Consider the following 55,035-nt stretch of genomic DNA (forward strand, 5'->3'; position numbering starts at 1 on the left):
GCAGCGCATTCCACGGCTCGAAGCTCGAAGGGAGGGTGAGACCTGTCACGATCCACGCCGAGAGCGTCGGCGCCAGGGCCATGACCGCCGTCAACAGGAGGGCGGCGACGGCGCGGCCCACCACGCGTGTGCCGAGCGGCGCCAGCGTCGCGTCGATCATCTCGTCGAACCCGGATTGCTGATCTCGACGAGCGAGCGCCCCCACGAACCCCGCCACGGCGAACACGGAGAACACGTAACAAAGGCGGATGAGGAACGGCGCGAGCAGCGCAGGCCGTGGGACCAGCGGCCCCTCGGCGTGCCCGATCACATGGTAGAAGGCGCCTGCCACGTTCATGAGGGTCCAGAGCGCGACCGCGGTACGGAACGCCCACCCTCGCGTCGTCAGCGAGAGGTGCCAGCGCGCCTCGGACAGCGTCGCGCGGAGCCAGGATGGCGCCGTGATCGGCGGCAGCGCTGCGACGGCGGGCGCGGCGGGCGCGGCGGCACGAAAGGTCGCCTCGCCGCTCGGCGACGGCTTGCCGGCCCGCCCGAGCACGAGCGACTCGCGCCCGTGCCGCACGAGCGCGAACGCCAGGATTGCGAGGGGGACCAGGCTCCAGAGGAGCCGATTGACGAGGAGCGGCGCGGTCATGGCCAGCTGCGCCGTCGCCTTTTCGTGCGGCGTCCAGCGCTTCGTCTGCGCCTCCGCCTCCCCGAAGCCGCTCACGTCGACCACGGTCGCGATGTCCGTGTGCAGGTCACCGCCTCGCAGGACGATCATGGCCACCATCCAGATCAGGATGACCACCGCCGCCACGGCGAACGGACCGGCCGTGCTCCGGGTCCGGAGCGCCGCGGTCAGGTAGAGCGCCCCGAGGCCGATGGCCGACGGCACCACGAAGAGCGCCCACGACGACGCGATCGCCACGATCGGCGTGGGCCCGACCGCCTCTTTGGGGAACACCCCGAGCGCGGCGAGCCCGGGGACGAGCAGAAAGCCGAGCGAGCTCGCCGAGCCCAGGATGCAAGCGAGCCCGACCGCGCCGACGTAGCGCGAGATCAGCAGCCCGCGAAGCGACACGGGCGCGGAGAGCACCAGCTCGTGGAGCCCCGCCGCGCGATCCCGCGTGACGACCTGCGCGAAGATCCACGCCCACGCGAAGATGAGCCAGAACGACTGCCCGGAGGTCATCAGGAAGACCACATGCGGGCTGTTGCGCGCGACGTCTGCCCCGCCCATGTCGCGCAGGTACTCCGCGCTGGAGAGCATGATGAACAGATAGCCGACGAGGCCGACGAACATGAGCGGGACGAGCGAGGTACGCAGCCCCGCCCGCAGCTCGTGCCACGCCTCGACGGCGTAGATGCGCGCCGAGCTCATGCGGCCTCCGCCTGTCGCGACTCGGCCAGCAGGTAATGATAGGCATCGTCGAGCTTGGGCGCGTGAGCGACGAAGCCGTCGCCGGGCGACACATCACGCACCACGACGGCGCGGGTGCCGCTCGGCGTGGGCGAGACGTTCAGCGCATCGTCGGGGATCGGCTCGCCCCGCGCGTACGTCCGCGTCCACAGGCGGCCCGCGAGCGGCGCGGTGAGCTCGGCCGGCGCTCCCTCGGCGACCACGCGCCCCCGGTTGACGATCGACAGCCTCCCGCAGAGGTTCTCCACGTCGTCCACGATGTGCGTCGAGAGCAGCACGACGGCCTCCGCGGCGACCTCCGCGAGCACGCGATGAAAGTGGTTGCGCTCGGCCGGATCGAGGCCGGCGGTCGGCTCGTCCACGATGAGGAGCTGCGGAGATCCCACGAGCGCGAGCGCGATGCCGAACCGCCGCAGCATGCCCCCGGAGTACGTCGCGACCTCGCGGTGGCCGACGTCGCTCAGGTTGACGCGCGCGAGCAGCGTCGAGATCTCGGCGTCGCGCTCGCGGCGGTCCGTGCGCCCCTTCAGCCATGCGAATCGCTCGAGCAGAGACCGCCCCGTCACTCCCGGGTACGCGCCGATCTGCTGCGGGAGGTACCCGAGGCGGCGGCGGAGGCGGTCAGGAGACGCAATGACGTCGATCCCGTTGAACGTGATCGTCCCCGCGTCCGGCGTCTGGAGCGTGGCGAGCGTGCGCATCAACGTGCTCTTGCCCGCGCCGTTTGGACCGAGGAGCCCGTAGAGCCCCGGTCCGACGTCCAGGTGGACGCCGTTCAGCGCTCGAACGCCGTTGGCGTACGTCTTCGTCAACCCCTTCACGATCAGCCCGTTCGAGTTGGACATGGGATCCCTCCGCCTCTTGTTCAGCGCACGCGCAAGACGCTCCACGTGACGCCAGGCATCGTCAGCGCGCGCGCGGGCGCGCCGTCTCCGGTCGTCCGCACCAGCGTTGTCGACTCGAAGCCTGTCGTTGACTCGTTCTCGTAGGCTTGTTCGTCCACCTCGAACACCTTGATGCCGCCGGCGAGCGGCTGGCGATCGAGGCGCTCGGCCGATCCCGGATCGTCGAGCTGGATGCGCCACGTCTGCCAGTCCTGCGCCGCGTACGCCTCCAGATGGGTGGCGTCGGCGCCGGGCGAGAAGCTGCCGGTGTCCAGCACGCGCACGTACGCCACGCCGTCGGAGCCAGGGATCAGGCCGCCGGTGGGTCCGCCGGTCACATCGTTGAGCGCCACGATATCGGTGTCGAGCTCGTCCTGGCCCGCAGCCATGCGCGCCATGCACGGCGCAGGAGCTCTCTCCGGGTCGGTCATGAAGACCGAGGCGACATAGGGATCGGACGAGAAATAGATGTCTCCGCCCGGCGCCTTCACCGTGTTGAGGAGGCCTCCGCAAGGCGCGGCCTTCACCTCGAACGAGCCGTCGGTCGGATCGAAGAAGAGGATCTTCGACTCGCTGGCCACGCGATCGTACGCCGCGCTCACGCCGTACAGCGGAGCGACGAGCCGGCCGCCGTGCTCACGAAGGTTGGGCTCCCCGAGGAACGTGTAGTCCGCGGCGTCGATCTGCGCGTCCGACACGTCGATGCGCCGGGAGATCTCCATGGCGGCGAGGTCGAGCTCGAGCACCTGCCCCGAGACGAGATCGAAGAGGAACCCTCGGTCCGGGCCGTCGAACGCCATCTTCTCCGCGAGGAGGACGGAGATCCCGGCTCCGCCGAGCCCGAGACGAGCGTCGAGCTCCGGTTTGCCGGCGACCACCCTGTATTTCGAGATGGTGAGATCTTCGGAGCTCACGAGATAGAACACCTCGGTTCGCGGGACTCCCCAGATAGAGCCTCTCCCGGGCAGCTCGAGGGCCTCGTCCAGGCGGACGGCCCCTCCGCTCAGGTCGTCGACCACCCAGACGAACACGGTGCTGTTCGTGAAGTCAGTGTCCTCGATGCGGCTGACGATGGCATAGCGGGGACCGCCGTCGTCCGGCGCCTCGACGCCGCTCTCCCCGGGATCGCTGCCACAACCAGCCATGAGCGGCAGGGACAAGAGGCACGTTATCGCGAGCGGCCATCGCGCGCGTCCCATCACGTTCACGCATCGTTCCGTGAGTCGCCGCCCTTGCTCGCCGCGCCGGGCGCTCGAGCGTGCGGCGGCCTCGACCTCGAGGAGCCTGGTGGTACCTGAAGAGTTCATCTCTCGCTTCCTTTCTCGCGTCGGGCTTCGCTAGGGCGCGCCCGTGGATCGCGAATGTCGCGTGAACCTCACGCGGATGGGCGGCGACGTCGCCGTGATGAGCTGGCCTCCCTCGTCGGCGGCGGGCAGGAATCGCTGCTTGCGAGCGCACGCGAGCGACATCTGGCCGAAGCCGTATCCCGGGTCCGAGAGGAGCTCCGCCGAGGCGACGGTGCCGTCCGAACGAACGACGGTGCGAATGACCACCGTTTGCTCGTCCACCGAGAGCGCGTCCGCTTCTCGCGGCCAGGGGCAATTCCATTCCCGCGCGGGCTGCCCGACAGGCCTTGCGCGCGAGGGGCCTCCCTGCCGGCGCTCCGGCGGAGCGCTCGGGTCCACACGCGCGGCGTTCACCGCCTGCGCGCTCGTCCCCGCAGAGGAGGTGACACCGCCGGCATACCGCTCTCCGCGGCCAACGGCGATGTCGAACCCGGTGAAATCGAGCGGCGCAGCCCCGTTCTCCGCCAGGGCGACCTGCCCTGCCTGCGCGGGCGGTGGAGGCGCGGCGGGAGCGGCAGGCGCCCGAGGAGCGGCAGGAGCGGCCGCGCGCGCGGGGGAGCGCTCGGCGGCCCTGGGCGCCGGAGCTTCCGCCTGCGGCGAGGGGCTCGGTGGCGACGGCGGTGGGGCCAGATTGACCACGTGCTCCACCTGCAGCGGCGGGCGCGCGTCGCGCTGGCTCGCCGTCGTGTCGTCCGGGCCCAGGCGGAACGCGATGATCCCGACCGTGCCCTGCATGACGGCCGCCGGCATGAGCGCGAGCACGAGCGCTCGGGCCGAATGCTCCTTGACGGCCCCCAGGACGATCCCGGCCGTGCTGTCGGCCGCGAACGCGCGGGCTCCTCCCCTCGCGCGCCGGGGCTGGACGTGGGAGCGCGCCGCGTCGAGGACGATGCCGGCGACGCTCTCGGGGTGGAATTCCGACTTAATCATGGTGGCCCGTCCTCTCCGCCGCATGGGCCTCGGCCTCCGGGCGGACTGCGCCGAAGGCGACACGCGCGATCCCCGCGGCTTTCAGCGTGTCGAGCACCGTCATCACGCGGCCGTGCGAGGCGGCGCGGTCGGCCTGGATCACGGCCCGGAGCTGCGGATCGCGCGTCAGGGCCGCCCGCGCGCGCTCGCGGAGCGCCGCATCGTCGATCGCGGCCCCGTCGACCTGCGCGGGCCCCTCCGCGGGCAGCACCACGCTCAGCACCGCCTGGACCTCTTCACTCTGCGACGCGTGCGGCAGATCCAGCGGCACGGCGGGCGCGACAACGATCTTCGCGGTGACGATGAAGATGATCAAGAGGACCAGCGTGATGTCGACGAGCGGCGTCACGTTGATCCCTTCGATGATCCCGCCGCGGCGGGCTCTCGCGCTCTGCCCGGCGCTCGCCATGACTAGGCCGCCTCCGGGCGGGACGCCTCGCCGTTCATCGGCTTGTCGATCGAAGCGCCGCCATGGGCCGCGCGCGCGGGCTCGACACGAGAGGACGGATACGCGGCCTCTCCGGTCGCCAGGTAGGCGAGCACCAGGTTCGAGAGCGTCTCGGCGTCGTCGAGCATCGCGGCGATCCGGCGCTGCAGGTAGTTGTAAGCGGCCACGGCCGGCAGCGCGACGCCGATGCCCACGGCCGTCGCCACGAGCGCTTCCGCGATCGCCGCCATGACCGCGGCGGAGGCGACCTGGCTCGCGGCCCCGCCGCCCGCCGCCCCCGTGGCCTGACCGAGCTGCTCGAACGCCAGGATCACGCCGATGACGGTGCCAAAGAGGCCGACGAAAGGCGCGTTGTTGCCGAGGGTCCCGAGGTACGCGAGCCGCGCCTCGAGCGCCTTCCGCTCGGCGGCCATCGCGCTCTGCATCCCCTTGTCCGCCGCGGCCGACCCGCGCTGCGCGAGCCTCAAGCCCGCGCGGGCGACGATCGCCCCGACCGACCGCATCGGCCGGAGCGCGTCGAGCGCGGCGGCGACCGAGCCATTCGACAGGTGCGCGTCGAGCTCGGCGGCGAGCGCTCGCACGTCGTCGTCCTTCGAGCGGAAGTAGAGCCAGCGCTCGATCGCGATGGCGATGCTGCCCGCCGAGAGCGCGAACAGGAGCCACAGGACCCAGGACGCGCCGGACTGAACGAGCAGGTTCTTGACCGCTACAACGGTGTACATCTCATCTCCTCGGGTTCGTGTGCTCGGCGAGCCGCAGGGTCAGTTGATTCGTCGCGTGGCCGTTCATCCCATCACCTGCCCCTCGAGCTCAGAGATCCGCCGTGGTCTTGACGTAGAAGCTCCGTCCCGGGCGCGGCGTGCGGAAGAAGTCGAACACACGCTCATCCGTGAGGTTCTGCATCTCGAGCGTCGTGCTCAGGCTCGCGCGGTCGCGCCGGACGACGTATCCGAGCCCGGCCGAGTGCACGAGCTGCGAGGGGATCACCTGCTTGGACTCACGCCGGCCGAGGCTCTCCCAGGTGCGGAAGTACTCGTGTACGTAGCGGCTGTTCCACGTGAGCGCGACCTCGTCCTCCGCGGCGAAGACGCGGTGAAACAGGAGGCGCGCGGAGCCGTTGGCGAAGAGGTACGGGCGGTTCGGGATGCGATCTCCCTCGAAGGCGCCGAACGCCCCCTCGCTCGAGGTGTTGCGGAAATCGAGGTAGGTGACGTTGCCGTCGAGCGCGAGGTGCTCCCCGGGCGAGGTCCATCCGGCGGAGCCTTCGACGCCGAGCGACCGCGCGCCGTGGACGTTCTCGTAGCTCTGGTCCCGATCGTTGCCGAGCAGCACGATCAGCCGGTCCGCCGCGCGCAGGAAGCCATTGCCCGTCGCGCGAAAGGCGCCCGCCGGCGTCTCGCGGGCGTCGAGGGTGAGCCCGAGGTTGACGTTGTGGCTGATCTCGGGATCGAGCCCGAGGTTGGCCGCGATGAACGTGTTGTCGCCGAAGACCTCGTCAGGGCTGGGCAGCCGCGTCGCCCACTCGTAGGAGGCCTTCCCGTAGAGCCACGGCGTGAACCTGTACCGGAGCGCGTCGCCGATACCGAAGCGGTGGGTGCTCCCGTCGCGGTCGCGCGCAGGATCACCGGCGACCGAGCTCTCGCTCGCGACGCGCTGCACGTACTGCTTGGCGAAAAGAAGGTTATCGAGCCGGTCCTCGAGCAGGTCGAGGTCGTACTCCAGGCCGTTCACCAGCGAGAGCACGCTGCGGCGGTCGGCGAGCGGATCGGGGCTATCCGGGTCGCTTTGCCGGCGCTCATCGCCCGTCCGTGTCACGTAGGTCGGCGCGACGGCCAGGCGGACGGCGTGCGACGGCCGGATGCGCCATTCCACGTTGAGGCGCGCGAAGGCGGAATGGTCCCAGAAGACCTGGTCGTGGGGGACAGCGTCGGTCTCGCCAGGCTTGCTGTCCTCGGGGTCGCAGCGTCCCATCCAGTCGTAGTCGCAGGTCGCGACGTCGAGGAAGCGCCCTCGGACGTACGCATAGCCGCCCACCGCGTCGAGCGACACGCCGCGCCCCAGCGGCTGTTCGTAGCGGAGGTTCACGCCTGCCGAGGTCTCTCCGTACGTCACGCCGCCGTACGGGACCCTCATGACGAGCCTGTGCTGGTACTCCTTGTCGTAGTCGGTCACGAAGGCGCGCAGGCGCAAGCGCCGCGCCCACGGCCGATCGACGACCCCGAGCTCCACGTGGCCTCCCGCGCTGCGGTATGCGTCGTGAAAGCGGTAGACGCGCGCCTGCGAGAAGCGCCCGCGCTCGTCCTCGACCTCGATCTCGACGGGGTAGTCGTTCTTCGCGTAATCGAAGAAGCCGCTCGCGCGGGCGAACAAGCCGCTCGGCCTGTGCAGGTGGCTGCCGGCGAGCGCCGCCCGGTGGGTGTCGAACGAGCCCACCTCGTAGGACGCGCCGGCGCGCGATTCGCAGAGGTCCTGATCGGTGATCAGGTCGACCGCCCCGCCGAGGGCGTCGGCGCCGAGGCGCACCGGGACCACGCCGCTGTAGATCTCGACGCGCTCGACGAGGCCTACCGGCACGTTCGAGACGCCGAAGGGATAGCCGGCCAGATCGAGCGGCACGCCGTCGAGGAAGAACCGCACCTGATCGCCCGTCAGCCCGTTCAGCGAGAAGCGCGTGGCCGAGCCGAGGCCTCCCTCGCGGCGCACGCCGACCCCCTGCGTGCGCGCAAGCACCTCGCCCATGTCCGAGGACTCCCGCTTGACGCGGTCCGTCTCGACGACCGTCACGGCCTCGGCCGACTGCCGGCGCCGCTCGGCTTCCGACGGCCCACGCACGGTCACCTCGATCGGGGCTTCTTCGCTGGATGGCTCGAGCGCGCGCCCGCCGAGCGCGCCGCTCGCAGGCGCCTCCGGGAGGTGAAACTCGTACGCGTAGAGGATCCGGGAGGCGACCGGGGTGTCCCCCCGTCGCGCAGGCGAGAACAGGAAGCGCTGCGCCGCGGCCTGCGCCGCCTCGTCAAAGCCGTGCCCCGCGGCCTGCGCCACGTCCGCCGCCGACACCCGCCCATCTGCCTCGATGCCGAGCCTCAGCACGACGGTCCCCTCCCGGCCTTGCGCGAGGGCGGCCGCCGGGTAATCGGCCTCGACGAACGAGGTGAGGACCGGCGGGTGATTCTCCGGCGCCTGTCGGGGTTCATCGGCGGCGCCCGAAGGCGCTTCGCCGTCCGGCGCGGCGTCCTGGGCCGGCTCCGCCGGCGAAGCCGCGCCGGCGTCCTGCGCGTGCGCGGCCCCGCCCGCGAGAAGAGCTCCGGCCGCGACGAAAGCGGCGGCGCCGGCGCTCCTTCGCGCCCGGGACGGGCGCGCTGGGCCTCGACGCGCGGGAGCCTCGGTGTTCATGCGGCTCCATCTATAGCAACGAGATACATGTTGCAACAGTTTTGCATGTGCACTCAGGATGCCGTTCATGGCCGCGCGCGCGGCGCTCCGCGCGGGCTCTCTGGGCGGGCAAGGGAGGGGGGACATCGCGCGCGGGGAGGGCGCCGCGCGCGTGGGTCGGCCGGTGCGTGCTGCGGCCCGCGGCGATTCCCGGGTGATCGCCGCGGGCCGGCGGGAGATCTCGGAGGCCGGGCCGGGCTCAGCCGGCGGGCGCTTCCCTGAGCGCGGCGCTCGTCTCCACGTCGCGCCCGTCGAGCCTGCGGAACTCTCGGTTCACCATGACGAGCACGAGGAGGAACATCGCGACGTCGATCGCCGTGGTCCCCCAGTAGACCCCGCTCACCCCGACGAGCCTCGGGAGGAGCCACATCAAGGGGATGAAGAGCACCACCTGCCTCAGGAGGGCGACCACGCTCGCGAGCTTCGCCCGCTCCAGGCAGGGGAACAGCACCAGCGCGTTGAAGACATACGGCAGAAGGGGCAGCACGACGATGTAGATCCGGAAATCGAGCAGCTGCTGCGCGGTGAACTCGGACCCCGGCAGGAGGAAGCCGAGGACCGCGTTCGGGGCGAGCATCATCGCGAGCCAGAACGGCAGGACGAACGCGACCCCGGCGAGCCCGAAGAGGCTGAAGGCCCGCTTCACCCTGACGTAGCGCTGTGCCCCGTAGTTGATCCCTTCCACCGGCTGCAAGGCGCGCATCAGCCCGAGCATCGGGGTCAGCATGAACAGGAAGAGGCGGTTGCAGGCGGCGTAGAAGGCGACGTCGTTCTCCGTGCCCTGGCCCGAGACCGCGTTGAAGACAACGACGTTCTGGGCGATGCCCATGATGGTCAAGATCATGCCCGGCATGCCCAGGGAGACGATCTGCTTCCGGATCGCCGGATCGATGCGGATCGTGCGCCAGGCCGTGTCGAACGAGGCGCGCCCCCTCGCGAAATACAGGAGCCCCACGACCGAGTACACGAGCATCGCCGCGTTGGTGGCCCACGCCGCGCCTTGCACGCCCCAGCCGAACGTGTGGATGAACAGCGGCTTCAGGAGGACATCCACCAGCAGGCCGAGGGAGATCATCCACGCCGCGGTCTTCATCTTGCCTTCGCCGCGCACCGTCATGTTCACGGCCAGGCCGTGCACCCAGAACACCGAGCCGAGCGCCGTCACCTTGAAGTACTCGGTGCCGTACGCGAGGATCTCCCCGGTGCCGCCCATCATGCGCACCAGCGGCTCAGCGAACACGTAGGCGAGCACGGTGTAAGGCAGGCTGAGGAGCAGCGACAGCCCGTTCACGCTGCCCAGCAGGCTGTGGAGCTTGCTCTTGTCGCCGGCGCCCAGGTAGATGCTGAGCGCCGTGCCCGCGCCCGTCCCGACCAGGCTGCCGAGGCCGAGCGTGATCTGGGACAAGGGGTAGGCGATGCCGACGCCGGCCAGGGCGCTCTTGTTCATCAACTGGCCCACGAACACGGCGTCCAGGAAGGCGTTGAGCCCGTAGAGCACCATGGCCAGCACCGCCGGCCACGAGAGCTCCCACATCACTCGCGTCAGCTTCCCCTCGAGGATGAACTGCTTCTGCGTGTCTCTATCGTTCATGGCACAGATCTCCGTCGATTCGGTGTCATCGACTCCACACGGCCGAAACCGCGCCGCCCTCCACGCGCGCAACGACAACGCAGCTGGGAGAAATCTGTTTTCATGACGTCCCCACATCGAGAGCGCAGACGTGAGCGTCCGCAGGCGCCAGGGTGCCCGCGAAGCCACCTCCTCGGACGAACGCGATCCGACAGGCAGCCCCAGGGCACACCGCGCCCCTGCTCCTCCCTCTCCAGCGTGCTTGCTCTCTCCTAGCATACGCGCCGGCGCAGATGCAATTGATTTTTATTTTCATCGCACGGGGCGACCGGCGGGAGCAGCATTTCGACCGCGATCTGGAGGGATTTTCTGCCGATCGGCCGCGGAGCGCGCGGCGGTCGGCGCCCGTTGCCCGAGGGTGATCGCGGGGCCCCGGCGTCGCGCCGCGCGAGGATCCTCGGCCTCGGGCTGCGCGCCGTAGTACATAGCCACGAGCACATCCCTGGAAGGAGCGCGCGATGGCAAAGCTCATGGTCTTCGAGATGTTCTCCAAGTCGGATATCGAGGCGCTGCTCGACGCCGGCATCATCGTCAACCTCGCGTTCGACGCGTCGCACCCGAAGCAGGAGAAGACGGTCCACCTCGAGCTGCTCATCGACGCCACCCAGGAGGCGATCTTGCGGCTCAGGAGCCGCCACAACGGGACGTACATCAAGCTGAAGGGCGCGCTGATGCAGGGCGAGGGCACCTACAAGCTCGAGTGCCACACCTTCGATCAGGACATCGTCGACAGCTCGCCGAAGTCCTATGAGATCCGTCAGAACCGCGCGATCGTGCGGTACGGCGACGCCGGCACCGTCATCCAGGACATCGGCTGGTGGTGAGCGCCGGCGCCGGGTGGCCGGCCGGCGCCGGAATCGGTGGCCGCCTCCGGATAATGGACCTCAGGTAGCGACGGTGGGGAGCCGCGGCCTCATCGAGCCGCTCGGCCTCGAGTCTCCCTCAACGCACGCACCGCCAGCACCAGCTCCTCGAGCGTGTCGACGATGCGGTCGGCGCCCGCAGCCTCCAGTTCGGCGCGCGACCCATAGCCCCAGGTCACCCCGATCGCCACGAGGCCGTGCGCCTTGGCGCCGAGCACATCGTGTTCTCGGTCGCCGATCATGCAGGCGTCAGCGGGGGTGAGCGACTCGCGCTCGAGGGCGTGCGCGATGAGCTCGGCCTTGGTCGAGCGCTCGCCGGACAGCTCGGCCCCGTAGACGCGGGGCACGTGCGAGCGAAGGCCGAAATGGTCGACGATGCGCTCGGCATAAACGGCTGCCTTGCTGGTGACGAGGCAGAGGCCGTGGCCCGCCTGGCAGAGCTGCGCGAGCGCCTCTGGCACACCGGGATACACGCTGTTCTCGAACAGGCCGAGCGTGCCGAAGCGCTCGCGATAGACGCGCACGGCCTCCTCGATGCGGGCGCTGTCGCGCGTCGCCAGGATCTCGGCGAATGCCTGGCGCAGCGGCGGACCGATGAAGCGGCGCACCTCGGCGAGGCTGATCGAGCCGTGCCCGAGCACATGGGCCGCGTGCACGAAGCAGGCGGCGATGCCAGGGGCCGGATCGGTCAAGGTGCCGTCGAGATCCAGAAACAACGTGCGCATGGCGGCGCACGTAGGGCACCGAAGGGGGCGGCGGCAAGGGTCGCGAGGAGAAGCATGGGCGGCGCGTCGGACCCCGCGCGCCCGGCGCGCCCCGCGAAGCCGCTGCTGCAGGGAGAGTGTTCGGAGGAGCGTATTCCGGACGGCGTTCGCGTCGTGCGCAGCCTCTCGGAGCTTCACGCGATCATGCAGGGCACCTTCCGCCACGTGAGGTGAGCGCGGCGATTCGCCCTTGATGTCGCGATCGAGAGCCTGACATGTCACGGTCGTCATCACGCTCCGGCCGTGACGCCGCGCGCCGCCGGGGCCACCTGCGCTACGCGCGGGGTCGAGGCTGGGCCGGGCGGCTGGGCGCGTAGGCTCGAAGAAATGCGCGCACCCCCTCGACGAGAAGCTCTCGCATGCGGGCGTCGTTCGGGGCGATCGCCGGCCCGAACGCGTTGGCGGCGAGCAAGAAGGTCAGCGCGATGAAATGATCGGCCGCCTGCCGGGGGTTCGGCGCGTCGAGCAGCCCTGCACGCGCAAATTCGGCGAACCGCTCCGCGATCGCCTCTTCCGGAGCGTTCATCATCCAGTGGTCGCGACCGCGCAGCTGCGACAGATGAACGGACTCCATCGTCACCAGCCGCATGAGGGCAAGGTAGTCCACCGAGCCGAGCATCTCGGTCACGATCCGCGCCGAAAAGGTGATCAAGGCGTCCTCCAGGTCCGTGACGTGCGTCAAGGTGTCCTCGATAGCCCGTCGGGTCGCCGCCATGAGCAGGTCACCTGTGGACTCGACGACGGCCAGCAAGAGAGCCTGTTTGTCGCCGAAATAGTCATACACCGTCCTCTTGGAGACGCCGGCGCGAGCGGCGACGGCATCGACGCTCGAGCGGTCGAACCCGTCGGCCAGGAACAACTCCCGGGCCGCCACGAGGATGGCGGATCGCTTTTGCGCGGACCCTTCACGAAGAGCCTTTTGTGCGCCGGTGGAGGACATGCACCTCCAGGTATAGCCCATTTTGGCCTCATTTTGCCCTGGCCTTTGTATACTACACCGTGTAGTGTAGTCGACGTCAGAGCTCCCCGGGCCGAGTGGACCGCGGTCGGCCGCTGCTTGCCCTGCCTCGTGGCAGCGGGCGGGTCGCGCCGATCTCTCGCGGATGCGCCCTCCGCCGCTGCGAGCTCACACCGAAGGAAGGCGGACACATGGCGACTTCGCGGAACAAGAAGATCCTGATCTCCGGCGCGAGCATCGCCGGCCCCGTGCTCGCGTACTGGCTTCACAGGTACGGCTTCCAGGTCACGGTGGTGGAGAAGGCTTTCGCTGTGCGAAGCGGCGGCTACCCCATCGACATCCGGGGCACCGCGATCGACGTCGTGAAGCGCATGGGCGTGTTGTCGCGCATCGCAGCCGCGCACATCGACTCACGCAAAATCACGTTCGTCGATGGCGACGGCGCGCTCATCGGGTCGATCCGGCCCGAGGCGCTCACCGGCGGCAAGGAAGGCCGGGATCTGGAGCTGCCTCGCGGAGAGCTCACGACGGTGCTCTACGACGCCGTCCGAGATGACGTCGAATTCCGCTTCGGCGACTCCATCACCACCTTGAACGAGCACGGCGGCGGCGTCGATGTGCACTTCCAGAGCGGCCTGCAACGCCCCTTCGACCTGGTCATCGGCGCTGATGGATTGCATTCGAACACACGGCGGCTCGCCTTCGGGCCCGAGGCGCAGTACCACCGTTATCTCGGCTACTGCTTTGCAGGTTTCACCATCTCCAACACCCTCGGGCTCTCTCACGAGGCGTTCATCAGCAACACGCCCGGGAAGGCGGCCGTGCTGTTCGCGGCCGGCGACAGCGATCGCCTGCACGCCTTCCTGACCTTCGCCCGTCCCCAGCCTCCCTTCTCGGAGTTCGCCGACATCGAGGCGCAGCGAAGGTTGACCGCCAGTGTCTTCGCCGGCGCCCGCTGGGAAGTACCGCGGATGCTCGCCGCTCTGCAGGAGGCCACCGATGTCTTCTTCGACGTCGTCAGCCAGATCCGCATGCCTCGATGGTCGAAGGGGAGGGTCGCCCTTGTGGGAGACGCGGCCCACGCGCCGTCGTTCTTGTCGGGCCAAGGTACGAGCACTGCCATGGTCGGCGCCTATGTCCTGGCGGGGGAGCTGGCTACCCATTCCGACCCTGGCGCCGCCTTCGCCTCGTACGAGCGCGTCATGAGGCCGTTCGTCGAGGTGAACCAGTCGCTCGCCAGCGGCGGCGCGGCCAGCCTGATCCCCGCCACATCGCGAGCGCTGTGGATCCGGAATCAAGCGCTCCGGGTGGCACCATGGCTGACGCGCACGGGGCTCCCCGGTCGCAAGGGCCGGAAGGCCTCGACGGCGCTCACCCTCCCCCTCTATGGCGTGTAGGCCCGAGGATAGCTCGCGATCGCACGTGCTAAGAATTTAGCACGCTATGCTTGCTAAATTCTTAGCACCAGGCTACGGATGGACGTCATGCCGAAGCCGCCGCTCACGCGCCGAGAGCGCGAGATCATGGACATTTTGTACCGCCTACGGCGCGCGACCGCGCACGAGGTGAAGGACAACCTCGAGGATCCGCCGAGCTACTCCGCGGTCCGCGCGCTGCTGCGCCTGCTGGAGGAGCGCGGGCACGTCAAGCACGTGGAGGAAGGGCAACGCTACGTCTACACGCCGGTCGCGGCCCCGAGCGAGGCTCGCAGGAGCGCGCTGGCGCAGGTCGTGCGGACGTTCTTTGGAGGCTCGGTCGAGCAAGCGGTCACCGCGCTTGTCGACACGTCGAAGTCCAAGCTATCGCGGGAAGAGCTGGATCGCATCGCCCAGGTGATCGAGCGCGCCAAGAAAGAAGGGGGTTGAGATGAGCCCGATCGAGATGAGCCCGCTGCCGTTCCTCGTCGATGCCGCGCGGGGCGCCGTGCTCCTCGGGCTCGCCCTCGCGGTGATGCCGCTGCTCCGCCGCGCGCCGGCCTCCACACGCCGGCTCGTGCTGGTGCTCGGGCTCGCGGCCGCAGCGCTGGTGCCGGTCGCCTCGCGGCTCGTTCCGGCGTGGCGCGTGCTGCCGGTCGCCGAGCTTGGCGTCGCGGACGCGAGTAGACCATTCGCCGAGCCCATCGGGGATGCCATTGCCCCGCCCTCCGTCGAGCCTGTTTCCCACGCCGTGGCGCAGGCTCCGTTCACGCCGGTCGCTCCGGCGAAGCAGTCCTTTCCATGGGGCCCGGTGCTCCTTGCCGTGTGGGCGCTCGGGGCATTTGCGGTGCTCGCTCGCCTGGCCCATGGCCTCGCCAAGGCGCGTGGGATCGCCCGGCGCGCGACCCCGCTCTCGTTTCCCGGGATCACGGCGACCCTCGGCGAAGCGCGCATGAACGCCCGCGTGTGCGTCAGCTCCGAGATCGATGTGCCGGCGGTGACCGGGGTCTTCTCGGCGGTGGTGCTGGTGCCGCGGGAGGCGCTCGAGTGGAGCCAGGCGCGCTGGCGGGCCGTGCTGTTGCACGAGCTGGCGCACGTTCGGCAGCGCGATTGTCTTGCCCAGATCGTGGGGCAGCTCGCCTGTGCAATGCACTGGTTCAACCCGCTTGTGTGGCTCGCGGCGCGCAGGCTTCGCATGGAGCGCGAGCTCTCGGCGGACGAGCGGGTCCTGGCGAGCGGGGCCCGGCCGACCGAATATGCCGAGCACCTGCTGGCCATTGCGACGAGCGCGGCGCGGCTCCGTGAGGTGCCGGGCGGAGCGCTCGGGATGGCGGAGCCCTCGCAGCTCTTGGCGCGGGTCGAGGCCATCGTGCGACCGCGGGCGGGGTCTCTGCGCACGTCGGCGGCGCGGGGCATTGCAATCACCGCGTCTGCTGCGGCGCTGCTCGGGGTGGTGGCGTGCGTCACCGCCGGCAAGGAAGGACCTGTCGCGGCTGTGACGGCCAATCCGGCCAATCCGTCCGGGAAGTCGGAGCCGGTCGCTCCTGCACCGGCGGGCGCGTCCGTTCCGACCTCTACCTCCGCCGTTGCTAGCTCCACGCCGGCCTCTCTGGCCCACCTGACCGCGGAGGTCGCCTCCGTGCTGGGCGCCCCGGCCGATCGCCTGGAGCTCACGATCGATCGCGACATCCAGGCGATCGTCGATGAAGAGATGAAGCGGATGGCGGACGAATGGCACCCTGTCGCCGCCACTGCGATCGTGCTCGATCCAAAGACCGGCGAGGTGCTGGCCATCCATGATCCGAGCACCGCCGCGGCGCCGCGCATCAGCGGCTCGACCATCAAGTCGCTCACCGTCGCGGCCGCTCTCGATGAGAGGGCCATTGCGGTGACCGACCGGTTCTTCTGCGACAAGGGAGCGCGGAGCTATGGCAAGGAGATCCTCCGCGACGCGAGGCCGAACGAGTGGCTCGACGTGCCGCAGATCCTCACGCTCTCATCGAACATCGGGGCCTCGCGGATCTTCGACAAGCTGGGCGGCGAGGCGCTCGGGCGCTGGCTCCGGCGCTTTCATTTCGGCGAGGCGATGAGCATCCAGCTCCGCGGCGCGCCGGTCGGCGAGGTGCCTCCGGTCATCGCGGACGGCTCGCTCCGCGGCGTGGCCCTGGCATCGGGCCATGGCGGCGCGATGGCCAGCCCGCTTCAGATGGCCGCCGCTTATGCCGCGATCGCCAATGACGGCGTGTTCAATGCGCCGACGCTCGCCCGGCGCGCCCGGGGCGCGGACGGCAGCGTCCGCTTCGAGCACCACGTGGAGAACGAGCGCGTGCTCCGCCCGGAGACGGCGCGGGCGGTGATGGGCATGCTGGAGCGCGCCGTGAGCGACGAGCAGGCGACGGGCAAAGCGGCGCGTGTGCAAGGCGTGCGGGTCGCCGGGAAGACCGGCACCACGGACGAGCAATCGGCGGCGGGCGAGCCGCGTAATTACGCGAGCTTCATCGGGGTCGCGCCGGCCGAGCAGCCGCGTTTCGTCATCCTCGTCGGCGCGGTGGTCGCCGCGGAGGACGCGACGGGTGGCAAGGTGGCGGGGCCGGTGTTCGCGCGCATCACCGCGCGGGCGCTCGGGCGCTGATTCGAGCGCGTCGAGGGCGCCCACGTCGAGGGGTACGCGCCCCCGCCCTCTCCCCGGCTACGCGATCCGCTCCTCCCAGTCGATCCGGTACGCGTGCACGCGCTCCTGCGCGGCGGCGCCGATCCGCAAGAACAGCGGCAGCGCCCGGTCGCGGAGCCACCCTGCGACAGGCCCCGAGACCGCCTTGCGGCTGCCGTTGCGGCGCGCCTGGCGGACGATCGCCTCGACCCGCGGCCGCCGCAGCCGCTCGAACGCCGCGAACGCTCGCTCCGGCTCGGGCTCGTCCCGCAGGCACCTCGCGAGGAGCATCCCGTCCTCCATGGCCAGCGAGGCGCCCTGGCCGGCGTGCGGCGTCGCCGCGTGCGCCGCGTCCCCGATCAGGCAGACCCGGCCGGCGTGCCAGCGCGGCATCGTCAGGATGTCGTGCAGCAGCCACGGACCGAGCACCTCGGGCGTCGCGCGCACCACGTCCGCGATCCAGCCTGGATCGCCCTCGTGGAGCGCGAGGATGCGCTCGCGGAGCGGCCCCGGCGCGGCGGCGCCCTCCGGCGCGGGCTCCCCGCTGTTGTGGAACCACCAGACCTCGCCTTCCGGCGCCGCGAACGCGCCGAAGAACGCGCGGCGGCCAAAGACCATCACGCTCCAGCCAGGCTGAAGCGGCGCGCCGGGGCAGCGCGCGAAGCCGCCGAAATCGATGAGGCCTGTGTATCCCGGCGCCGGCGCGCCGGGCAGCGCCGCCGCCCGCGTGCGCGATCGGACGCCGTCGCACCCGATGAGCACGTCGCCGCGCGCCTCGCCGCCGCCCTCGAAGCGCGCCACCACCTCGCGCGGATCCGAGCAGTCCACCCCCTCGAGCCGCATGCCGTACCGGATCGCGACGCCCCGCCGGGCCGCCTCCTCCGCGAGCGCCGCGTGCAGCGCGCCGCGCCGGATCATCACGAGCCCCGCGCCGAACCGGCGCGCCGCGTCGCGCTGATCGATCACGCCGATGCGCCGCCCGCGGGCGTTCTCGAACCGGATCCCGTCGCACACAGCGCCCCGCGCCTGCACAGCGCCCGCGACGCCCAGATCCGCGAGCACGTTCATCCCGTTCGGCGCGACGCCCAGGAACGCGCCCTCCTGCTCCAGAGGGGCCGCGCGCGCCTCGAAGATCGTCGCCTCCACGCCGATCCGCTGAAGGAACATCCCGAGCACCGGGCCCGCGATGCCCCCGCCGACGACCACCACCCGCCGCACACCTCGCTGTGTCATCTCGCCACCTCCGACCTCGATTCCTGGCCAGCATGGGTGGGACTGACGCTCATTGCCAGTGATGATCCGTGATGATAATCGTCACCAACCGTGAACTTGTCGACGCTCGACCTCAACCTGCTGCTCGTCCTGCACGCGGTGCTCGAGGAGCGGAGCGCGGCGCGGGCGGCGCGGCGGCTCCGCGTCACGCCGTCGGCCGTGAGCAACTCGCTCGCGCGGCTGCGCGCGCAGCTCGGCGACCCGCTCGTCGTGCGCAGCGGGCGCGGCCTCGTGCCCACGCCCCGCGCGCAGCAGATCGCGCCGCGGCTCCGGGCCGCGTTCGGCGAGATCACGGGCGCGATCGAGGGGGATCGCGCGTTCGACCCGCGGGCGACCACGCGCGCGTTCACGCTCGCGCTCTCGGACCTCGACCAGATCTGCAGCCTGCCGGCGATCGCGCGCGCGGCCGCGGCCGAGATGCCGCGCGCGACCCTCCGCGTCGTGAGCGTCGACCACCTCGAGGCGACCGGGGGGCTCGGCGGCGGCGACGTCGACGCGACCATCGCGCCCGCGCACCCGCTCCCGCCGGGCCACCACGCCGCGGACCTCTTCGAGCAGGACAGCGTGTTCGTGGTCCGCCGCGGTCACCCGTGCGCCCGCCGCCGGCTCACGCGCGAGGCGTTCAACTCGCTGCGCCACATCGACATCCACATCGCGCTCGGGCGCGGCGGCATCGGCAACCGCGCCGCCGTGGAGGCGCTCGCGGCCCAGGGGCTGCGCCGCGAGATCGCCGCCGCCGTCCCGACCTTCTCCGCCGCCGCGGTCATCGCCGCGAACACCGACCTCGTCGCCGCCATGCCCCGCCGCATCGCCGAGGCGCTCGCGCGCCTCGCGCCGCTCACCCTCCTCGAGCCGCCCGTGGCCGCGCTCGTCTTCCGCATGCAGCTCGTCTGGCACGAGCGGACCCACGAGGACGAGGGCGCCCGCTGCTTCCGGGAGCTCGTCATCGCCGCGCTCCGGGACGGCCCGCGCGCGCGAGGCCGCGCGGCGGAGGGCACGAGGAAGAAGCCGAGTGGACCTCGGGATTCGAGGCCTACGCCCCGCTCACCGACAAGGCGATGATGCGGGCGCTCGGAAGGCCGCGGGTCACCGGCAGGGCCACCGGCCGCCGTCGAGGTCGAGCGGCATCTCCATGCTGTTGAAGCCCCAGGCGTTCGCCTGTTCGCAGAAGAGCGACCTGTCGGTCATGTGACCGGAGAACGGATCGTCGTACTCCACCTCGAACACCGCCTTGCCGTTCGCCAGGAAGGAATCGACGAGGAGCTCGCACTCTTCATACTCGAAACACTGCTCGTTCAGCGTCCAGTCGAAGTACGGCCACAGGTCCGCCGCCTGCTCGATGTCGCCCTTGAGCCCCACGGACAGGCCCACCGAGTGGGCGAGATCCGCGATGAACACGTTGTAAGCGAGCTGGTCTCCATAGCGGAGGGGGAACCCGGAGTCGTTGGCGTAACCGTCGACCTCGTCGGGCTCGATGGCGTCGAAGCCCTTGTCCTTGCAGACCTGGAACCGGGCCAGCATGATCGGCCTGAGGACATCGATCTGCCGGATGTCGAGCCAGAACGAGCCTTCCCAGTGGTAGTCCGGGTTGCCTTTGACCGACTCCGGGAAGTCGCCGGCGTCTGGCCGATAGTCCTCGAACGCGCCGACGTCGACGTAGCAGATGACCTTGGCGCCCTTCGCGTGCAGCGCGGCCACCGTCTCGGCCGGCGTGAACTCCCAGTCGAGGTCGTAGACCGTGGGAGGCGGCGACTCGATGGGCGCTCCCGTGGGATCGACCAGGCCCATGTCCCTGGGGTCGTTCAGGTCCAGGGCGTGGTCGATCATCCAGTGCCACGACGTCTCGAGCGCCGGGATCCAGACGCCGGGGCCCCCGCCGGCGGATGTCGATGAGGCGGACGCCGATGAGGTGGACGTCGACGCCGGCGTGCCCGAGCTGTGGGGCGACTCCGGGCGCGAGCCCCCTGCCCCGCCCGGATCCACGCCGGTGTCGCCGCACGCAACGGGCACCGCCGCGAGGACGAAGATCAACGACTTGACCACCGCAGGCCACGATCGATTCATGATTTCAGCTCCTGTCCTCGCCACGGCACCTCGCGCGCGCGCGCTGGTACTCCGGCCGCGCGGCGATCCGCTCCTGGTAGGTGACGAGCTCGTCGGGCAGCGTCTTGCCGAGCGCGCCGCGATAGATTCCGATCGCGGTGCTCACGGAGATGTCGGCGAGCGTGAGGCCCTCGCCGGCGAGAAAAGGCATGTTGCCGAGCATGCCGGTCGTGAAGCGCAAGGCCTTCTCGATGCTTGCCTCGTGCGCGCGGACCGACCAGTTGCGCTTGTCCGCCTCCGGCGCGCCGAAATGTGCTGTCAGCAGGGCATTGACGGCTGCCCCGAGGGTCGCTTCGCCGAACACGGCCATTCGCAGCACGCGCGCGAGCGCCGGATCGCCCTTGCCGGGCAGGAGGGGCGTGGGCCCGTAGTGCTGCGCCACGTAGAGCATCATCGCGACGGACTCGTGGATCGCCACGCCGCCCTCGTCCTCGAGGAACGGCACGGTGCCGAGCGGATGCAGCGCGAGGTAGGCTTCGCTCGGCGGAAACGAGACCATCTCGACCTGGTAGGGCAAACCCATCTCTTCGCACTGCCACATCACGCGCAGGCCGCGGGCCCCGCGCGCGAAGTTGTAGACCTTGATCATCGGTGGTCTCCTTGCTCGCGATCCATGGTTCGAGAGGCGGGCTGGCCGCGGCCCCATCTGACCATGAAGGCGGGGAGGCGGGAAGCCCATGGGAAGCTCATCGGTCGAGCGACGCCGGACTCGCGAGCAGCGCGCGCGCGCGGCGGTCGCGCAGCCAGAGCCCCGCCCAGAGGAGCGCGGCGATGTAGATCGGAAAGAGCGTGTGGCTGAAGAGCGGGCTCCCGACCCGCACGTGGATCGCGATCGCGCCGCCCAGGTAACCGGTCCACAGAATCGCGCCGAGCACCGCGGTGCGCGGGATCAGGTACGTCGCCAGACAGGCGATCTGAAGGTAGCCGAGGGTGGGGACGAGGCTGACCGGGAATCCGAGCTGGGCCGTGGCTGCATCCGCGGGGAACAGCTGCAGCACCTTCACCGCGGCATCGAACGTCAGGAACAGCACGCCCAGCCCGCTCAGGACGTGCCCCGCCCACAGCGCTCGCCTGGACGGCGCCGCGCCGGGCGCTGCGACGCTGGTCGGCGCCTCGGCCCGGGGCGCGGTGGTGAGATCCTGGTCACGATGATGGATGCTGGTGGAGATCGCGGTCATGGGTGCCTCCGTGCTGGGATTCACCCCGTAGACCCCCGGCCCCGCCAGGAATCATCGGTCGCCTGAAAAAAATCGCCGCGCCGCCCCTGACCGGGCGCCCGGCCCGGCGGACGCGCTCCGGCGCGGGGCGATGCTGCGCGAACGCGAACGCGAACGCGAACGCGAACGCGGGCGCGCCGCTCGCCGCCGTCGGCACGAGCCGCGCCTTCGTCCGGTGGAGAGCCCGCACGGTCCGGCGCTGGTCTCCTTGACAAGGTGGGGCAGCCGTCGAATACGTTTATTTTCCACGATGCGAGAGGGCGGCACGAGGGGCTGGAGTCCCCCTCCACGGATACGTGGCGACTCGTTCACGGCGGGCTCCCAGGACCGCGAGGCAATCCATGAGCATGTATTATTCTCATCTGCTCGTCCCGCTCGATCCGAGCTTGGCCTTCAAGGCGGAGGCGATGACGGCGTTTCTCGAGGCCGCAATGAGTGCTGGGTTCGTCGGGAAGAACTCCGAGCGGTTTGTGCGGACGGACCCCGGGCCCGTTGGGTCCTTCGTGTTCACCATGTCGCGCGGGATGCCCAAGGCCGGCAAGGACCGCGGGCGCAATCCGGGCTCGTGGCTGCGTCCCGACTCCGCGGAGGAGCTCTGCCATTCCCTGGAGAATGATGACAACGTTCAAGCCACGATCTGGAGCGAGTTCCGACCGAAGCGACCGCCTCTGCTTGCGCTCGAAGCGCTTCAAGGCGGGGCGCGGGTCGACATGACGCAAGCGCAGTTCGACGACGTCTACTACGTCGCGATCACATGCCATCGCACCCAGGTGCCCGTGTCGATGTCCGCCGACAGCGACTCCGAGGACGCGGCGCTCGATTTCGGAGCGCGCATGGATCTCGTGGACGTTCCGCCGTATGCTATCGCCAATTACCCCTACAAGGCCGGGCACATGGAGATCGCCGGAATCGCTGCCGCTCGTTCATGGGTGAGCATCACCTTTGGCAACTACGTTTTTCCGCCTGCCCGGCTCTTCGAAGACCTGTTCTCGCGCGAGGGAGGTCTTCCCTTTGCTGTGCCCGACTTCACGGCGCTCGCCGAGCGATGCCTCGGCTGCGATCTCCGCCAAACGTGCCATTTTTGCTGACGTGCCTCCCCGTGTCCAGAGATCCGGCTCCGCAGCTGCCCACCCGGCGGCAGCAGCCGACGTCACTATGTGGCTCAGCCGCAGGTCGTTGGGCAGGCAGATGAGACGACATCGGAGAACCAGATGAGCCCGGACAAACTCGCCATGTGCAGCTGGCCCGACCTCCCTCCGCGGTATGCAACAGCGCTCCGCGCGGTCGTCGCGTTTGTATTCGAGACCTTCGAGCCGCGGGCGATCGTCGCCGCGGGGTCGGTCGTCCGCGGCGCAGGTGATCGAAGCAGCGATCTGGACGTCTTCGTCGTACAGGAGCGTCCGTACAAGCAGCGCCTACAGCGGTGGTTCGGCGACGTTCCGGTCGAGATCTTCGTCAACCCGGCACGCGCAATTCGAGCGTACTTCGCCAGCGAGCACGAGCGCGGTCGCCCCTCCGCGGCGCACATGATTGCCACCGGCTTCCCTGTGTTCGGCGGCCAAGCGATCGACGGCCTGCGGGACGAGGCCGCCGAGTGGCTGAAGAAGCGCGCCGTACTCACTCCGGATGAGGACGCGTCCGCTCGTTATTCAGCAGCGACGCTCCTGGAAGACGGCGAGGACATCGTGGAGCGCGATCCCGCCATGGCGAGCGCGTTGCTCGGGGAGGCGGTCATGGAGATGCTCCGGTACCACCTCCGCGCCGAGCGCGGGACGGTGCCAGGGAACAAGAACCTGCTGCTCGAGGTCGAACGCAGCGACCGTGAAGTCGCCGAGGTGGCGCGTCGCTTCTTCGGGGTCTCCACGCTCGAGGAGCGCCAGCTCGCAGCGCGAGCCCTGGCTGACCGCACCATCCGTGCACGGGGCTTCTTCGAGTGGGATTCCGAAAGGGTCCCCGTGCCGGAGGACTGACACGGAGCTCCGCCCAACGAGGGCTTGCTGACCGACGCGCGGGTGCGCTGCGCACCCCACACGCAGCGGAAGCCGCGTCCGCTCTCCAATGCGTCGCAGCGTTGATGTTCATGGTACTCTTTCCTGGCCCCTGAACGCAGCCCCCACCCTCCAGAGGAGCATCGCAATGTCGAAGGTCGTCGCAATCATGTCCATGTCGCTCGACGGCTACGTCGCCGACCTCAACGATGGCGTGGCCGAGGTGTTCGACTGGTACGCCAATTCGGGGGACGTCGAGATCCACACCGGAGGGTCGGATCCCATGACGTTCAAGGTGTCCGGGCCGAGCGCCGAGCACCTTCGCGGTCTCACGTCCGAGCTCGGTGCCATGCTCACCGGTCGACGCACGTTCAACTTCGCCCAGGGCTGGGGCGGAAATCACGCTTGGGGACCGGCTTTCGTGCTCACCCACGACATCCCCGCCGGATGGCCGCGACCCAACTCGACTGTCCACTTCGTGACCGACGGCATCGAGAGCGCCGTGAGCCAGGCCAAAGCCGCCGCCGCCGGGAAGTCCGTCGGGGTCCATGGCGCCGACACCATCCAGCAGCTCCTGAATGCTGGGCTCCTCGACGAAATCCACGTCGACATCGCGGCGGTTCTTCTTGGCTCCGGAGTTCGACTCTTTGACCACCTCGCCCGCACGCCAGCCGTCCTTGGCAACCCGACGGTGATCGCGGGCGTCGGCGTCACACACCTACGCTACCCGGTACGCAAGGCGTAGTCCTGCTGGCGAGGGCTGTCGAATGGGCGACGGGAGACATCACATTTACGAGGCTGCGGCGGGCAGGGACAGTACCATGACGACCTGGATCAGCGGAGTCTGCGAAACGAACGGCATCACCATCCACTACCTCCGAACTGGAGGCGGCAAGCATCCCGTCGTCCTGCTCCATGGATTGATGGGGAGCGGCGCTTGCTGGACTCCCCTGGCGCGGGCGCTCGAAGCTGAGTTCGACGTCATCATGCCCGACGCCCGAGGGCACGGCGGCTCGAGCGCGCCGCACAACGGATACCGGTACGACGATCACGCGAGCGACGTCGTGGGCCTCATCCGCGGCCTTTCGCTCTCTCGTCCGGTCCTGCTTGGCCACTCGATGGGCGGCATGACCGCCGCGGTGGTGGCGAGCCGAGGGGCGGGGGTCCTCCGCGGCCTCATCCTTGTCGACCCGACGTTCTTGAACCCCGAGCGCCAGCACGAGGTGTGCGACAGCGACGTCGCCGATCAACACCGCCAGGTCCTCGGCTTGCAGAAGTCGGACCTCGTTGAGCGGGCCCGAGCCCGACACCCGCATCGCTCGCCCGAGATCATCGAGCTCCAGGCCGAGGCGAGGCTGAAGACCTGCATGGACGCGTTCGATGTCCTCACGCCGCCCAACCCCGCGTACCGCGACGTGGTGAGCGCGATTGACGTCCCGAGCCTGCTCGTCATCGGTGACGACAGCCCCGTCGTCACGCTCGAGATGGCAGCGGAGCTGCGGAGCCTCAACCCACGCGTGCGAATCGAACAGGTGCAGGACGCCGGCCACGGCCTTCCCTTTGAACAACCCGAGCGCCTGGGAGAGGTGGTCCTGTCGTTCTTGCGTGAGCTGGCGTAGCTGCTGCGGTCACTCCGGCTCGCCCTCGGCGAGCGCGACGGGCTGGGCGTTTTCGGTCAGGACGCCGCGCCCGTGCCACACCATCAGCACCGCATAGAGCGCCGCGAGCACGCGAAAGCCGCTGAACAGGCCGAAACGCTGGCCGAGCGAGCCGCCCGCCACCGCGCCGATCAGGCCCCCGGCCGGTCCCGAGAGCGAGAACAGACCGCCCACCCGGCCTCGGCCGAGCTCGGCGGTGAGCGCCGCGAAGCGATTGACGCTCGTGAGGTGCTGCACGCCCAGCCCGAGCCCGAGCAAGACCGCCCCGATCCACAGCGACGCGACGCCGAGGGGGAAAGCGAGCAGGAGCTCGGTCGCGAGCAGCAGCGAGAAGGCGATCGCGTAACGCGCAGCGTCGCGCAGCGGCGACAGGGCGCCGCCGGCGAGGAGCAAGGTCAGCACGAACACGGCGCCCTGGAGGGTCACGAGGGTCGCGGCTTGGGGCACGGAGAGGTGAAACTCGCGGATCCCGATCAACACAACGAACACGGCGAAGTAGGACATCGCCATCTGACCACACAGCTCGATGAGCATGCTCTGGCGCAGCTCGCGGCGAGACAGGATGATCCCGACCTGTCCGCGCAAGCGATCGAGGAGCGGCGTGGCCGAGCGCCCGCGGCCGGGAGGAGCCCCGGAGAGCACGCGATCGCCGACGAAGACCGTCGCCAGCAGCCCGAGCCCGGTCACAACGAACACGCCGGTGTAGCCGAGCAGGCCGAGGAGCTGCGCGCCGAGCATCGGGCCCACGAAGAACATGCCGAGCGAGTGGGACGCGCGCTGCCAGCCTGCCTTGCGCGGGCCGAGGCGAGGAAGCAGGTGAAGAAACTCGGTCTGGGTCGCGACCATGCGAAACGGGTTGAGCAGCCCGAAGAGGACCACGCCCGCGATGAGCTGCCAGGGCCGATCCATGTGGGTGAAGCCGAGCAGGTACAGCGCCGCGCCCGCGAGGCCGCCGAAACGGAACAGCGGCCGGCTGCCGTGGCGGTCGATCAAGCCTCCGACCGGCATCGAGAGCAGCAGCATGCCGGTGAACTGCAGGCCGCCGACAAGGCCGATCTGCCAGGGGGAGGCGTGGAGCGAGGCGGCATACAGCGGCAGGACCACCTTGGCCACGCCGTTGCTCGAGCCCGCGAGCAGGCCGAGCACCATGAAGCCGAGGAGATAACGCTGGGGGAGAGGCGGCGAAGGTGTCATCACGCGAACCGAGGCGAGCGGCCGGTCGATCGGCGCGTTCGTCCGCCGTGCCGAATCGGGTGGTGCTGCCGCGCGGGCGCCTTGCAAACCACGCTCCCGCGACGGAGCAGGCCCATGGCGACCGCCTCGTCGCCCCTGGCGCCACGGCAGGAGGCCGGCGTCAGCCCGCGGCCCGCCGCCTGCTGCTCCAGCAGCACACGAGCAGCACGCGCCCGCTGCTGGCGCAGCAAGAGCCCATCCGTCATAACGGACAAGCGTCTTATGTAGAGGGCGATCGAGGGAGGGCTCGGGCCGACGGGCATCGGCGAGGGCTGGAGGCCCGCGCGTGAAACGACGGCCGCGGAGGGTCTCTTCGAGCGTCCGCGATTCGCGCCTTCCGGCTCACGCGGATCCGAGCTCCGTGACGAAATCGCGCAGCGCGGACGCGAGCGCGAGGGGCGCCTCGAGGGGCGACAGGTGCCCTGTGCCGGGCAGGACGCGCAGGCCTGCGCCGGCGATGCGCGGCACCACCTCGCGCCGCAGGACGTCGAGGCGCTCGACCTTGTCGAGCTCACCGGCGATCAGCAGCGCCGGCGCGTCGATCGACGCAACGTCCGCGGAGATGTCCTCCTGCGACGCGACGTGCGGCCAGGCGGCCTTGGCGGCGGGCGCGCCGCGCAAGCTGTCCTCGATCACCTGCTGGCGCAGCGCGGCGCTCAGCGGACGCGCGGTCAGCACATGATCGAGCACAAAGCCGACCGACTCCGGCGAATCATAGGCGCGGGCCATGGTCGCGCGTTGCTCGTCGCTGAGCGGCATCGGCGTGGGCGGCGCAGGGGCGACGAGGACGAGCCCGCGCAGTCCGGCAGGCCGGCGGGACGCCAGCAGCTGCGCGACCTTGCCGCCCATCGAGTGGCCCACCAGCACGTGGCGCTCGAGGCCGAGCACCTGGATCACGGCCTCCGCATCATCGGCCAGATCGCCGATGCGATAGCCCTCTTCCGGTGCGTCGGAGTCGCCCCAGCCGCGTTGGTCGATCGCGACCGTGCGGCACCTCGGGGAGAGGGCCTCGGCCACCGCCGCCCACGTGCGCGATGAGCCGCCCCAGTAATGGAGAAAGACGAGGGCAATGTCCCCCTCACCTCGCTCCCGGACATGGATCTGGATCCGGTTCGCCGTGATCTTCATGAGCGCTCCGCCCAGCTCAGCTGTCGAAGGGGGCGCCCTCCAAAAGGGCGCTGGCGTCGAAGGGCTGAAAACCCGGCACGTAGCGGCGGCCGTAGTCCGAGAGGAAATTGCCGGCCGTTGTGTGTGGCTTCCGCTCCACGACGCCGCAGAGGGCGCGCCGCAACTCCTGCTTCATCTCGAGCCGCGGATAGGCCCTCAGGATCTCCTCGACCGCTCCGCGCGGCAGCGCGTCCAGCCCCATGCCGCCGTAATCGATCCCGATCCCGAGATGGGCGACGGCGACCTCCGGCTCCTTGTGCGAGGCGATGCCCAGGCTGGTGTGCAGCGCGATGGCGTCCCACACGAGGGACGCCTTCTCCCGGGGCAGGCCGCGGTCGACGAGAAAGGCGCGGGCGGCGTTGGCGCCGTCGACCTCGAAGCGCTCGGGGCCGGCGAAGCGCTCGGTCAGGCCGAGGTCGTGAAGCACCACGGAGAGGTAGAGCAGCTCGCGGTCGAGGGCGATGCCGCGCTGCCGGGCCGCGAGCTCGCCGAAGTAGTACGAGCGCATCACGTGGTGGAAGAGGTAAGGGGCCGAGACCTCGCGCGCGAGCACGGTCGCGTCATGGGCAAGGCGCGTGTCAGGGACGTGGATTCCGGCGATCTCTGTGGTCATGGCGTGGGCTCCTGTCTGCCGGCGAAGGCCAAGCTCCAGGAGGGTGCGCGCTCGCTGGCGGGGCGCCCCGCCGAACTGCCGTCATTTCCTGCCACGCGCGCGGGCGTTCCCGGAGAAGCGCTCCCGGTACTCGAGCGGTCCCACGCCGAGCCGGCGCAGGAAGGTGCGGCGCAGGTTCTGCTCGTCGCCGAAGCCGCACTGGTGGGCGATCCGCTTGAGCGGGAGGTCCGTGCCGGCGACGGCCTGGCAGGCGGCCTCGAGGCGCATGGCCGCGACCACCTTCGCCGGCGTCTGCCCGAGCGCGGCCGTGTACGCGCACGCGAAGGTGCGCGGGCTCATCCGCGCCTGCGCGGCCAGGCGCTCGACGCGCAGATCGCCGGCGAGGCGGTCCGCCATCCAGGCATGCAGGTCGGCGAAGGTGCCGCCCTCGGCGGCCTGCGCCGCGAGCGGCGCGCTGAACTGCGACTGCCCGCCAGGCCGCTTGAGGAACACGACGAGCTGCCGGGCGACCGCCATCGCCGCGCGGTGCCCGAGGTCCTCCTCGATGAGCGCGAGGGTGAGGTCGATGCCGGCGGAGATGCCGGCCGAGGTCCAGATCGAGCCGTCGCGCAGGTAGACGGAGTCCGCGTCGACGCGGACGCGCGGGTGGCGCTCCGCCAGGAGCGGCGCGGAGCGCCAGTGGGTCGCCGCGCGGCGACCGTCGAGCAGGCCCGCGGCGGCGAGGAGGAAGGCGCCCGTGCACACGGCGCAGGTGCGGCGCACGCGCGGCGCGCGGCGGGCGAGCCAGGCGACGAGATCAGGCGGCACGGCCGGGGCCTCCGGCGGCCCGCTGCCCGGCACGATCAGGGTGTCGATGGCCTCGCCGTCGAGCGCCGCGAGCGGCTCGGCACAGACCGCGAGCCCGGTCGTGGTGCGCGCCGGCCCGCCGGCCGTCGAGGCGACGATGGCGCGATAAGGCGGAGGCCCGCCCGGCGCGCGCAAGGTGGTCGCCACGGTGAAGGCCTCGAGAGGCCCGGCGAGATCGAGCAGCGCGACGCCCTCGAAGGCGAGCAGGACGACGAGGCGGGGCTGGGTGAAGCTCGCTGGCATGAGGGGACAGGGAGATAGATCAAGGCGGGCCAGGCGGGAGCGCAGCAGAGCGGGAATGCGCGCGATCTCGCCGCCGCCCGCGCCGCGACGCTCCCGCCGTGCCCATCGCCGGCCGGGCGCTGATCGGCGGCCCGGCTTTCCTGGTGATCTCCGCAGGAGTCAGGGCGAGGGCGGAGACTTCAGCCCGGCCTGACCCGCTTGGCCGCAGGCCGGCTCATACAGCGGGCGATCCACGCGTTCACGTTCGCGAAAGGCGAGAGGTCCACACCGAAGCGGGCCAGGAACGGCAGCGCCGTCACGAGCGACACGTCGGCGAGCGAGAACTGGTTGCCCACGAGGTACTCCTTGCCCTCGAGCGCGCGGTCGAGGATCTCGATCCCGTTCGTGAGGTCCTGCTTCGCGCCCTCGGCTACCTTGGGGTTGCGCTCGTCGGCGGGGAAGCGGTCCAGGGTGTTGCGCAGGAGCCGCGTCGTCGCCTCGAACAGCGTGACGTTGCCCCAGGCCATCCACTTGAACGCCTCGGCGCGATCGGCGTTGAGCGGCGGGAAGAGGCCCTTGTCCACGCCGAAGCGCTCGCCGAGGTAGAGCAGGATCGCGAGCCCCTCGAAGATGGGCTTTCCGTCCACGACCAGCAGCGGGACCTTGCCGTTCGGGTTGAGCGCGAGGTACTCGGGCTTGCGCTGATCTCCCGCCGCGAGGTCGAGCTTGACCTTCTCGTACGGGACGCCGAGCTCCTCGAGCGCCCAGTGCACCCGGTCTGCGCTCGTCATGGGGGCGTAATAGAATGTGAGGTCAGACATGCGGCGAGCAGAGCCCCGCCGCGCGCGAGCCGCAAGGGGGCTTCGTCCGTCGCGCATGAGCTCGATCTCGGTGGACGGCGCTCCACCTGAAGGACGTCACGCCCGAGGCGCCGTGACCCGACCGAGGTTGGGGGAAACGGGAGAGGACGCGCCGCGCTTGGCTGCCCATCGCAGCAGCGTGTCCAGCGCCGGGCAGAGCGCTTGTCCCCACTCGGTGAGCCCGTACTCGACCCGGGGCGGCACCTCGGGGTGCGTGACGCGCCAGATCATCCCGTCGCGCTCCATCTGCCGGAGCTGCTGGATCAGCATCTTCTGCGAGATGCCAGGGATGGCGCGCTCGAGCTCCGAGAAGCGCTGCACCTTCCCTCCGAAGAGGCGGAAGAGGATCACCAGCTTCCAGCGCCCCTTGAGGAGCTCGAGGGCCTGCTCGACACGCTCGGCGGCGATCTCGGGAGTCGCCGGCTCGTCGTACTCACCTTCAGGTGCGTACCCCACCTTTTCGTGCGTTCTTGCCACCCGGTGAGCCTAGCCCAACTTTGCGCGCGAGGGGGCCCACGCGCCGGGCCGCGCGTCATCGTCCCTCAGGAGGAATCACCGCCCATGAAAGTACCTGAACCGCTCGCAGGGGACGTCGCCGCGCAGAACGCGCGGAGCGTCGATGCCATGCCTGCCTACTCCCGAAGATTCTCGATCGATCCCGAGGAGTTCGCCGGCAAACGCGTGCTCGTCACAGGTGGTACCAAGGGGGCGGGCGAGGCCATCGTCCGCCGCCTCGGCGCCGGGGGCGCCGTGACGGCGACCACGGCGCGCTCTGCGCTCCCGGCAGGCCAGTCGCCGAACGTCTTCGTACAGGCCGACCTCGCCACGGTGGCAGGGGTGGACGCCGTCGTCCGCGCGGTCCTGGGCGAGCTTGGCGGGATTGACATCCTGGTCCACAGCGTCGGCGGCTCCTCTGCGCCGGGCGGCGGCTTCGCGTCGCTCACCGAGGACATCTGGCACGACGAGCTGTCGCTCAACCTCATGGCCGCCGTGCGTCTCGATCGCGCGCTCCTCCCGCACATGATCGCGCGAGGCGCGGGGGTCGTCCTCCACGTTTCGTCCATCCAGCGCCGGCTCCCTCTCCACGACGCGACGATCGCGTACGCGTCGGCGAAAGCAGCGTTGTCCACGTACAGCAAGGCGCTCTCCAAGGAGCTGGGGCCGAAGGGCGTCCGCGTGAACTCGATCGCCCCGGGATGGATCCGCACGACGGCAGCCGAGGCCCTGGTGAAGCGCCTTGCCGACGACGCCGGTACGGACGAAGACACGGCCCGGCAGGGCATCATGAGCGCGCTCGGTGGTATCCCCATCGGGCGTCCCGCATGGCCCGAAGAGGTCGCGGAGCTCGTCGCATTCCTTGCCTCCGACAGGGCGGCGTCCATCCATGGGAGCGAGTACCTGATCGACGGGGGCACTGTGCCCACCGTTTGACGGCAAACACCGGACCCACTCGGCACAACGCCCGCCCGCGGAACAGCCGCTGAGCCCGATCGGGCCTGGGTGCAGGCCGAGGGTCGTGCCCGCGAGCGGCGCGCCTGCGGGCTCAGGGAGCAGCCTCGATCCGCTTTTCCGGAGGCACGCCCCGGAGCAGCTCGTGGTAGCGTGCGTCCGCTTGCCGCGAGGCCGAAGTAACGCGCCATGCTGGCGGCGTCAGTGACGAGCGCGCCCCGACGCGCGCGGGCGGCGTGGTGGCGGCGGCCGAGCTCGAAGGCGGCGGCGAGCCGGGTCGCGTCGAACAGCGCAATCTGGGTGCGAGGCCCATCTCTCAAGCAAGCTATTGCGAACCGAGCTTCGCAGCGGCCTCAGCTTGCGCGCGGGTGAGGAGGTCATCGACGCGAAGCTTCCCAGCCCACATGCTGAGATATTGGTCGTTGATCTCGGCCCCGCTGACTCGAAGCACCTCGACGATGTCACGCCATTGCTTGGACGAGACTTCACCACCTTCGCGGTACCAGAGCAGCTTCCGGAGGATGGTATCTTCCGGAGCCTTGACAACCAGCTCCTCTCCGCTGGCGCGGACCTTGACTTTTCGCCGGCGACTGAACTCGACCTCATCGTAGGGGCTCGGCCCGAGAGCGAAGATATCGATCTTCGTCACCATCGGCAGGTAGAAGATGTTCGCGCAGCTTCCGCGGGTCAGGGCGTCGCGAAGCACCTCTTGATCCACCTCGAAGTCCGGACCGAGCAGCTCCGCGAACGCGCGCACATGGCGGGGCATCATCGCGACGACCAGATCGATATCGTTCGTCGCGCGCGGCTCACCCTGGAGGGAGCTCGCGAGGCTGCCGCCGATGAAGTACTCGCAGCCAAGGCTCTCGAGCGCGGCGGCCACGCGCAACGCCACGTCGAGCGCGGAGACGACATCCGTCGAGCTGCTCATGACGTCACGTGGCGTCGGCCGGCACGTGACCGAACAGCCGGCGCGCGCAGTCGTGCCCGTACAGCCTCACCGCAAGGCGGACGCGAAGCTCCTGGTCGTCCGCCCCTGGGTGACGAGCACGGATGCTCGCGAGGGCGAGCTCACGGACCGCCTGGCTCAGCCGTATCGCAGCCTCGAGCCGCTTTTCCGGAGGCATGCGCCGGAGCAGCTCGTGGTAGCGTGCGTCCGCTTGCGGCGAGGTGTCGACCATCGACATACAACATGAGTCTAGCAGAAACCGCTCGCACGGGAAGGGCTCGCCGCCGGTCCCTCGCGAGGCTGTCGTTCCGGCGGGGTGGCCTCCCTTGCCCCACGCTCGCTCCCGACCGACAGCCAAGCTCCTTCCTAGATCCAGCGGAGCCGACCTCCCATCGTCCTGCCGTGCAGGAGCGCACGCGTCGCTCGAAGTCCGCTTTGAATTACCTGCGAGCCCGTCGATGATCACGAAATCGACATGCTCACCGACGAGCGCTTCAACGACGCGTCACCGAAGCCGCTCGTGGGCGTCACGAAAGACGTCCTCGGCCGATCGCCCCCGGGACGGATCTGCGTCGAGCTCTGCGTCCCGGCGCGTCGCTTCTTCGGTCCAGAGGCGCCTGTGCTCCTCCTCGGAGAGCTCATCCAGGCTTGCCAGAAGCGTCTCTGCCAGACGTGCGCGCTCCGCGACGGGCAGCTTCAGGGCTTCGGCTTCCAGCTCGCCCCGGGATGGATCCGCACGACGGCAGCCGAGGCCCTGGTGAAGCGCCTTGCCGACGACGCCGGTACGGATGAAGACACGGCCCGGCAGGGCATCATGAACGCGCTCGGTGGTATCCCCATCGGGCGTCCCGCATGGCCCGAAGAGGTCGCGGAGCTCGTCGCATTCCTTGCCTCCGACAGGGCGGCGTCCATCCATGGGAGCGAGTACCTGATCGACGGGGGCACTGTGCCCACCGTTTGACGGCAAACACCGGACCCACTCGGCACAACAAGTGGAAAACCACCATCCGCCAACCTATGGAGTGATAGCTGACAGATCGTTCAAACCGACGCCGCTTCGCGGCACGGCTCAACTCAGGCGTTGCGCGGGCGGACGTTTGAACTTGCTGCTCCCTCATCCCATCCCCGGGACGATGTCGCGCTGGCCGTGGACGACGCCTTGCTGCTCGTGAACGAGGTCGCCCTACCTTGGGGGCCAGGTCGTCATACCGCGAGGGCAAGCTCGTCCTGGGGGCAGCGTTCTCCTGCGCGGGCCGAGGGCGGCTGGTCGTGGTACAGCCCATCCCCGACGTGAACGGCGCGAGCGATCGCCCGTCTGCGTCAGACGATGCACCTGGACCGCCGGCGTCCGCGCTCGATCGCGGGCGGCTCGGCTCGAAGGAGTGACGAATGCAGATCGGAATCATCGGCGCCGGCTCGATCGGCGGGTCGCTGGCGAAGCTGTTGGGGAAGCTCGGTCACCAGGTCGTGATCGCGAACTCGCGCGGGCCGGACACGCTCCGCGAGCTTGCCGCCGAGACCGGGGCCACCGCCGTCTCGGCCGCGGAAGCCGCGCGCGGCGGCGAGATCGTGGTCGTCACGATCCCCCAGCGCGCAGTCGTGGACCTGCCGAAGGATCTCTTCGCCGGCGTGCCCGCCGACGTGGTCGTGATCGACACCAACAACTACTACCCGGTCCGCGACGGCAGCATCCCGGCCATCGAGGCGGGTCAGGTCGAGAGCGCGTGGGTCGCCGAGCAGATCGGGCGGCCGGTGGTCAAGGCGTTCAACAACATCTACTTCGAGAGCCTGCTCGCGAAGGGCAAGCCGAAGGGCACGCCGGGGCGCGTCGCGCTCCCGATCGCGGGGGATCCGCCGGAAGCGCGGGCGAAGGTCATGCGCCTCGTCGACGAGCTCGGCTTCGATGCGGTCGACGCAGGCGGCCTCGAGGACTCGTGGCGCCAGCAGCCGGGTACCCCCTGCTACATCCACGACCTCGACGCGCCTCGGCTGAAGGAGGCGCTCGCCGCGGCCGAACGGAGCCGCGTCCCCGAGTACCGCAAGGCCTCGGACGACTGGCTGCGATCGCTCATCGCGTCACAGAGCACGAGCTGATCCGAGCGCAAGCGGAATCGTCGGTCGCAGCGGCTGCCTCGAGGACACAGTATCCTCAGATTGATCCAAGCGTCGCTGATGCAGCGAAGCTTCCCGAGCCTGCCTTCACCGGCTGGGCTTCAGAGCAATAGCAATGAGGATGGTATCTTCCGGAGCCTTGACAACCAGCTCCTCTCCGCTGGCGCGGACCTTGACTTTTCGCCGGCGACTGAACTCGATCTCATTCGATATCGTTCGTCTCCTTGATCGCGATGAGCCGTTCGAGCGTGATGACACGTATCGAGATCCCACCGAGATCCAGCCCCTCGCTGTCGGCCAAGAGTTCGTCGTACGATGTTCCTTCCTCGATTGTGCCCAGCAGGTCCAGCGTTCCCATGTTGGTCGCCAGCAGCTGGTGCCCAGTGGAGGCCAGATGAGAGGCGGTTGGTGAAAGCCTCCTCTGGAGATCTATCCGGTAGACGGCATCGAGCTCACGCAGCGCGCCGAGCAGCCGTTCGATATTGTCCGGCGTGCGAGCGTGTACGACGTCCAGATCGAACGTGTTGACGGGGGCTCCCTGGATCACGGCGGCGACGCCACCGACGACGATGAAGTCGACTCGATGCCGGGCGAGCGCCCCGAGGAGTTCAGCGATCTTCGTCGGAGCGGGCATGCGGTTCTCGCGCGCGCCTGCTCTCGCGGGCGAGCGTGACGAAGTCGATGTGGGCCTGGAGGGTGGCGACCCGATCTGCTGGCGTGAGGCTCAGCATCCAGCGGATGAGCGTGAGGTCGACGCCGTCCTCATTGTACGGAGGTGCCGCTTCAGGATCGACCATCTTGGGCGGAGCGTATCACGCACGGATGCGACGGACGAGCCTTCGCATCGCGGCGGGCTGTGCCGCACTCCAGCCAGGCATGCGACGCCAGACGTCTCGCCGGCCCTCATTGCGCGGATCCTGCCCGGTGTTGTGACCAGAGACTTCCGCGATGGCCATCCACCAGGACGGACCAGATGGGGCGGGGGCGCCATCCGCCAGCCTGAGCCGCCGCTGCCGGATGTTGGCCTCGTTCAGCTCGACCTCAGCCCGGTCGTGAACGATGACCGGGAGCGTCACCGGAGCCGCGCGCGGGCGTCACGAAAGACGTCCTCGGCCGGTCGCCCCCGGGACGGATCTGCGTCGAGCTCTGCGTCCCGGCGCGTCGCTTCCTCGGTCCAGAGGCGCCTGTGCTCCTCCTCGGAGAGCTCATCCAGGCTTTCCAGAAGCGTCTCTGCGAGACGTGCGCGCTCCGCGACGGGCAGCTTCAGGGCTTCGGCTTCCAGCTCGGAAAGGTTCACGGGGGGATTGTACCGCGCGGCTCGGAGGCTGCGCAGGCGCGCTTCCCCATCGGCGAGGAGATGCCGCGACGACGGCGATGGCCGACGTCGACTGGCATGACGCAGGCACGGAGCGACCTGACCGAGCTCGGGCTAGTCAAGCCACCGTCGGTTGCTCCACGGGCTCCAGCGCCTCTGCCGCTGCCAACAGGCCGGCCACGCCGCCGAGCACCTGCGAGGTGGCCAACATGCTGGGCGTGACGAGCTCGCCGCTCAAGCCCGAGCAGATAGGCGGCTGCACAAGGAGTTGCCCGTGGTTGCGGAACTCCTGGACGACGTGGCGGCGTTGCTCGCCGAGGACGCGGCCGCGCTCGTTCCGCCTGTTCAATGCATCTGCAACCGATCCTCGACTTTTTTCCTAGCTGCGGGGATGGCATCCTGCTGGGCATGACCGTCGAGCAGATCGTCGCCGCCATCCGCGCCCTCCCTGTCACCGATCGGCTTCGCGTGATCGAGCTGGTCGCGCACGAGGCCGCCGGCGACGTCCCTGCTGCAGACCATCCAGCTCGACGTGAGGGCGTCACCTTGACCGAGCGGCACGGCCTGCTGCTCGTCGACGCTGACGCCACCATGCCGGCCGAAGTGTTCGACCATCGCCCCGATCGCGATGCACGAGCGAACCGGATCCAGGGAGACTCGTGAAGCTCGCCTTCGATACGAGCGTGCTCGTCGCCGGACTGCACCGGGCGCATCCGCTCCACGATCGCGCCGTCGTCTGGATCGACGCGGTGGCCGAGGGACGGGTGAGCGGCCTGGCCACCTGGCACGCCCTCGCGGAGCTCTGGTCCGTGCTCACCCGCCTGCCGAAGCCGGCGCGAGCGAGCCCGGAGCAGGCGTTGCAAGTCGTCCGTCGGGTCCGGAGTGTGTACGACGTCCGCCCTGTGGATCCGGCCGTTTACGACGAGGCGATGCAGCGGTGCACCGATCGCCTGCTCTCTTCCGGCGTCCTCTTCGATGCCCTGCACCTCGTGGCTGCCGAGCATGCCGGCGCGGATGCGCTCGTGACGTTCAACGGCTCGGACTTCCTCCGGCTTACCGCTCCGAGCTCGCCGCGCATCGTGATCCCTCCAGATCCACCCGAAGTCACTCTTTGATCCCTGACAGCGCTTCGTCCGGCGTGAGCTCTGTCCGCGCGACCACGCCTTTCTTGCCGGACAATGCGCTCGACCCGCCCGCGGACGCGCCGCTCGTGGTGAGAGGCGACGGGTCCCCGGGAACGAGGCGAGTGACCCGACCGAGGTTGAGGGAACCAAGCCACCGCCTTTGACTCTGCGTGCTCCAGCTCGTTGTGCGGCTGCCGGAGGCCTGCGGAGCTGCCGGCCGGGGCGGTGCGCCGGCGGCTGGATGCGCAGGGGCGCAGCGCGCAGCCGCAGGGGCGCAGGGACGTTGCGCGCCGCGAGGGCTACTCGTGAACCGCGGCGTAGCGGCCGCTGGGGGTGACGATGACGTGGGCGGTGAGCGGGACGTGCAACTCCGCGGAGAGGTGGCGCAGCTCCAGGGTCATCGCTTCGTCCTCGCGGGTCGGCGTCGGGTCGCCGCTCGGGTGGTTATGGGCCAGGACGAAGCTGTGAGCGGCCATGTCCAGCGCCGTGCGCAGGACGGTGGAGCGGCCGACGTGGAGTGCGTCGTCGGAACCGCGGGCGAGCAGGCGCGTCTCGCGGACGCGGCCGTGGGTGTCGAGCGCTGCGATCCAGAGCTCCTCGTGGACCAGGGACGCCAGCCTCGGGCCGAAGTACCGCGCCACGCGGGCGGCGTCGGTGAGGAGCGCGCCCCGGCGCGCGCGGGCGGCGTGGTAGCGGCGGCCGAGCTCGAAGGCGGCGGCGAGCCGGGTCGCGTCGAAGAGGGCGATCTGGGTGCGCTCGGCGAGCGCCGCGGGCGAGAGGCGACCGAGCGAGGGGAGAGCGGCCGTGCCGAGGATGCGCGGGCCGACGCCGGGCAGGCCGAGCACCATCTCGAGCAGGGCGGCCTCGGTCGCGGTCGGCAGCTCGGCCGCCGTCTCGGCGGGGGCGTCGACGGGGGCGCGGCTCATCGGGCTCATCGGGGCCACCTCCGAGAGCGGGTGAGGGCACGGGCGAAGAGGCGGAGGCGGGTGGCAACCGTGGGGCGCGGGAGCGAGAGGGAGGCGGCGATCTCGTGCGAGGAAAGGCCGGTGGCGGCGAGCGAGAGGATGTCGCGCAGCGGGCCCTGGCGCTGTTCTGCGGAGGGCCGGGCGGCCTGCTTCAATCGATCGGCACTCGACGGCACCCTTCGGGCTCCATCGATCCCGCGTCGTGGCCCGTCGTCGGCCAATGGCCAACGTAATCTGCCAAACCATCACTGGCAGCCACTCATAATGTTTGCCCTCGGCTCGACGAGAGGATCCGCTCGGCGATCCGGCCTGGGTGGTCGCGGCGCGCGCCGCGTTGCGCGGAACGGGAATCCGCAGCCCGACTAGTTGGCCGACGCAGTCCTGGAGATGGTGGGGGCCTTGGCTGGGCTACTCCCTGGCCACACCACCGCGTCGAACGAGGCCCAGACCGGCAAGGTACAGATCAGGCACGTCGAAGCTATTGCCCGTCCGAGCGCGGAGGACACCGAGTTCTACCAGATTCTCGATCACTTCCTCCGGCGATAGCCCAGGAGGACGGATCTCTTCGCTCGAGTCTCCCCAACTTTCATCGAATTTATACGCCACCAGCTTTCGGAGTTGCGCTCGATCCCAGGGTACCTTCCGATTCCGCTGCAGTCGATCGCCGAGACCTGACAGCCAACGGAACTCGTTGCTGACCGCTTGAAGGTAATATTGCCGGGACACGTCATCGAGGGCCTTCCGCACGTTGACGTGATGGAGGAGATGGCCTCCGGTCGCGCGTGGATCCTGGCGCTCCTTCTCCGCTGCAAACTCGATTAGCCAAACGAGCGTACGAGGCATGGCCCGCTGTTGACGCTCAGGCTGGCTGATGGTCCGCCGAGCAGGCCGCTTGATGGTCATCGCGGGCGTGCGCGGTTGCGGTCAAGGAGAGCGATGGCCATCGTTCGGACGCGCGCCGCAGGGCAGCTCGCAATGGCCATCATGGTTGGTGGCCGTCGGCGCCGGCGAGGTGTCCCTTCGCCAGCGCCGAGGGGGCGCCCGTCGTGTCGGTCAGCGTCAGCTGCCGTCCGTCCCCAGGTCGCCGACGATGCGCGCCATCACGTCACGCTCGACGAGCTTCTTCTTCCGTCGCGCCGCCTCGCGCAGCGCGGCGGTGGCCATGCGGTCGATCTCGCGCAGACTCGAGCCAGCCGCCTCGTGGAGCAGCGTCAGAGCGTCCGAGGTGAAGACATCGCGATCGGCGCCGGCGCGGCTCATCCGGAGCCGCACGTACTCTCCGGTATCGTCGGGGACCATCGCACCAATGGACAGACGGCGCTCGATGCGGGAATATAGCGAGCGGTTTTTGCGCAGCTCAAGCCGGTCTTGGAGGTCAGAGAGCCCTACCAGGATCAGCGACAACAGGGCGCGGCTGTCCCATTCGTAGTTCAACAAGATGTGGAGATGATCGAGCGTGTCTTGGTGGAGCAGGTGCGCTTCATCCAGCAGGAAAACCGGGTGGATGCGCTCGCGGCCGAGGGTCTCGATATGCGCGCTGACAGCGTAGAATACGGCCGCCGCGGTCGCAGCGGGGTTGAGGCCGAGGGCATGGCAGAGCTGGCGATAGAAGTCGCGGCGACCCAGCGTGGCGTTGTGGCAGTAGGTCAGCCGGAAGCCTGCCTGCGGCAATCGATGACGCACTGCCCGCAGCACACACGTCTTTCCGGCACCGGGCTCGCCGACCAGCAGCACTTGGGCGTGCTCGTGCACGGCCTCGCACACCTCCTCGACGAGCTGCTCCTTGGAGGGCGGCAGCCACAGGTCGCCGTCCTGGATCTCCTTGGAGAAGGGTGCGGCGGAGAGGGTGAAGAAGCGGACGTAGGACTCGCTCACGTCTCACCTCCGCGCTCGCTCGTGTCGGCACCAGTGCCCGTCGAGCGGCCGAGAGTCCACGCGGGGTTGAAGTCCACCGGGCGTGTCGGCTTGTCCACCGCAGGCCCGCCGCACGGCAGCCGCTTGCGCCGCGCGTTGCGCTGCGGGTCGACCGGATGCAGCACCAGGCGCTTGCCCTCGTGCTCGACCCACGGCGGCTCGTCGGGCGCGACGAAGCACCGGGCGACGGAGACGATCTGGCCAGCGAGGTAGCCTTGATCGAGCTGCCAGGCGACGCCGTCGACAGAGACGATGTTGTCGCCCGAGACGCGGCGCCGGGTGCGCTCGGTGAGCGCGACGCGCAGCGCCTTTTCGTCGACGCCGCCCTCGGCGGCCGGGCGGGCCGCATAGACCTTCGCTGGGGTCTGGCCGAGCAGGCCAGCGTGCGGCGCCGGGTGGTAACGCCTGTCGAGGAAGGCGCGGAGCGTCGTGTTGATGTCCACGAGCGACGCCACGGCGCCGAGGTACGTAAGGCACCCTTCGCGCAGCGTGCGCCAGAAACGCTCCATCTTGCCACGCGCCTCTGGGTCGTACGGTTTGGCGTGCAGGAGGGCGATGCCGAGCCGGGCGCACGCGGTTTTGAGGACGTCGCCGCGGTAAGTGGAGCCGTTGTCGAGATAGAGCGCGTCGGGCTTGCCGTGGCGGCGCAGGGCGTCGACGGTCATGGCGAGCATGTCGACCTCCTTCTCCGTCGTGTGCGCCTCGAGCGCCACGACGTAACGAGAGGCGTCGTCAAGCAGCCCGTGGATGCGGAGCGGCATCGCTTTGCCACCGACGGTGCAGCCAGTCACGTGGCAGACGTCGCCGTGCCAGAGCGCGCCGGGGCGCTCGGCTTGCCAGCGCAGCCGCGTCTTCGGCTCTCCCTCGGCGCGCGCGGCGCGGCGGCGAAGGCCGTGCGCCGCGTACAGTCGGCGTACGGTGGGCTCGGAGACCTGGGTTGCTTCGAGCCGCCCCTCGTCGACGAGCGTCTTGAGGATGAGCGGCACCGAGGCGTAGGGATGCTCGCGCCGGATGTCGAGCAGCAGCGTGCGCAGCTCCTCCGACAGGTCCTGCGCGAAGCCGCGATCGCTGCGCGGCTGCGGGCGCAGGCCGTCGAGGCCAGCGGAGCGATACGCATACAGCCAGCGCTCGAGCGTGGGCACCGAGTAGGTGCGCGTGCTGTGCGCGCCCGGCGGTCGAAACCGCTGCTCGCTGAGCGTGCGCAGCGCGGCGGCGAGCTGGCCGTGGGTGAGCACGCGGTGCATGAGAGGGCCGATGACCGTGGCGCGATAGAGCGCGACGGTCTCGGCGTGGTCGGCGGGGCCGAGGGCCATTCGGACAGGTCCTTTCTGCGCCTTGCTGGCGCGCGGTCCTTGTCCGGGATCGACGGCGTTTTCGGCAGGGATCCTCTCAGGTGGGCTGTACGAGGGGGTCTCCTCGGGGGCAAAGACCATCACGCCGCACGCGCGGCGCCGAAGAAGGCTCGCTGCTCGAGCGGCAGCGCCCGGGTCGTCGGGTCCGCGCTTGCCGCGAGCGATGTCGCGACGGCGGCTGCGCTCTTTCGGAGCGAGGCGGACGGGCCTGGGTCGGGGGCATCCGAAAACAGACGTCGCTGCGCGACATCGCGCGCCCACCGGCGCAGCGTGGCCCAGCCGGCGACGGCGCTGTCGCCGAGGATCTTCGCCGGGCCCACGCGCCGACGGACCTCGGCCGCCGTCGCGAGCACCAGGCCCCAGAGCGCGAGGGCGAAGCCGATCGCGGCGGCGCTGTACACGCGAAGGCCGAGCACTCCGCGAGGAACGACGAGGAGCACAGCGCCGCAATCGAGGCAGCGGTAGCGGCGGGCGGTCACCGAGAGCACCTCGGGGGGTTGGTCCGGGCTGGTGGGGCCCCAGACCTGCCGCTCACGCCTGCCGTGGCCTTGGAGCCGGATCGCGCCGCCCAGCGGACAACTCGCAGCGCCGCAGACGGGGCAGCGCGCAGGCCGCGCTTCGACGACCGTGGGCGGCTGCTGCTGCCAGCGCTTGATGTCGATGGCGCTCTGGATAACACTGCGACCGCTTCGATTCCTGGGCACAAGAACCGGAGCACGACGAGGAGGCTGTCCGCCAAGATCAGGTCTCCTCGTCGCCTATTTTGTGGCCGGCACCGCGCCGCTGCTCCGCTCCAGCGGCCGGCCTACCCCGTCGTGAGGCAGGCGTGGGAGCGACGAGGGGTGGTAATTTTCGACCGGTGAACGGAAGTGGGGCGCCCGCGCAGGAAGGGCTTCTTTGAGCCGACGTAACCGTGCTCAGAGGGAACAGAGATGAGAATCTTAAGAGTCTGGAGGTAATGCATCGTGCGCCGCGGCGCTCCGGAGTCGTCCTCCCGGGCTGCGTACGCGGAGCGAGCACTCTCCGTGATGGCCAGCCTCGTTGGGCAGAACCCCTCACCATCAACCAGCATGCTCGATGCGATGCGCTGCCGCATCAATGAGAGGGCGCGGTAATACCCGCTCATTGCCGTCACGCAGGTGGTCAAGCAACCAAGTGAAGGCGAGCCCCTTCTTCTTGTCAGGACCCATAAACTCCGAGACCAAGCGATCGACGAAGGGCTTTGCGTCACGTGCCTCCGAGAGTCGCGGTATGTGGCCAAGTGTGGGGTCGCTGTCAGTCAAAACGACGCCTCTAAAGTGTTCATAGAGGCTCTCATGACCGCTGTCGTCGCGCTTGTTGAGGATATGCTTACAGAGCGCGCCATATAGGTTTTTGTCGCTCCAGCGCAGCTCAACACGGTTCGCCGCGAGCTTCGCGACATCCGCTCCAGCGATTTCCCGATGATGCCTGTAGAAGTCGGAGCGAAGAAAGACCTTCGGCCGAAGCCTCCGCCATCGCCGCGCATACGACGCCCAGAAGCTGACGAGCCCACGCACGAGCACCCCAAGGGCGTGCCAATCGTTCCGGACCAGCGTATCAAGTTCGTCGTACGCGACGAAAACCCACTTATCTTCCTTGGAGAGTTTGTCGTCGAGGGTGTCGAGGGAAGCCGTCACTTCCATGGCGCACGCTTTGTACGCCGCGAGGCAGTCCTCCGCTGGCCGGGCCATTGCAGGGCGACATCCTCGGCTCGGAGGGTGGGCTTCGAGAGCCTTCGCGGAGTCGTCCGGTGTGGAGCCCGCACGCTCCTGCCCTGGTCTCCTTGACAAGGCAGGGTAGCCGTCGGATACGCTACCTTTCCACGAGTGGGGGCGACACGACGGAGTGGGCGGGGGTGCTGAGGGAGGCCACAATGCGGTTGGGAGGCGGAGCGTGAGCATCGGCAAGCGATTCCTTGATCTTGCACGCCATGTGCAGGATCTCGTGCGACCCGCGGAGCGTTCAGGTGAGGCTCGTGCGCCTCAGCAGCAGTCAGGGCGGCCCACCGACGATAAGGATCTTCTTCGAGCTTGGGTGAAACGCGAGAGACGCCTGCCGACCACTCTTGGCGACCTTATGATCGAGTGGCCGCCGCTTGGAGAGGGAGGCAACGGCCTCGTCTACGCCGTGGATTTCGAAGGCCCTGCCGCAGCCAAGATTCTGACGGAGCGTCTGCAAGACAAGCCAACACAACAATACGAGAGATTCAGACGAGAGTTTGTACGCCCAATTCGGATTCCACGGCACCGCGGACTCATTCACCTATATCATTTCGATCATATCCTCATCGAAGATGGTGCAAAATTTCCGTTGATCGTCATGGAAAGGTGCAAAACTAGCCTTGCAGGCCTCTACAAAGCGGGGAGGCGCGCTACACCCGAAGAACTTCTTAAGTTCCTAGCTTTTGCGTGCCGGGCCCTCGACCATATTCATGGCTACGGCATTGTTCACCGGGATCTCAAACCAGAGAACGTGCTCGTAAGAGATGATGGGAGCTACGCTCTCGCAGACTTTGGGATCGCCTGGTTCGACCCGACCCGCTTCCAGGGTGCCAAGCTCACCAGAGCGAACAACCGCATGGGGAATTACAAGTTCTCCGCGCCGGAGCAGCTTGACTCTAAGGTGACCCCGACTCCGGCATCGGACATCTACGCTGTCGGGCAGATGGTATACTGGTTGGTGACTGGAGACGTGATTCGCGGAGCGAGCCACCCGCCACTGGCTCATGTCGATACAAAGTATGCGTCTTTTGATGGTATCGTCGCCCGCTGCGTGCAACAGAGGCCACAAGATCGTTATCAAAGCGGCAAAGAGCTACTGGATGACCTGTCAGGCCGGACAAAGGCTGCTCAGGAGCGAAGACAGGAACAGCTTATCATAGACAATCTTATCAAATTCGAAGAGATACTAGCTCGGATGATTCCAGGCCAACACGGCGTAGTCGAATTGACGTTACCAGCTGAATTGGATCGGGTTGTCGCTGGTCTTCGTGAAGCGGTATCCTGCGATCTTTGGTGGACCAGAGGTCACAGCAACGCTCAGGTTCGTCGCGTTGAGAAGGCACCTCAAGGAACGTGGCTCGTCAACGATTTTGAACTAGATATAGAACGGACATGGGTTGGCCGTCGATTCGGGTCCGTCGATCACTGTTTCGTGCTACTTCAGTCCCGTCCGTTCCCACCTCTTCAGGCTAGTGCTCCTGCTCAGGCATCAATGGATTCGTTCGGTCTGTTTCGAGGCAAGAATATTTCTTTGGACGAGCTTGCCGATGGATACGCAAAGATCGACGATGAAGTGTTCGAGTTGGACGAGTCAGCCGAGGCGAGAACACGTCCCCTTAGGCTATATTTTATTTTCATCGCCACGCGATGCAACCCCATACTTCTGCCTAACCGACATGGACCTGCCGATCGCATCATCGATCAACTTATTCGCTCCTTCGAGGCCGGCGACCCAGTGACCGAAGATTCGCTAAAAAAGCTCTTTGATCTTCCGATACATCCGGTTTCCGAAATGTATGAGTAGATCTAGTGTTCCTGCCGCTCAACAAGGGCTTGCTGCCGCGCGCTTCGCCCACTCCTCCACGGTTGAAGCCTACGCGACAGCCAGAGGACAGGGATTTGCGCTCAATTTTGGATGCCGTCATCCCCGCGAGCGTAGCCTCATGCGTGCCGCACCTAACCGTCTAGTGCTTATTTCCGCAGAGCCCGTCGATGTGCAGCCAGACCCAACAACAGCCTACCGCGTATCCTAACCTACACTTGTTCTTGCAAAACACCATTACAATTGAATGTACGCACGCACGATATCGCAAGGCCGACGAACAATCGGACGCTGCGCTTCTGTGCGACACAGGAGCTACTATGGACAAGCAGAGCAAGGTAATTGATGATCTGCGCCGAGAGATCGATGACCTCAAAAAGCAAGTCGCCGATCTGTCGCGTAAATATGATGCACAAAAGCGCGAACTTGATGAAATCAAGCGTGAGCTGAATAAGCCGAAGCCCGGTTACGTGCCGCGGTGACGTTTCTTTTCGGAACACGCCAATAGTTGCACTGGATGGTCGCAATGGCGACCATTGATAATTCTCCACTGTCATCCATCGTCTTGGGCGCATTCTCGTGATTTTCGCTAATATGTGGCAGTCGCTGCCGACCGCACTTCGCACTGCGGCAGAGCCACAGGCCATTATTAAAATGGCACAGCTTAGCGTGTCTCGTGGCAGACGGAGGTGCATTGACGTGACGAATGACGACGGCCTAGGCCCCCTTCCGAAAGCAGACTCGAAATCCGTTCTCCAGCGTCGGAGTTTACAGGCACTCGCTGCAGCGCTGAGCCCCGACGAGTTCGTATTGCGCGACGAACGCATCGATGACTTTGGCGTTGACGTAACACTTGAGGTCCTCTCGAATTCAAGAGCAACAAATTGCCGCTCGCAAGTTCAAGTCAAAGCTCGCTCAGGCCTGGAGCCAAACAGGGACGGCTCATTTTCGGTGCCGATTGAGACAAGTAACCTTAACTACATTTTAAACGGATCATGCCCGATATACATCCTGTACCGACCCGAGACGGGCGACCTGTTCTTTGCGTTCGCCATGGACGAGCAGGTGCGGATCTCGAGCCTCGACGAATCATGGCGAGCGAAGAATTCTGTCACGATCAGGTTCCACACAAATATTGACGAAGCGGCGCTCGCGGTCATTCGCGAGCGCATACTGAACGAAGCTCAACGCCACAGACGATTGCGCGCTGAGCTCGCATTCGTTTTACCGAATGGTCGCACGCGCATAGAATTCGACGCAAGCGATGGGCCGGGGCGCATTACAGGACCCGAAGCGGCGGAGGAGCTACTTCTTCGCGACGGCATGAACCTAGTCTCCTGGGGCTTCGCCTCCCGAGTGGTGGAGATCGCAGCGCTTCTCCAACCGCAGCGATACAGAGATGTTCCGAAACTCTCCCTTGTGCTTGGTTATGCCCACTTCTCGAACGGAAACTACCTGACCGCAGACGCAAATCTTCGCGCTGCTCGTGCCCGCCGGCTACAGCTTAAATCCGAAGATCAACATTTTCTATTGTACTTGACGAACGTTGTCGCCTTTGTGTTCGGTGAGATCTCAGCGGAAATATTCCGAGATCGTTCGGAAGCTTGGCGGGCCGATGCGCCTGAGGTTCTCCAACTTCAGTACGACGTTCTTCGACTGTGGACACTCCGAAGCGAGGCCGCCACTACGGAGCTACAGGAGCGATACCATGAGCAGCTGAAGGCCGTGCTCCTCCGCATCGACACGCTGACAGATGTCCCAGAGGCGGTTCGTCAGCATGCTCGGCTCCTCATGGGATTCCACGAAATTCAGGACCGTGTCATGGCCCTAACCCAGGCGCTTATTAATTCACGGGAGCCTGGAATATGGCGCCACGCATACGACAAACCACCCCATCAGATTATTGATGAGGAACTTCAAAACCTCGATCGATGGCGCCAGAAGGTTCGCGAATTGACGGATGCGATCCGCAATACGGGGAACGCTTCACTCTTCTGCCAATCGTTGCATACGCGCGACGTGGGCGAGGCCTTCGTCCTGAGCCAGTTGATCATGGCTGCTGTCATGACGGAGACCAACGTTCCAGCCGTTCCAGAGCGACTTTTCGAACAGCTCCACGCTACCCAGTCCACTGCAGTGCGTTTCGATCAGCCAGAACTCGAACTGCGGTCGCGTTTGGTAGAAGCCGACCTTGCCGATCTTGCTGATGATCGCGCGAGAGCCGTTGAGCTAGCCACCACCGTCCGTGAGACCGCGGAAGCTCTACGCTACGCGGACATCGAGCGATCTGCTGCAAAAATGATTTCGCATAGCTATCACGGTGAACGGCTCGAACAGATACGGCAGCTTCAGCGCGAAGGGTTTGAGGTGGTGTTTGCACAGATGACCGATGAGGATCTCGACCTGTTTGCGCGGCACTCGTGCGACTTGATGCGCGTCCCGCCTGAGCGCCTGCCGGTTGTGCGGGACGGCGCCGAGTGCCAACGGACAATCGCTCGGGAGAAGTTCAGCTGGTGTCGTCATATCGAGATTAAGGAGGACGCTTCGCACGAGGCGAGCCCTGCGACGCTCTACGCATGGCGTCCGGAGCGGGTTGCGCGCTGCGCGCTTCTCTCGCGTCAGTCTGCAGTTCCATCGAAGGACTGGTCCGCGGTGATCGCCGCGTTCAAGGTCAATCATTGCAGCGGCTGTTCGCATCGCACACCCCGACGCGCCGAGTGAGAGGTCCATCGTGTCTGGCGCGCTGCCCCTCTCATAAAAGAGAACGCGGGCAAGGGGCCCCGATGCCGTCCACCTCTGCAGTTGCGCGGCGTTGTTGCTCCTCGCCGCCGTTTCTTCGGTCCATCGCGGCGGGCACGGTCGGTCGTCCACCACAGCCCGCGGAGCGTGCAGTTCTCCTGCATCGCGGACGGCGCCGCCGCGGCCACGGGCGCGAGCCTCGGGACGCTCAACCTCAGCCTCGTCGAGGCGAGCGAGGCCGGCGTCGAGACCACCTAGCGGCGCAGGTCGACCGAACAGGCCATGACCCTCCGCCCGTCGGCCGCCTTCCGCGCGCGCTTCCGGGACGTGCCGAGAGCGCAGCTCGCGCCGGCCGGCCGAGCGGTCCTCTCCTTGCCTGACGCCGAGGTGTTCGAGGAGGTGCCGACGCCTCCCGCCGGCGCGCCCCGCTGACGGGGCGGCCCCGGGTAGTGGGGAAGCCTGGGGTGCTCGACCGATCACCCCGATGGCTGCCGCTGCACCCGGGCCTGTGGACGCGCCGGCTTCCACCGACGCGGTTCGCCGGGCGAGCTCCAATCCAGCTATTCAGGAAACCGGAGCATCTCCACAGCGACGCCGTCCTCGCCCGAGATCATCGTGCCCTCGTCGTCCCAGCTGATGCCGCCCTTGCCCGGCAGCCCCAGCGTGAAGGTGACGCCTTCCACCGTGAGCCGGTCCTCGTCGAGGGTTGCGATGCCGATCGCGTCGCCGCCGCGCCCCGGGCCGCCGTAGCCGCCCTCGCCGCCGTCGCCCCCGGGACCCCCGTTGCAGGAATAGGCCGAGCGGTCCTCCAGCACGCCGCCCGGTGCGCCCCGGCCGCCTCGGCCGCTTCGCTGGGGCTCGCCGCCGTCGCCGCCCTGGCCGCCGTCGGACGTCTCGATCTCGCTGTCGCGCACGGTCACCTTGGCGTGCAGCGCGACGATGCCGATGCTCGGGTCGCCGTTCTCGCCCCCCTTGCCGCCTCGTCCGCCGCAGCCGCCGGCCCCGCCCGAGCCTCCCCCGGCGCCCCCCTTGGACGCCGCGCCGCACACGCCGAGCCCGCCCCTGCGGCCGCCGCCTCCGCCGCCGCCCTGGCCCGGCGTGCCCCAGCCGCCGTCGCCGGCCCAGTCCGCTTCCCAGCCGGCCTCGCTGATGTGCCCGATGCCCTGGCCGGGCGCGCCGACCGTACCGCGCGCGCCGTAGATCCCGTAGTCGCCGTCCGTGCAGTTCACGTCGGCCACGTCCCCGAGCCCTCGCCGTCCGTAGTTGTTGGGGTTCGGCGTCGGGGTCGGCTCACCGTCGCGCCCGTCCTCCGCGCCGCCGGGCAATCCGTCACCGCCCTTGCCGCCGACGCTCGGGAGCCCGCCCTCGCACGGGTTCACCACGGCAGCCCCGCCGGCCACGGTCTCCGCCGAGCACGCGTCGCCGCCGTACATCCCATCGGCGCCGTCGGGTGCACGGCTCGGCTCGGGCAAGTCCTCGCCATCATGGCCCCCCCACCCATACGCGGGGTAAAACCCGCCTCGGAGGATCTCGACCTCGGTGTTCGACTGGACGAGCATCGTGATCGGGCCAAATGAACTCATGATCATGTCGACGATTCTCGATACCCCGTCCGCGGCGCCCGTGTCCTCGGCGGTCGCCGGCACGACGGTCAGCGGAAAGACCGGCTTGTCGGTGACATAAAGCTGGGACCTGCTCCCTGTCTGACGGTGCCACTGGAAGCAATGAAACCCTCCGAGGAGATCGACCCCGGAGGGCAGCACCAGCGGACCATGAAACCCGTCGGCACAGACGAACACGCGCCCGCGCCCGGTGCGCGCGAGCTCGACAGCGCGCTGGAGCGTGCGCACCGGCTTGTCTTTCGTCGTGCCGGGGTTCGCGTCGTCACCGCCTCCGAATTCGTTGGTCACGAACACGCCGCAGCCGTCCACCAGCTCATCGGCGGCGAGGCGCTCGAGACAGACGGACTCCGGCGGCGCCTCGTCGTGACACGCCGCGGAGCCGTCGCACGGTGCTCCGCCGGCGTCGCTCGCGGTCGGTGCGGTGCCGCAACCGGCCACGACGAACAGCAGTGCGAGAAGCGGACAGGTCGCTCGGGTCGTCTTCATGGTCCTCTCTCGGCGCCGCACGTCGCGCGCCGCCACGGTCACTGGGGAGGCCCTGGATCGGGCGCATCGAACGGCCGGTAGGCCATGATGTCGCCGCTCTGGCCACGGCCCCGGTCGTCGTCAGGCGCCGCATTGCCTGCTGGCCCGCCCTGGGCCCGCTGTCCGGCGCGGACGATCACGCCTGGATCGATGCTCAAGAAGGCACCAACGAACGCGACGCCATAGGAAGAGCCCCCGATGCCGCCGCCGGCGTCCCCGCCGCGGCCGCCACGGCCTCCACCCCCGCCGCCGCATGCGTTCAACATGTCCGTGTCATGGTGAACCCCGCCGGAGCCGCCACCGCGACCGAGGCCCCCCAATTGGCCCCTTCCGCCGGCGCCCCCTTGAGCCCCGTTGCCCGTGGTGATCTCGGTCGCCTTGAGCGTGATCGCGCTCCCCTGCAATGCGACGATACCGATGCTCGAGCCGCCGTAGCCGCCCCCCATGCCGCCCCGGCCACCGCAACCGCCGCTCCCGCCCGAGCCGCCAGCAGCGCCGCCCTGCGGTCCGCCCGCGCGGCACGCGATCGTGCCGTCTCGCCCTCTGCCGCCGCCGCCGCCTCCCCCTCCCTGGCCGACGCCGCCCCTCTTGCCGTCCTCGCCCCGGATGCCGACCCAGCCATACGATTCCGAGAGGTAGCCCGCGCCGACAGCGCCGGCAGCGCGCCCGGCATCGTCACCTTCGGCGCCCCGTGCCCCCGGTGTGCACGCGCTGCTGCGCGCGCCGGTCCCCGCGAGGCCCTTGCCCCCCGGATTCACTGCCGGCTCCGGCTGTCCCGGCTCCCCGTCGCCCCCTGCGTCGAGCCCGCCGTCGCCCCCGTAGCCTCCAATGGACTCGGTTCCATCGTCGCACACGGTCACAACCGGAAGGGCGCCCGTCGCGACGTCCGCCGTGCAGGCGTGCGCGCCGTGGTTCCCCGGCTCCCCGTCCCACCCCCGCTCGCTGGACGCGTCCTCGCCCGGCTCCCCGTCCTTGCCGTTGCCCGCGACGATCTTGCTGTCCCGCACGATCGCCCGGGCTCCCGGGCTCAAGATCATCGCGATCGACGACTTGCCATCCGGCGCCGAGGCGTCCGCCGCCACGGCGCGCACGCCGAGGATCATGGAGGTCGCGTCGTCCCCGGGGATGGCCCGCAGGTCCTCCCCCTCGAGGATCCGCAGCGGGATCCCCTCGGGCGGCGCGATGACGGTGGGCTCGTCCGGCCCGCCGAACGACCACGCGTACGACCAGTCGCCGCCCTCACAGCGGCGGCCGCCCCAGAGGTCGACCCCGGAAGGCAGCGTGATTTCCTCCTCGAACGACCCGCCGCACACGTACACGCGCCGGGTCGGCGGCTTGCCGTCGCCTCGTCCGTGCGCGGCGAGCCCGATCGCGTGTTGCAAGGTCTTCACCGGCGCGCCCTTCGTGCCAGGGTTCCCGTCGTCGCCTGACGACGCGCTGACGAACACCCCGCACCCGTCCTTCGCCAGGCTCTTCGCAGGATCGCCGTCGCACGGCGACGCCGGGAGCTGCGGCGGCATCTCGCCGGGGAGCGGCTCGCAGGTGTACATCGTCGCGCAGTCTTCGGCGTAGGAGCACCCGGAGATACCGGCGACGCCCATCGAGGCCATCGCGAGGAGCGAGATGGCACGAGCAACCCCGCGGGCTCGATCATCGACCCGACGACGCATGAGCTCCCCTCCGCCTCACCGCGCGTCCCGACGGAGCAGCCCTGCTTGCTCGCGAACCGCCACCGGAACGGCGCGGAGGCCCTCGGAGGCCGGTGTGGTCCCGCCGAGCGTCGGGCAGCCGTGCAGCGATGGCTCAACGACACGCATGCACGGACGGTACGTCCGCGAGCCGCACAGGGTCAACGGGGTAGAAATCGCCACAGATCGTCGCTTCGGATGAGAAAAAACAGTCCGATGCCGCAAGGCGTTTGTCTGTCCTTGGGTTCGGAGGGCTTGCCAGCGCGATTGCGTGGCGCGCAGGAGCTCGATCTTGCCGCGGAGCGGGTGGATCTCCTCGCGTGTCAGCGCGGGGACGCCTTTGCCACGGTAAAAATACGCCTCCTTGTCGGGGCCAGCGCCCCTCGGAATGAGGGGCCGGAGCATCGGCGAGGCTATCGGCGAAAGGCGTCGGCTCGCCGTCGCGCCCGTCCTCCGCGCCACCGGGCAATCGGTCACCGCCCTTGCCGCCGACGCTCGAGAGCCCGCCCTGAGCACCGCGATCGGTGCACGGCGTGCGCGCGGCGGATCGGCTGCTCGCCGACCTCGGACAGGCGGAGGAAGCGGCCCTCCTTGCGCACGAGGTCGTGCCATGGCGCCGCCGACCTCCTCGGTGGGCACGGCGGGGTCCGCGCGGCGCTGGTAGAGTAGGTCGATGTGGCGGTGGCGAGGCAGGCGCACATTGTCTGTACGGGTCCGGCGCCCTGCATGCTGTCTTGGAGCCTCTGCGTTGCGTAGAGCAGACCACAAGCGGTGATCGACACCCGCGGCCCAGCCCCCTCTCGGAGCATGGTGCCCCGGGAGGGGGGTCAGCCGGGCGCCCCCTTCTTCTTCGCCTCCACGGCCTTCTCGATCTCATCCTCGATCACACGCTCCATCCTGTCCTCGAAAGCGCGGCCAAAGATGTACGGCACGGCCATGGGGAAACCCGTCTCTCCGGGCTCCCCGTCGCACCAGGTGACGGGAAGCCCAGCCTTCTTGAGGGACTGACGAGCCGTCTCGAACGCGAGCTGTAACGCCTGGACCGCGTCCACACCGTAGGCCGAGTCTCGGACGGGATCTGGAATTCCCTGAATATCTACCGGACAGGCCCAGTCACCGGACGCCTTCTGCACCGGCTTGCCGATGGTCACGGTCACCATCCGGCTGGGCTCGCCTACGACCGAGAGGCGGCGTTCTGCAATGGGTTCGAGCGGGGTGTCGTCCTGCATAGGACGCACCTTGCGGCCCCTTCCCGCAGGGTGTCAAGCGGACGCCCTCTTCACGTACCGTAGTGCCAGTAACACCAGCCGAGGCACGCGACCAATCCACCCTTCGCTGCCGCCCAGCAACCGGCCCTCAAGCGAGGATCCGGTGCTTGTGTCATTTGCTCTCATCCGGCGAAGCGTCTCATCGAGGAGTGGATCCTCCGGGGGAATTCTCTTCGCCGGACGGCGAAGAAGTACGGCCTGCTCACCGCGACCGGCGAACTCAACTTTCACCGCACGGCAAGCCTATGTCCCTGGCCTGCTCGGCGTCAGATGGGCTCTACCGAACGGATACACCCGGACCCGCGCCCGCCGCCGACCACCGCGGCCCCCAACCTGGGTCGGGCTCCCTCCACCCTGGGTCCCCAACCTGGGTCGCTCCCTCCGGGGCGATCCCCCGGGGACTGCTTCGTGAGCAACACTGCGCCCGCAAGGCTGCTGCCTGCGGAACAGGCGCGGCGGCACATCACGCTTCCACACCTCGCCGTGCATCGTCGAGAGCCCCCGCTTGCTCCACGCGCGCTCGGCGCGACGGACCGCGCGACCGCGTCGCCACGGCGGGGTGAGCCATGCCCCGAGCTGTGCGGCCCTACATGAATTTCTCGAGTCACCGGACTGGAACGGCGCATGCTCAGGGCGAGCCGCGAGCTGGCGTCCAGGCTCGTTCAAGACTGCGAGAAGAGTGCCATGTCCGCCCTCATTGCCGAACAACAGACCTACCCTCTGCGGCTGGATGTACGACCGCTGACGCCCGTGATCGGGGCGGAGATCCACGGCGTCGACCTGCGCAAGCCGCTGGCCCCAGCCACGGTGCAGGCAATCGAGCAAACCCTGCTCCAATGGAAGGTGATCTTCTTCCGCGAGCAGGACATCTCCAACGAACAGCTGCTCACCTTCGGCCGCACCTTCGGCCCGCTGACGCCGGCCCACCCGATCGCGCTGGGGCTCCCTGAGCACCCGGAGATCTGGGAACGAAAGGCCGCCGAGTACAAGGAGAACCACCGGTCGGACCTCTCCATCCCCACCGCCAAGCCGCCGCGCGACTACAAGGGCTGGCACATCGACATCACCTTCGTCGCCAACCCGAACAGGTACTCCATCCTGCGCGGCGTGGAGATCCCGCCGTATGGCGGCGACACGCTCTGGAGCAACCTCGAGTGCGCCTACGACGGCCTGTCGCCCACGATCAAGGCGCTCGTCGACGGGCTCCAGGCCGTCCACCGCACGAGCAGCTACGATAGCGGAGAGCCCAGGCCGGGCCGCAGGGCCGTAGGCCCGTTCGCCGCGCTTCACCCGCTCGTGCGCGTGCACCCGCGGACCGGCCGCAAATCGCTGTTCGTCAACCCGGGGACGACGAGCCACATCGTGGGCCTGCGAGAGCGCGAGAGCCAGGCGCTGCTCGACATGCTGGCCGACGAGGTGACGCGGCCCGAGTACGCGGTGCGCTTCCGCTGGACGCCCAACGCCATCGCCGTATGGGACAACCAGGCCACCGCCCACGCCGGCCCCATCGACTACGCCCACTTCGACCTGCCGCGCGTCGTTCGCCGCATCACCGTCGCAGGCGAGCTGCCCCAGGGGCCCGACGGGTTCCGCTCGCGGCCGCTCGAAGGCGAGCTGTTCGGCGTGCTCGGTTGACACCGCGCCCCCACGCCGTCTCCGCGCCGGCGCCTCGTCCGCCTCGCTGGGGCTCGCCGCCGTCGCCGCCCTGGCCGGCGTCGAGCGTCTCTATCTCGCTGTCCCGCACGGTCACTCTGGCGTGCAGCGCGACGATGCCGATGCTCGGGTAGCCGCTCTCGCCCCCCTTGCCGCCTCGGCCACCGCAGCCGCCGGCCCGCCCGAGCCTCCCCCGGCGCCCGCCTTGGACGCCGCGCCGCACACGCCAAGCCCGCCCCTGCGGCCGCCTCCGCCGCCGCCCTGGCCCAGCGTGCCCCAGCCGCCGTCGCCGGCCCAGTCCGCTTCCCAGCCGGCCTCCCTGATGCCTGTTCTGGCCCGCGAGCAGACCAGCCTGGCGGGCGCGGCGAGCCATCGAGCTGAAGGCCGCATCGCCGTGCGTGGCGGACCCGAGCCACGCTACAATTCCCCTATGTCCACCGAGGAGCTCCTCGCGCAGGTGCTGCTGTTGCCCCGCCACGAGCGGGCCCGGCTGGCAGAAGAAGTGCTCTCCAGCCTTGAGGAGCCCGACGCCGAGGAGGTCGCAGCAGCGTGGACGGGTGAGCTGACGCGCCGCGCGCGCGAGGTCGCGGAGGGTAAGGTCCAGACGGTCGACTGGGGCACGGCACGCGCGGAGATCCTGAAGGAGCTCGAGGACCGGCGTGCGGGTCGAGCTTCATTCTGAAGCGCGCGCTGAGCTTCGTGCGGGGGCCATCTCTTACGACGAGAGGCGCCCCGGGCTGGGCGACGAGTTCATCGCTGAGGTCTCGTGCCTCGTCGATGCTCGATAAGATTGGAGAGGCCCCGACATCTCTTCAGATCTGGCCAGGGACCGCTCCTGCACCACGGATCATTCGCA

The 55,035-nt window shown here is 68.9% G+C and carries 55 protein-coding genes and 3 pseudogenes (1 of these 58 running past the window's edge); 20 read left to right on the forward strand and 38 right to left on the reverse strand.

Annotation, left to right across the window (positions count from 1 at the left end; all coding sequences use genetic code 11):
• The 8 genes from WMF46_RS39935 to WMF46_RS39970 all read right to left on the reverse strand — a co-directional run.
• Positions 1 to 1,363, reverse strand: the 5' portion of a protein-coding gene (locus WMF46_RS39935) for an ABC transporter permease (protein ID WP_437982011.1). The gene continues 2,042 nt to the left of window position 1, outside the view; only the first 1,363 of its 3,405 coding nucleotides appear in the window; its start codon is at positions 1,361 to 1,363; its stop codon lies off the left edge, out of view.
• Positions 1,360 to 2,247: an ABC transporter ATP-binding protein gene (locus WMF46_RS39940; protein WP_437982012.1), complete on the reverse strand. Its 888-nt coding sequence runs from the start codon at positions 2,245 to 2,247 to the stop codon at positions 1,360 to 1,362. The genes WMF46_RS39935 and WMF46_RS39940 overlap by 4 nt, the downstream gene beginning before the upstream one ends.
• Positions 2,248 to 2,267: 20 nt before the next feature.
• Positions 2,268 to 3,593, reverse strand: a complete 1,326-nt coding sequence (locus tag WMF46_RS39945; protein ID WP_437982013.1) for a hypothetical protein — start codon at positions 3,591 to 3,593, stop codon at positions 2,268 to 2,270.
• Positions 3,594 to 3,623: 30 nt separating this feature from the next.
• Complete coding sequence (locus tag WMF46_RS39950) at positions 3,624 to 4,562, reverse strand: ferric siderophore ABC transporter substrate-binding protein (RefSeq protein WP_437982014.1); 939 nt, start codon at positions 4,560 to 4,562, stop codon at positions 3,624 to 3,626.
• Positions 4,555 to 5,010, reverse strand: coding sequence for an ExbD/TolR family protein (locus WMF46_RS39955; RefSeq protein WP_437982015.1), 456 nt, complete (start codon positions 5,008 to 5,010; stop codon positions 4,555 to 4,557). Before WMF46_RS39955 ends, WMF46_RS39950 begins: the two co-directional genes overlap by 8 nt.
• A 2-nt stretch (positions 5,011 to 5,012) precedes the next feature.
• Complete coding sequence (locus WMF46_RS39960) at positions 5,013 to 5,771, reverse strand: MotA/TolQ/ExbB proton channel family protein (RefSeq protein ID WP_437982016.1); 759 nt, start codon at positions 5,769 to 5,771, stop codon at positions 5,013 to 5,015.
• Between the two features lie 88 nt (positions 5,772 to 5,859).
• On the reverse strand, positions 5,860 to 8,442 hold the full coding sequence (gene mxcH / locus WMF46_RS39965; protein WP_437982017.1) for a TonB-dependent siderophore myxochelin receptor MxcH: 2,583 nt from the start codon (positions 8,440 to 8,442) through the stop codon (positions 5,860 to 5,862).
• A 238-nt stretch (positions 8,443 to 8,680) separates the two neighbouring features.
• On the reverse strand, positions 8,681 to 10,072 hold the full coding sequence (locus WMF46_RS39970; RefSeq protein ID WP_437982018.1) for an MATE family efflux transporter: 1,392 nt from the start codon (positions 10,070 to 10,072) through the stop codon (positions 8,681 to 8,683).
• Positions 10,073 to 10,569: 497 nt separating this feature from the next.
• On the opposite strand from WMF46_RS39970, the gene WMF46_RS39975 reads away from it, so the two are divergent.
• Positions 10,570 to 10,935, forward strand: a complete 366-nt coding sequence (locus tag WMF46_RS39975) for a hypothetical protein (protein WP_437982019.1) — start codon at positions 10,570 to 10,572, stop codon at positions 10,933 to 10,935.
• An 89-nt stretch (positions 10,936 to 11,024) separates the two neighbouring features.
• Here the strand turns inward: WMF46_RS39975 and WMF46_RS39980 are convergent, their stop codons facing one another.
• Positions 11,025 to 11,699 carry an HAD hydrolase-like protein gene (locus WMF46_RS39980; RefSeq protein ID WP_437982020.1) on the reverse strand — a complete coding sequence of 225 codons (675 nt, stop codon included), beginning with the start codon at positions 11,697 to 11,699 and terminating at the stop codon, positions 11,025 to 11,027.
• Between the two features lie 54 nt (positions 11,700 to 11,753).
• Here WMF46_RS39980 and WMF46_RS39985 point away from each other — a divergent pair, with 54 nt between their 5' ends.
• Entirely contained in the window at positions 11,754 to 11,912 is a 159-nt protein-coding gene (locus tag WMF46_RS39985) for a hypothetical protein (RefSeq protein WP_437982021.1), read from the forward strand.
• Positions 11,913 to 12,012: 100 nt separating this feature from the next.
• Here WMF46_RS39985 and WMF46_RS39990 read toward each other — a convergent pair whose 3' ends face one another.
• Complete coding sequence (locus WMF46_RS39990) at positions 12,013 to 12,678, reverse strand: TetR/AcrR family transcriptional regulator (RefSeq protein ID WP_437982022.1); 666 nt, start codon at positions 12,676 to 12,678, stop codon at positions 12,013 to 12,015.
• Between the two features lie 209 nt (positions 12,679 to 12,887).
• Here WMF46_RS39990 and WMF46_RS39995 point away from each other — a divergent pair, with 209 nt between their 5' ends.
• From WMF46_RS39995 to WMF46_RS40005, 3 genes are all read left to right on the forward strand, one after another.
• Positions 12,888 to 14,093 (forward strand): FAD-dependent monooxygenase, encoded by a 1,206-nt coding sequence (locus WMF46_RS39995; RefSeq protein ID WP_437982023.1) that lies wholly within the window; start codon positions 12,888 to 12,890, stop codon positions 14,091 to 14,093.
• An 87-nt stretch (positions 14,094 to 14,180) separates the two neighbouring features.
• Positions 14,181 to 14,561, forward strand: a complete 381-nt coding sequence (locus WMF46_RS40000) for a BlaI/MecI/CopY family transcriptional regulator (protein ID WP_044969989.1) — start codon at positions 14,181 to 14,183, stop codon at positions 14,559 to 14,561.
• 1 nt (position 14,562) lies between these two features.
• Positions 14,563 to 16,743 (forward strand): penicillin-binding transpeptidase domain-containing protein, encoded by a 2,181-nt coding sequence (locus WMF46_RS40005; RefSeq protein WP_437982024.1) that lies wholly within the window; start codon positions 14,563 to 14,565, stop codon positions 16,741 to 16,743.
• Between the two features lie 57 nt (positions 16,744 to 16,800).
• On the opposite strand, the gene WMF46_RS40010 is transcribed toward WMF46_RS40005, so the two are convergent.
• Positions 16,801 to 17,994 (reverse strand): FAD-dependent oxidoreductase, encoded by a 1,194-nt coding sequence (locus WMF46_RS40010; protein WP_437982025.1) that lies wholly within the window; start codon positions 17,992 to 17,994, stop codon positions 16,801 to 16,803.
• A 90-nt stretch (positions 17,995 to 18,084) separates the two neighbouring features.
• Between WMF46_RS40010 and WMF46_RS40015 the strand changes: the two genes are divergently transcribed.
• Entirely contained in the window at positions 18,085 to 19,095 is a 1,011-nt protein-coding gene (locus tag WMF46_RS40015) for a LysR family transcriptional regulator (protein ID WP_437982026.1), read from the forward strand.
• 24 nt (positions 19,096 to 19,119) lie between these two features.
• Here the strand turns inward: WMF46_RS40015 and WMF46_RS40020 are convergent, their stop codons facing one another.
• The 3 genes from WMF46_RS40020 to WMF46_RS40030 all read right to left on the reverse strand — a co-directional run bounded on the left by WMF46_RS40020 (position 19,120) and on the right by WMF46_RS40030 (position 21,314).
• A complete protein-coding gene (locus WMF46_RS40020) occupies positions 19,120 to 20,097 on the reverse strand; it encodes an endo alpha-1,4 polygalactosaminidase (protein WP_437982027.1) in 978 nt (325 codons plus the stop codon).
• A 4-nt stretch (positions 20,098 to 20,101) separates the two neighbouring features.
• Entirely contained in the window at positions 20,102 to 20,725 is a 624-nt protein-coding gene (locus WMF46_RS40025; RefSeq protein WP_437982028.1) for a glutathione S-transferase family protein, read from the reverse strand.
• 97 nt (positions 20,726 to 20,822) lie between these two features.
• Positions 20,823 to 21,314: a DoxX family protein gene (locus WMF46_RS40030; RefSeq protein WP_437982029.1), complete on the reverse strand. Its 492-nt coding sequence runs from the start codon at positions 21,312 to 21,314 to the stop codon at positions 20,823 to 20,825.
• Between the two features lie 425 nt (positions 21,315 to 21,739).
• Between WMF46_RS40030 and WMF46_RS40035 the strand changes: the two genes are divergently transcribed.
• The 4 genes from WMF46_RS40035 (at position 21,740) to WMF46_RS40050 (ending at position 24,960) form a co-directional block, all read left to right on the forward strand.
• The gene (locus WMF46_RS40035) at positions 21,740 to 22,441 is read left to right on the forward strand and encodes a hypothetical protein (protein WP_437982030.1); all 702 of its coding nucleotides are present in this window, start codon (positions 21,740 to 21,742) and stop codon (positions 22,439 to 22,441) included.
• A 123-nt stretch (positions 22,442 to 22,564) separates the two neighbouring features.
• Positions 22,565 to 23,323 carry a nucleotidyltransferase domain-containing protein gene (locus tag WMF46_RS40040; RefSeq protein ID WP_437982031.1) on the forward strand — a complete coding sequence of 253 codons (759 nt, stop codon included), beginning with the start codon at positions 22,565 to 22,567 and terminating at the stop codon, positions 23,321 to 23,323.
• Between the two features lie 166 nt (positions 23,324 to 23,489).
• Complete coding sequence (locus WMF46_RS40045) at positions 23,490 to 24,086, forward strand: dihydrofolate reductase family protein (protein WP_437982032.1); 597 nt, start codon at positions 23,490 to 23,492, stop codon at positions 24,084 to 24,086.
• A gap of 76 nt (positions 24,087 to 24,162) precedes the next feature.
• The gene (locus WMF46_RS40050) at positions 24,163 to 24,960 is read left to right on the forward strand and encodes an alpha/beta fold hydrolase (RefSeq protein WP_437982033.1); all 798 of its coding nucleotides are present in this window, start codon (positions 24,163 to 24,165) and stop codon (positions 24,958 to 24,960) included.
• Positions 24,961 to 24,969: 9 nt separating this feature from the next.
• On the opposite strand, the gene WMF46_RS40055 is transcribed toward WMF46_RS40050, so the two are convergent.
• The 6 genes from WMF46_RS40055 to WMF46_RS40080 form a co-directional block, all read right to left on the reverse strand.
• Positions 24,970 to 26,193 carry an MFS transporter gene (locus WMF46_RS40055; RefSeq protein WP_437982034.1) on the reverse strand — a complete coding sequence of 408 codons (1,224 nt, stop codon included), beginning with the start codon at positions 26,191 to 26,193 and terminating at the stop codon, positions 24,970 to 24,972.
• Between the two features lie 381 nt (positions 26,194 to 26,574).
• Positions 26,575 to 27,360, reverse strand: a complete 786-nt coding sequence (locus tag WMF46_RS40060) for an alpha/beta fold hydrolase (protein WP_437982035.1) — start codon at positions 27,358 to 27,360, stop codon at positions 26,575 to 26,577.
• 16 nt (positions 27,361 to 27,376) lie between these two features.
• Positions 27,377 to 28,012, reverse strand: a complete 636-nt coding sequence (locus WMF46_RS40065; protein ID WP_437982036.1) for an HD domain-containing protein — start codon at positions 28,010 to 28,012, stop codon at positions 27,377 to 27,379.
• Between the two features lie 81 nt (positions 28,013 to 28,093).
• Positions 28,094 to 29,101 (reverse strand): GlxA family transcriptional regulator, encoded by a 1,008-nt coding sequence (locus WMF46_RS40070; protein WP_437982037.1) that lies wholly within the window; start codon positions 29,099 to 29,101, stop codon positions 28,094 to 28,096.
• Positions 29,102 to 29,280: 179 nt separating this feature from the next.
• Entirely contained in the window at positions 29,281 to 29,901 is a 621-nt protein-coding gene (locus WMF46_RS40075; protein ID WP_437982038.1) for a glutathione S-transferase family protein, read from the reverse strand.
• 96 nt (positions 29,902 to 29,997) lie between these two features.
• Complete coding sequence (locus WMF46_RS40080) at positions 29,998 to 30,417, reverse strand: winged helix-turn-helix transcriptional regulator (protein ID WP_437982039.1); 420 nt, start codon at positions 30,415 to 30,417, stop codon at positions 29,998 to 30,000.
• A 147-nt stretch (positions 30,418 to 30,564) separates the two neighbouring features.
• On the opposite strand from WMF46_RS40080, the gene WMF46_RS40085 reads away from it, so the two are divergent.
• Positions 30,565 to 31,371, forward strand: coding sequence for an SDR family oxidoreductase (locus WMF46_RS40085; protein ID WP_437987991.1), 807 nt, complete (start codon positions 30,565 to 30,567; stop codon positions 31,369 to 31,371).
• A gap of 191 nt (positions 31,372 to 31,562) precedes the next feature.
• Here the strand turns inward: WMF46_RS40085 and WMF46_RS40090 are convergent.
• The 4 genes and pseudogenes from WMF46_RS40090 to WMF46_RS40105 all read right to left on the reverse strand — a co-directional run.
• A pseudogene (locus tag WMF46_RS40090) lies at positions 31,563 to 31,694 on the reverse strand (JAB domain-containing protein); the annotation flags it as partial.
• Between the two features lie 20 nt (positions 31,695 to 31,714).
• Positions 31,715 to 32,272 carry a hypothetical protein gene (locus WMF46_RS40095; protein WP_437982040.1) on the reverse strand — a complete coding sequence of 186 codons (558 nt, stop codon included), beginning with the start codon at positions 32,270 to 32,272 and terminating at the stop codon, positions 31,715 to 31,717.
• Between the two features lie 52 nt (positions 32,273 to 32,324).
• A complete protein-coding gene (locus WMF46_RS40100) occupies positions 32,325 to 32,576 on the reverse strand; it encodes a hypothetical protein (RefSeq protein ID WP_437982041.1) in 252 nt (83 codons plus the stop codon).
• 267 nt (positions 32,577 to 32,843) lie between these two features.
• Entirely contained in the window at positions 32,844 to 33,146 is a 303-nt protein-coding gene (locus WMF46_RS40105; protein WP_437987992.1) for an addiction module protein, read from the reverse strand.
• Here WMF46_RS40105 and WMF46_RS40110 point away from each other — a divergent pair.
• Positions 33,054 to 33,299, forward strand: a pseudogene (locus WMF46_RS40110) (SDR family oxidoreductase); the annotation flags it as partial. The gene WMF46_RS40105 and the pseudogene WMF46_RS40110 sit on opposite strands and share 93 nt — an antisense overlap.
• A gap of 428 nt (positions 33,300 to 33,727) precedes the next feature.
• Positions 33,728 to 34,432 carry an NADPH-dependent F420 reductase gene (locus WMF46_RS40115; protein WP_437982042.1) on the forward strand — a complete coding sequence of 235 codons (705 nt, stop codon included), beginning with the start codon at positions 33,728 to 33,730 and terminating at the stop codon, positions 34,430 to 34,432.
• Between the two features lie 220 nt (positions 34,433 to 34,652).
• Here the strand turns inward: WMF46_RS40115 and WMF46_RS40120 are convergent, their stop codons facing one another.
• The 5 genes from WMF46_RS40120 to WMF46_RS40140 form a co-directional block, all read right to left on the reverse strand.
• The gene (locus tag WMF46_RS40120; RefSeq protein ID WP_437982043.1) at positions 34,653 to 35,084 is read right to left on the reverse strand and encodes a hypothetical protein; all 432 of its coding nucleotides are present in this window, start codon (positions 35,082 to 35,084) and stop codon (positions 34,653 to 34,655) included.
• On the reverse strand, positions 35,059 to 35,247 hold the full coding sequence (locus WMF46_RS40125; protein ID WP_437982044.1) for a hypothetical protein: 189 nt from the start codon (positions 35,245 to 35,247) through the stop codon (positions 35,059 to 35,061). The genes WMF46_RS40120 and WMF46_RS40125 overlap by 26 nt, the downstream gene beginning before the upstream one ends.
• Before the next feature lie 275 nt (positions 35,248 to 35,522).
• Positions 35,523 to 35,747 (reverse strand): addiction module protein, encoded by a 225-nt coding sequence (locus tag WMF46_RS40130; protein ID WP_437982045.1) that lies wholly within the window; start codon positions 35,745 to 35,747, stop codon positions 35,523 to 35,525.
• Positions 35,748 to 35,883: 136 nt separating this feature from the next.
• A complete protein-coding gene (locus WMF46_RS40135; protein WP_437982046.1) occupies positions 35,884 to 36,114 on the reverse strand; it encodes a hypothetical protein in 231 nt (76 codons plus the stop codon).
• Positions 36,111 to 36,380 carry a hypothetical protein gene (locus WMF46_RS40140; RefSeq protein ID WP_437982047.1) on the reverse strand — a complete coding sequence of 90 codons (270 nt, stop codon included), beginning with the start codon at positions 36,378 to 36,380 and terminating at the stop codon, positions 36,111 to 36,113. The genes WMF46_RS40135 and WMF46_RS40140 overlap by 4 nt, the downstream gene beginning before the upstream one ends.
• A gap of 44 nt (positions 36,381 to 36,424) precedes the next feature.
• Between WMF46_RS40140 and WMF46_RS40145 the strand changes: the two genes are divergently transcribed.
• Positions 36,425 to 36,880 (forward strand): type II toxin-antitoxin system VapC family toxin, encoded by a 456-nt coding sequence (locus WMF46_RS40145; protein ID WP_437982048.1) that lies wholly within the window; start codon positions 36,425 to 36,427, stop codon positions 36,878 to 36,880.
• Between the two features lie 308 nt (positions 36,881 to 37,188).
• Here WMF46_RS40145 and WMF46_RS40150 read toward each other — a convergent pair whose 3' ends face one another.
• The 5 genes from WMF46_RS40150 to WMF46_RS40170 form a co-directional block, all read right to left on the reverse strand.
• Positions 37,189 to 37,815, reverse strand: a complete 627-nt coding sequence (locus WMF46_RS40150) for a JAB domain-containing protein (RefSeq protein WP_437764104.1) — start codon at positions 37,813 to 37,815, stop codon at positions 37,189 to 37,191.
• A 1,098-nt stretch (positions 37,816 to 38,913) separates the two neighbouring features.
• Complete coding sequence (locus tag WMF46_RS40155; protein ID WP_437982049.1) at positions 38,914 to 39,729, reverse strand: ExeA family protein; 816 nt, start codon at positions 39,727 to 39,729, stop codon at positions 38,914 to 38,916.
• A complete protein-coding gene (locus WMF46_RS40160) occupies positions 39,726 to 41,081 on the reverse strand; it encodes a DDE-type integrase/transposase/recombinase (protein ID WP_437982050.1) in 1,356 nt (451 codons plus the stop codon). The genes WMF46_RS40155 and WMF46_RS40160 overlap by 4 nt, the downstream gene beginning before the upstream one ends.
• A gap of 119 nt (positions 41,082 to 41,200) precedes the next feature.
• Positions 41,201 to 41,824, reverse strand: a complete 624-nt coding sequence (locus WMF46_RS40165) for a hypothetical protein (RefSeq protein ID WP_437982051.1) — start codon at positions 41,822 to 41,824, stop codon at positions 41,201 to 41,203.
• A gap of 357 nt (positions 41,825 to 42,181) precedes the next feature.
• Complete coding sequence (locus WMF46_RS40170; RefSeq protein ID WP_437982052.1) at positions 42,182 to 42,784, reverse strand: hypothetical protein; 603 nt, start codon at positions 42,782 to 42,784, stop codon at positions 42,182 to 42,184.
• A 250-nt stretch (positions 42,785 to 43,034) separates the two neighbouring features.
• On the opposite strand from WMF46_RS40170, the gene WMF46_RS40175 reads away from it, so the two are divergent.
• From WMF46_RS40175 to WMF46_RS40190, 4 genes are all read left to right on the forward strand, one after another.
• On the forward strand, positions 43,035 to 44,666 hold the full coding sequence (locus WMF46_RS40175; protein ID WP_437982053.1) for a serine/threonine-protein kinase: 1,632 nt from the start codon (positions 43,035 to 43,037) through the stop codon (positions 44,664 to 44,666).
• A 338-nt stretch (positions 44,667 to 45,004) separates the two neighbouring features.
• The gene (locus WMF46_RS40180) at positions 45,005 to 45,166 is read left to right on the forward strand and encodes a hypothetical protein (RefSeq protein ID WP_437982054.1); all 162 of its coding nucleotides are present in this window, start codon (positions 45,005 to 45,007) and stop codon (positions 45,164 to 45,166) included.
• 217 nt (positions 45,167 to 45,383) lie between these two features.
• Positions 45,384 to 47,405, forward strand: coding sequence for a DUF4365 domain-containing protein (locus WMF46_RS40185; protein ID WP_437982055.1), 2,022 nt, complete (start codon positions 45,384 to 45,386; stop codon positions 47,403 to 47,405).
• Between the two features lie 300 nt (positions 47,406 to 47,705).
• Positions 47,706 to 47,855, forward strand: coding sequence for a hypothetical protein (locus WMF46_RS40190; RefSeq protein WP_437982056.1), 150 nt, complete (start codon positions 47,706 to 47,708; stop codon positions 47,853 to 47,855).
• Between the two features lie 128 nt (positions 47,856 to 47,983).
• On the opposite strand, the gene WMF46_RS40195 is transcribed toward WMF46_RS40190, so the two are convergent.
• The 3 genes from WMF46_RS40195 to WMF46_RS40205 form a co-directional block, all read right to left on the reverse strand.
• The gene (locus WMF46_RS40195) at positions 47,984 to 49,531 is read right to left on the reverse strand and encodes a hypothetical protein (protein ID WP_437982057.1); all 1,548 of its coding nucleotides are present in this window, start codon (positions 49,529 to 49,531) and stop codon (positions 47,984 to 47,986) included.
• A 38-nt stretch (positions 49,532 to 49,569) separates the two neighbouring features.
• Positions 49,570 to 51,240: a hypothetical protein gene (locus WMF46_RS40200; RefSeq protein ID WP_437982058.1), complete on the reverse strand. Its 1,671-nt coding sequence runs from the start codon at positions 51,238 to 51,240 to the stop codon at positions 49,570 to 49,572.
• 845 nt (positions 51,241 to 52,085) lie between these two features.
• Positions 52,086 to 52,487, reverse strand: a complete 402-nt coding sequence (locus WMF46_RS40205) for a DUF6968 family protein (protein ID WP_437982059.1) — start codon at positions 52,485 to 52,487, stop codon at positions 52,086 to 52,088.
• A 723-nt stretch (positions 52,488 to 53,210) separates the two neighbouring features.
• Between WMF46_RS40205 and WMF46_RS40210 the strand changes: the two genes are divergently transcribed.
• A complete protein-coding gene (locus tag WMF46_RS40210) occupies positions 53,211 to 54,161 on the forward strand; it encodes a TauD/TfdA dioxygenase family protein (protein WP_437982060.1) in 951 nt (316 codons plus the stop codon).
• 31 nt (positions 54,162 to 54,192) lie between these two features.
• Here WMF46_RS40210 and WMF46_RS40215 read toward each other — a convergent pair.
• Positions 54,193 to 54,503, reverse strand: a pseudogene (locus tag WMF46_RS40215) (hypothetical protein); the annotation flags it as partial.
• 7 nt (positions 54,504 to 54,510) lie between these two features.
• Between WMF46_RS40215 and WMF46_RS40220 the strand changes: the two are divergent.
• Positions 54,511 to 54,861, forward strand: coding sequence for an addiction module protein (locus WMF46_RS40220; RefSeq protein ID WP_437987993.1), 351 nt, complete (start codon positions 54,511 to 54,513; stop codon positions 54,859 to 54,861).
• Positions 54,862 to 55,035: the final 174 nt, after the last annotated feature.

This window comes from Sorangium sp. So ce117 (genome assembly GCF_051524395.1).
In the GTDB taxonomy this organism is placed as follows: domain Bacteria; phylum Myxococcota_A; class Polyangia; order Polyangiales; family Polyangiaceae; genus Sorangium; species Sorangium cellulosum_B.

Bases quoted from the DNA above. Each gene is read 5' to 3' on its own strand.
- WMF46_RS39940 (WP_437982012.1), bottom strand. From the start codon at position 2,247: ATGTCCAACTCGAACGGGCTGATCGTGAAGGGGTTGACGAAGACGTAC.
- WMF46_RS39945 (WP_437982013.1), bottom strand. From the start codon at position 3,593: ATGAACTCTTCAGGTACCACCAGGCTCCTCGAGGTCGAGGCCGCCGCA.
- WMF46_RS39950 (WP_437982014.1), bottom strand. From the start codon at position 4,562: ATGATTAAGTCGGAATTCCACCCCGAGAGCGTCGCCGGCATCGTCCTC.
- WMF46_RS39955 (WP_437982015.1), bottom strand. From the start codon at position 5,010: ATGGCGAGCGCCGGGCAGAGCGCGAGAGCCCGCCGCGGCGGGATCATC.
- WMF46_RS39960 (WP_437982016.1), bottom strand. From the start codon at position 5,771: ATGTACACCGTTGTAGCGGTCAAGAACCTGCTCGTTCAGTCCGGCGCG.
- mxcH (WP_437982017.1), bottom strand. From the start codon at position 8,442: ATGAACACCGAGGCTCCCGCGCGTCGAGGCCCAGCGCGCCCGTCCCGG.
- WMF46_RS39970 (WP_437982018.1), bottom strand. From the start codon at position 10,072: ATGAACGATAGAGACACGCAGAAGCAGTTCATCCTCGAGGGGAAGCTG.
- WMF46_RS39975 (WP_437982019.1), top strand. From the start codon at position 10,570: ATGGCAAAGCTCATGGTCTTCGAGATGTTCTCCAAGTCGGATATCGAG.
- WMF46_RS39980 (WP_437982020.1), bottom strand. From the start codon at position 11,699: ATGCGCACGTTGTTTCTGGATCTCGACGGCACCTTGACCGATCCGGCC.
- WMF46_RS39985 (WP_437982021.1), top strand. From the start codon at position 11,754: ATGGGCGGCGCGTCGGACCCCGCGCGCCCGGCGCGCCCCGCGAAGCCG.
- WMF46_RS39990 (WP_437982022.1), bottom strand. From the start codon at position 12,678: ATGTCCTCCACCGGCGCACAAAAGGCTCTTCGTGAAGGGTCCGCGCAA.
- WMF46_RS39995 (WP_437982023.1), top strand. From the start codon at position 12,888: ATGGCGACTTCGCGGAACAAGAAGATCCTGATCTCCGGCGCGAGCATC.
- WMF46_RS40000 (WP_044969989.1), top strand. From the start codon at position 14,181: ATGCCGAAGCCGCCGCTCACGCGCCGAGAGCGCGAGATCATGGACATT.
- WMF46_RS40005 (WP_437982024.1), top strand. From the start codon at position 14,563: ATGAGCCCGATCGAGATGAGCCCGCTGCCGTTCCTCGTCGATGCCGCG.
- WMF46_RS40010 (WP_437982025.1), bottom strand. From the start codon at position 17,994: ATGACACAGCGAGGTGTGCGGCGGGTGGTGGTCGTCGGCGGGGGCATC.
- WMF46_RS40020 (WP_437982027.1), bottom strand. From the start codon at position 20,097: ATGAATCGATCGTGGCCTGCGGTGGTCAAGTCGTTGATCTTCGTCCTC.
- WMF46_RS40025 (WP_437982028.1), bottom strand. From the start codon at position 20,725: ATGATCAAGGTCTACAACTTCGCGCGCGGGGCCCGCGGCCTGCGCGTG.
- WMF46_RS40030 (WP_437982029.1), bottom strand. From the start codon at position 21,314: ATGACCGCGATCTCCACCAGCATCCATCATCGTGACCAGGATCTCACC.
- WMF46_RS40040 (WP_437982031.1), top strand. From the start codon at position 22,565: ATGAGCCCGGACAAACTCGCCATGTGCAGCTGGCCCGACCTCCCTCCG.
- WMF46_RS40045 (WP_437982032.1), top strand. From the start codon at position 23,490: ATGTCGAAGGTCGTCGCAATCATGTCCATGTCGCTCGACGGCTACGTC.
- WMF46_RS40050 (WP_437982033.1), top strand. From the start codon at position 24,163: ATGACGACCTGGATCAGCGGAGTCTGCGAAACGAACGGCATCACCATC.
- WMF46_RS40055 (WP_437982034.1), bottom strand. From the start codon at position 26,193: ATGACACCTTCGCCGCCTCTCCCCCAGCGTTATCTCCTCGGCTTCATG.
- WMF46_RS40060 (WP_437982035.1), bottom strand. From the start codon at position 27,360: ATGAAGATCACGGCGAACCGGATCCAGATCCATGTCCGGGAGCGAGGT.
- WMF46_RS40065 (WP_437982036.1), bottom strand. From the start codon at position 28,012: ATGACCACAGAGATCGCCGGAATCCACGTCCCTGACACGCGCCTTGCC.
- WMF46_RS40070 (WP_437982037.1), bottom strand. From the start codon at position 29,101: ATGCCAGCGAGCTTCACCCAGCCCCGCCTCGTCGTCCTGCTCGCCTTC.
- WMF46_RS40075 (WP_437982038.1), bottom strand. From the start codon at position 29,901: ATGTCTGACCTCACATTCTATTACGCCCCCATGACGAGCGCAGACCGG.
- WMF46_RS40085 (WP_437987991.1), top strand. From the start codon at position 30,565: ATGCCTGCCTACTCCCGAAGATTCTCGATCGATCCCGAGGAGTTCGCC.
- WMF46_RS40100 (WP_437982041.1), bottom strand. From the start codon at position 32,576: ATGTCGATGGTCGACACCTCGCCGCAAGCGGACGCACGCTACCACGAG.
- WMF46_RS40115 (WP_437982042.1), top strand. From the start codon at position 33,728: ATGCAGATCGGAATCATCGGCGCCGGCTCGATCGGCGGGTCGCTGGCG.
- WMF46_RS40120 (WP_437982043.1), bottom strand. From the start codon at position 35,084: ATGCCCGCTCCGACGAAGATCGCTGAACTCCTCGGGGCGCTCGCCCGG.
- WMF46_RS40125 (WP_437982044.1), bottom strand. From the start codon at position 35,247: ATGGTCGATCCTGAAGCGGCACCTCCGTACAATGAGGACGGCGTCGAC.
- WMF46_RS40140 (WP_437982047.1), bottom strand. From the start codon at position 36,380: ATGGTCGAACACTTCGGCCGGCATGGTGGCGTCAGCGTCGACGAGCAG.
- WMF46_RS40150 (WP_437764104.1), bottom strand. From the start codon at position 37,815: ATGAGCCGCGCCCCCGTCGACGCCCCCGCCGAGACGGCGGCCGAGCTG.
- WMF46_RS40160 (WP_437982050.1), bottom strand. From the start codon at position 41,081: ATGGCCCTCGGCCCCGCCGACCACGCCGAGACCGTCGCGCTCTATCGC.
- WMF46_RS40170 (WP_437982052.1), bottom strand. From the start codon at position 42,784: ATGGAAGTGACGGCTTCCCTCGACACCCTCGACGACAAACTCTCCAAG.
- WMF46_RS40180 (WP_437982054.1), top strand. From the start codon at position 45,005: ATGGACAAGCAGAGCAAGGTAATTGATGATCTGCGCCGAGAGATCGAT.
- WMF46_RS40190 (WP_437982056.1), top strand. From the start codon at position 47,706: ATGACCCTCCGCCCGTCGGCCGCCTTCCGCGCGCGCTTCCGGGACGTG.
- WMF46_RS40195 (WP_437982057.1), bottom strand. From the start codon at position 49,531: ATGAAGACGACCCGAGCGACCTGTCCGCTTCTCGCACTGCTGTTCGTC.
- WMF46_RS40200 (WP_437982058.1), bottom strand. From the start codon at position 51,240: ATGCGTCGTCGGGTCGATGATCGAGCCCGCGGGGTTGCTCGTGCCATC.
- WMF46_RS40205 (WP_437982059.1), bottom strand. From the start codon at position 52,487: ATGCAGGACGACACCCCGCTCGAACCCATTGCAGAACGCCGCCTCTCG.
- WMF46_RS40210 (WP_437982060.1), top strand. From the start codon at position 53,211: ATGTCCGCCCTCATTGCCGAACAACAGACCTACCCTCTGCGGCTGGAT.